Origin of the sequence: Nocardioides hankookensis (genome assembly GCF_042658885.1) — a bacterium.
GTDB lineage: Bacteria > Actinomycetota > Actinomycetes > Propionibacteriales > Nocardioidaceae > Nocardioides > Nocardioides hankookensis.
The window spans coordinates 224308-279792 of record NZ_JBHSRJ010000002.1 but is presented as its reverse complement, the minus strand read 5'-3'; the positions used below and the strand labels follow the sequence as shown (position 1 = coordinate 279792).

General features: G+C 72.1%; 58 protein-coding genes (2 of these 58 cut by a window edge). 20 read left to right on the top strand and 38 right to left on the bottom strand.

Annotated features, from left to right (window positions below; translation table 11 throughout):
• The 9 genes from nuoE to ACFPYL_RS04225 all read right to left on the bottom strand — a co-directional run.
• Positions 1–463, bottom strand: the 5' portion of a protein-coding gene (gene nuoE / locus ACFPYL_RS04265; protein WP_379150687.1) for an NADH-quinone oxidoreductase subunit NuoE. It extends 290 nt beyond the left edge of the window; only the first 463 of its 753 coding nucleotides appear in the window; it begins with the start codon at positions 461–463; its stop codon lies off the left edge, out of view.
• Positions 460–1800 (bottom strand): NADH-quinone oxidoreductase subunit D, encoded by a 1341-nt coding sequence (locus ACFPYL_RS04260; protein WP_379150684.1) that lies wholly within the window; start codon positions 1798–1800, stop codon positions 460–462. Before ACFPYL_RS04260 ends, nuoE begins: the two co-directional genes overlap by 4 nt.
• 1 nt (position 1801) lies before the next feature.
• The gene (locus tag ACFPYL_RS04255; RefSeq protein ID WP_379150682.1) at positions 1802–2554 is read right to left on the bottom strand and encodes an NADH-quinone oxidoreductase subunit C; all 753 of its coding nucleotides are present in this window, start codon (positions 2552–2554) and stop codon (positions 1802–1804) included.
• A complete protein-coding gene (locus tag ACFPYL_RS04250) occupies positions 2551–3105 on the bottom strand; it encodes a NuoB/complex I 20 kDa subunit family protein (RefSeq protein ID WP_379150679.1) in 555 nt (184 codons plus the stop codon). The genes ACFPYL_RS04255 and ACFPYL_RS04250 overlap by 4 nt, the downstream gene beginning before the upstream one ends.
• A gap of 145 nt (positions 3106–3250) precedes the next feature.
• Positions 3251–3610 carry an NADH-quinone oxidoreductase subunit A gene (locus tag ACFPYL_RS04245; RefSeq protein WP_379150677.1) on the bottom strand — a complete coding sequence of 120 codons (360 nt, stop codon included), beginning with the start codon at positions 3608–3610 and terminating at the stop codon, positions 3251–3253.
• A gap of 249 nt (positions 3611–3859) precedes the next feature.
• Complete coding sequence (locus tag ACFPYL_RS04240; RefSeq protein WP_379150674.1) at positions 3860–4318, bottom strand: hypothetical protein; 459 nt, start codon at positions 4316–4318, stop codon at positions 3860–3862.
• Positions 4315–5823, bottom strand: coding sequence for a WXG100 family type VII secretion target (locus ACFPYL_RS04235; protein WP_379150672.1), 1509 nt, complete (start codon positions 5821–5823; stop codon positions 4315–4317). Before ACFPYL_RS04235 ends, ACFPYL_RS04240 begins: the two co-directional genes overlap by 4 nt.
• Positions 5816–6121, bottom strand: coding sequence for a hypothetical protein (locus ACFPYL_RS04230; RefSeq protein WP_379150669.1), 306 nt, complete (start codon positions 6119–6121; stop codon positions 5816–5818). Before ACFPYL_RS04230 ends, ACFPYL_RS04235 begins: the two co-directional genes overlap by 8 nt.
• 86 nt (positions 6122–6207) lie before the next feature.
• Positions 6208–6897, bottom strand: a complete 690-nt coding sequence (locus tag ACFPYL_RS04225) for a demethylmenaquinone methyltransferase (protein WP_379150667.1) — start codon at positions 6895–6897, stop codon at positions 6208–6210.
• Positions 6898–7019: 122 nt separating this feature from the next.
• On the opposite strand from ACFPYL_RS04225, the gene ACFPYL_RS04220 reads away from it, so the two are divergent.
• Genes ACFPYL_RS04220 through ACFPYL_RS04205 form a run of 4 tightly spaced genes read left to right on the top strand, consistent with a single transcriptional unit; the run spans position 7020 to position 12844 of the window.
• Positions 7020–7916: a L,D-transpeptidase family protein gene (locus tag ACFPYL_RS04220; protein WP_379150664.1), complete on the top strand. Its 897-nt coding sequence runs from the start codon at positions 7020–7022 to the stop codon at positions 7914–7916.
• Positions 7917–7967: 51 nt separating this feature from the next.
• Positions 7968–9959, top strand: coding sequence for an ATP-binding protein (locus tag ACFPYL_RS04215; RefSeq protein ID WP_379150661.1), 1992 nt, complete (start codon positions 7968–7970; stop codon positions 9957–9959).
• Positions 9949–12492: an eCIS core domain-containing protein gene (locus ACFPYL_RS04210; protein ID WP_379150658.1), complete on the top strand. Its 2544-nt coding sequence runs from the start codon at positions 9949–9951 to the stop codon at positions 12490–12492. The genes ACFPYL_RS04215 and ACFPYL_RS04210 overlap by 11 nt, the downstream gene beginning before the upstream one ends.
• Before the next feature lie 10 nt (positions 12493–12502).
• Complete coding sequence (locus ACFPYL_RS04205; RefSeq protein WP_379150655.1) at positions 12503–12844, top strand: hypothetical protein; 342 nt, start codon at positions 12503–12505, stop codon at positions 12842–12844.
• A 2-nt stretch (positions 12845–12846) separates the two neighbouring features.
• Here the strand turns inward: ACFPYL_RS04205 and ACFPYL_RS04200 are convergent, their stop codons facing one another.
• The gene (locus tag ACFPYL_RS04200; RefSeq protein ID WP_379150653.1) at positions 12847–13482 is read right to left on the bottom strand and encodes a hypothetical protein; all 636 of its coding nucleotides are present in this window, start codon (positions 13480–13482) and stop codon (positions 12847–12849) included.
• A 64-nt stretch (positions 13483–13546) separates the two neighbouring features.
• Between ACFPYL_RS04200 and ACFPYL_RS04195 the strand changes: the two genes are divergently transcribed.
• Positions 13547–14773, top strand: coding sequence for an isochorismate synthase (locus ACFPYL_RS04195; RefSeq protein ID WP_379150650.1), 1227 nt, complete (start codon positions 13547–13549; stop codon positions 14771–14773).
• Between the two features lie 82 nt (positions 14774–14855).
• On the opposite strand, the gene ACFPYL_RS04190 is transcribed toward ACFPYL_RS04195, so the two are convergent.
• Positions 14856–15491 (bottom strand): MBL fold metallo-hydrolase, encoded by a 636-nt coding sequence (locus ACFPYL_RS04190; protein ID WP_379150647.1) that lies wholly within the window; start codon positions 15489–15491, stop codon positions 14856–14858.
• A gap of 18 nt (positions 15492–15509) precedes the next feature.
• On the opposite strand from ACFPYL_RS04190, the gene ACFPYL_RS04185 reads away from it, so the two are divergent.
• Together ACFPYL_RS04185 and ACFPYL_RS04180 are read left to right on the top strand one after the other, a co-directional pair.
• Entirely contained in the window at positions 15510–15989 is a 480-nt protein-coding gene (locus ACFPYL_RS04185; RefSeq protein ID WP_379150644.1) for a GNAT family N-acetyltransferase, read from the top strand.
• On the top strand, positions 15986–17170 hold the full coding sequence (locus ACFPYL_RS04180; RefSeq protein ID WP_379150641.1) for a cytochrome P450: 1185 nt from the start codon (positions 15986–15988) through the stop codon (positions 17168–17170). The genes ACFPYL_RS04185 and ACFPYL_RS04180 overlap by 4 nt, the downstream gene beginning before the upstream one ends.
• Here the strand turns inward: ACFPYL_RS04180 and ACFPYL_RS04175 are convergent.
• Genes ACFPYL_RS04175 through ACFPYL_RS04165 form a run of 3 tightly spaced genes read right to left on the bottom strand, consistent with a single transcriptional unit; the run spans position 17157 to position 21795 of the window.
• Positions 17157–18959: a DUF6461 domain-containing protein gene (locus ACFPYL_RS04175; RefSeq protein ID WP_379150639.1), complete on the bottom strand. Its 1803-nt coding sequence runs from the start codon at positions 18957–18959 to the stop codon at positions 17157–17159. The two genes, ACFPYL_RS04180 and ACFPYL_RS04175, sit on opposite strands and share 14 nt — an antisense overlap.
• A gap of 31 nt (positions 18960–18990) precedes the next feature.
• Entirely contained in the window at positions 18991–20847 is a 1857-nt protein-coding gene (locus ACFPYL_RS04170) for a cation:proton antiporter domain-containing protein (protein ID WP_379150637.1), read from the bottom strand.
• Positions 20848–20883: 36 nt separating this feature from the next.
• Complete coding sequence (locus tag ACFPYL_RS04165) at positions 20884–21795, bottom strand: helix-turn-helix domain-containing protein (RefSeq protein WP_379150635.1); 912 nt, start codon at positions 21793–21795, stop codon at positions 20884–20886.
• 62 nt (positions 21796–21857) lie between these two features.
• Between ACFPYL_RS04165 and ACFPYL_RS04160 the strand changes: the two genes are divergently transcribed.
• Entirely contained in the window at positions 21858–22478 is a 621-nt protein-coding gene (locus tag ACFPYL_RS04160; protein ID WP_379150633.1) for a hypothetical protein, read from the top strand.
• Here the strand turns inward: ACFPYL_RS04160 and menD are convergent.
• The 3 genes from menD to ACFPYL_RS04145 are packed head-to-tail and all read right to left on the bottom strand — an operon-like array spanning position 22453 to position 25930.
• Complete coding sequence (gene menD / locus ACFPYL_RS04155; protein ID WP_379150631.1) at positions 22453–24021, bottom strand: 2-succinyl-5-enolpyruvyl-6-hydroxy-3-cyclohexene-1-carboxylate synthase; 1569 nt, start codon at positions 24019–24021, stop codon at positions 22453–22455. The two genes, ACFPYL_RS04160 and menD, sit on opposite strands and share 26 nt — an antisense overlap.
• Positions 24018–24959, bottom strand: a complete 942-nt coding sequence (locus ACFPYL_RS04150; RefSeq protein ID WP_379150629.1) for an o-succinylbenzoate synthase — start codon at positions 24957–24959, stop codon at positions 24018–24020. Before ACFPYL_RS04150 ends, menD begins: the two co-directional genes overlap by 4 nt.
• The gene (locus ACFPYL_RS04145) at positions 24956–25930 is read right to left on the bottom strand and encodes an AMP-binding protein (RefSeq protein WP_379150627.1); all 975 of its coding nucleotides are present in this window, start codon (positions 25928–25930) and stop codon (positions 24956–24958) included. The genes ACFPYL_RS04150 and ACFPYL_RS04145 overlap by 4 nt, the downstream gene beginning before the upstream one ends.
• 36 nt (positions 25931–25966) lie before the next feature.
• Between ACFPYL_RS04145 and ACFPYL_RS04140 the strand changes: the two genes are divergently transcribed.
• Genes ACFPYL_RS04140 through ACFPYL_RS04130 form a run of 3 tightly spaced genes read left to right on the top strand, consistent with a single transcriptional unit; the run spans position 25967 to position 28257 of the window.
• Positions 25967–27211, top strand: a complete 1245-nt coding sequence (locus ACFPYL_RS04140) for an MFS transporter (RefSeq protein ID WP_379150625.1) — start codon at positions 25967–25969, stop codon at positions 27209–27211.
• 10 nt (positions 27212–27221) lie between these two features.
• Positions 27222–28097 (top strand): 1,4-dihydroxy-2-naphthoate polyprenyltransferase, encoded by an 876-nt coding sequence (locus ACFPYL_RS04135; protein WP_379150624.1) that lies wholly within the window; start codon positions 27222–27224, stop codon positions 28095–28097.
• A gap of 28 nt (positions 28098–28125) precedes the next feature.
• On the top strand, positions 28126–28257 hold the full coding sequence (locus ACFPYL_RS04130) for a hypothetical protein (RefSeq protein WP_379150622.1): 132 nt from the start codon (positions 28126–28128) through the stop codon (positions 28255–28257).
• An 8-nt stretch (positions 28258–28265) separates the two neighbouring features.
• Here ACFPYL_RS04130 and ACFPYL_RS04125 read toward each other — a convergent pair whose 3' ends face one another.
• Positions 28266–28535: a DUF4229 domain-containing protein gene (locus tag ACFPYL_RS04125; protein WP_379150620.1), complete on the bottom strand. Its 270-nt coding sequence runs from the start codon at positions 28533–28535 to the stop codon at positions 28266–28268.
• A 44-nt stretch (positions 28536–28579) separates the two neighbouring features.
• On the opposite strand from ACFPYL_RS04125, the gene ACFPYL_RS04120 reads away from it, so the two are divergent.
• Entirely contained in the window at positions 28580–28786 is a 207-nt protein-coding gene (locus ACFPYL_RS04120) for a hypothetical protein (RefSeq protein WP_379150618.1), read from the top strand.
• A 16-nt stretch (positions 28787–28802) separates the two neighbouring features.
• Here the strand turns inward: ACFPYL_RS04120 and ccsB are convergent, their stop codons facing one another.
• Genes ccsB through hemL form a run of 6 tightly spaced genes read right to left on the bottom strand, consistent with a single transcriptional unit; the run spans position 28803 to position 34799 of the window.
• Positions 28803–29819 carry a c-type cytochrome biogenesis protein CcsB gene (ccsB, locus tag ACFPYL_RS04115; protein WP_379150616.1) on the bottom strand — a complete coding sequence of 339 codons (1017 nt, stop codon included), beginning with the start codon at positions 29817–29819 and terminating at the stop codon, positions 28803–28805.
• Positions 29816–31426 (bottom strand): cytochrome c biogenesis protein ResB, encoded by a 1611-nt coding sequence (gene resB / locus ACFPYL_RS04110; RefSeq protein ID WP_379150613.1) that lies wholly within the window; start codon positions 31424–31426, stop codon positions 29816–29818. The genes ccsB and resB overlap by 4 nt, the downstream gene beginning before the upstream one ends.
• A 10-nt stretch (positions 31427–31436) precedes the next feature.
• Positions 31437–32198, bottom strand: a complete 762-nt coding sequence (locus ACFPYL_RS04105) for a cytochrome c biogenesis CcdA family protein (protein ID WP_379150611.1) — start codon at positions 32196–32198, stop codon at positions 31437–31439.
• A complete protein-coding gene (locus ACFPYL_RS04100; protein WP_379150609.1) occupies positions 32191–32790 on the bottom strand; it encodes a TlpA disulfide reductase family protein in 600 nt (199 codons plus the stop codon). The genes ACFPYL_RS04105 and ACFPYL_RS04100 overlap by 8 nt, the downstream gene beginning before the upstream one ends.
• Positions 32787–33476: a histidine phosphatase family protein gene (locus ACFPYL_RS04095; protein ID WP_379150607.1), complete on the bottom strand. Its 690-nt coding sequence runs from the start codon at positions 33474–33476 to the stop codon at positions 32787–32789. The genes ACFPYL_RS04100 and ACFPYL_RS04095 overlap by 4 nt, the downstream gene beginning before the upstream one ends.
• Positions 33477–33479: 3 nt before the next feature.
• Complete coding sequence (gene hemL, locus ACFPYL_RS04090) at positions 33480–34799, bottom strand: glutamate-1-semialdehyde 2,1-aminomutase (RefSeq protein ID WP_379150605.1); 1320 nt, start codon at positions 34797–34799, stop codon at positions 33480–33482.
• 326 nt (positions 34800–35125) lie between these two features.
• Between hemL and ACFPYL_RS04085 the strand changes: the two genes are divergently transcribed.
• Positions 35126–36277 (top strand): lytic transglycosylase domain-containing protein, encoded by a 1152-nt coding sequence (locus tag ACFPYL_RS04085; protein WP_379150603.1) that lies wholly within the window; start codon positions 35126–35128, stop codon positions 36275–36277.
• A gap of 539 nt (positions 36278–36816) precedes the next feature.
• Here ACFPYL_RS04085 and hemB read toward each other — a convergent pair.
• The 7 genes from hemB to ACFPYL_RS04050 all read right to left on the bottom strand — a co-directional run bounded on the left by hemB (position 36817) and on the right by ACFPYL_RS04050 (position 44380).
• Positions 36817–37818, bottom strand: a complete 1002-nt coding sequence (hemB, locus tag ACFPYL_RS04080; RefSeq protein WP_379150601.1) for a porphobilinogen synthase — start codon at positions 37816–37818, stop codon at positions 36817–36819.
• A gap of 7 nt (positions 37819–37825) precedes the next feature.
• Complete coding sequence (locus ACFPYL_RS04075; RefSeq protein WP_379150600.1) at positions 37826–39478, bottom strand: bifunctional uroporphyrinogen-III C-methyltransferase/uroporphyrinogen-III synthase; 1653 nt, start codon at positions 39476–39478, stop codon at positions 37826–37828.
• On the bottom strand, positions 39475–40458 hold the full coding sequence (gene hemC, locus ACFPYL_RS04070; protein WP_379150598.1) for a hydroxymethylbilane synthase: 984 nt from the start codon (positions 40456–40458) through the stop codon (positions 39475–39477). The genes ACFPYL_RS04075 and hemC overlap by 4 nt, the downstream gene beginning before the upstream one ends.
• Positions 40455–41747, bottom strand: a complete 1293-nt coding sequence (locus ACFPYL_RS04065; RefSeq protein ID WP_379150596.1) for a glutamyl-tRNA reductase — start codon at positions 41745–41747, stop codon at positions 40455–40457. The genes hemC and ACFPYL_RS04065 overlap by 4 nt, the downstream gene beginning before the upstream one ends.
• Positions 41744–42403, bottom strand: a complete 660-nt coding sequence (locus ACFPYL_RS04060; RefSeq protein ID WP_379150594.1) for a redox-sensing transcriptional repressor Rex — start codon at positions 42401–42403, stop codon at positions 41744–41746. The genes ACFPYL_RS04065 and ACFPYL_RS04060 overlap by 4 nt, the downstream gene beginning before the upstream one ends.
• 194 nt (positions 42404–42597) lie before the next feature.
• Positions 42598–42840, bottom strand: coding sequence for a glutaredoxin family protein (locus ACFPYL_RS04055; protein WP_379150592.1), 243 nt, complete (start codon positions 42838–42840; stop codon positions 42598–42600).
• Positions 42841–42850: 10 nt separating this feature from the next.
• Positions 42851–44380, bottom strand: coding sequence for a class I adenylate-forming enzyme family protein (locus ACFPYL_RS04050; RefSeq protein ID WP_379150590.1), 1530 nt, complete (start codon positions 44378–44380; stop codon positions 42851–42853).
• 71 nt (positions 44381–44451) lie between these two features.
• Between ACFPYL_RS04050 and ACFPYL_RS04045 the strand changes: the two genes are divergently transcribed.
• From ACFPYL_RS04045 to ACFPYL_RS04035, 3 genes are all read left to right on the top strand, one after another.
• Positions 44452–45336, top strand: coding sequence for an HAD family hydrolase (locus ACFPYL_RS04045; RefSeq protein WP_379150588.1), 885 nt, complete (start codon positions 44452–44454; stop codon positions 45334–45336).
• Positions 45337–45444: 108 nt separating this feature from the next.
• Positions 45445–46224, top strand: a complete 780-nt coding sequence (locus ACFPYL_RS04040; protein ID WP_379150587.1) for a sigma-70 family RNA polymerase sigma factor — start codon at positions 45445–45447, stop codon at positions 46222–46224.
• Positions 46225–46303: 79 nt separating this feature from the next.
• Positions 46304–47527 carry a DUF5667 domain-containing protein gene (locus tag ACFPYL_RS04035; protein WP_379150585.1) on the top strand — a complete coding sequence of 408 codons (1224 nt, stop codon included), beginning with the start codon at positions 46304–46306 and terminating at the stop codon, positions 47525–47527.
• 25 nt (positions 47528–47552) lie between these two features.
• Here the strand turns inward: ACFPYL_RS04035 and ACFPYL_RS04030 are convergent, their stop codons facing one another.
• The 5 genes from ACFPYL_RS04030 to ACFPYL_RS04010 all read right to left on the bottom strand — a co-directional run bounded on the left by ACFPYL_RS04030 (position 47553) and on the right by ACFPYL_RS04010 (position 51600).
• Positions 47553–48707: a lysophospholipid acyltransferase family protein gene (locus ACFPYL_RS04030; protein ID WP_379150584.1), complete on the bottom strand. Its 1155-nt coding sequence runs from the start codon at positions 48705–48707 to the stop codon at positions 47553–47555.
• A complete protein-coding gene (locus ACFPYL_RS04025) occupies positions 48700–49752 on the bottom strand; it encodes an NAD-dependent epimerase/dehydratase family protein (protein WP_379150582.1) in 1053 nt (350 codons plus the stop codon). Before ACFPYL_RS04025 ends, ACFPYL_RS04030 begins: the two co-directional genes overlap by 8 nt.
• 21 nt (positions 49753–49773) lie before the next feature.
• Complete coding sequence (locus ACFPYL_RS04020) at positions 49774–49875, bottom strand: 30S ribosomal protein bS22 (RefSeq protein ID WP_008356322.1); 102 nt, start codon at positions 49873–49875, stop codon at positions 49774–49776.
• Positions 49876–50030: 155 nt separating this feature from the next.
• Positions 50031–50234, bottom strand: a complete 204-nt coding sequence (locus ACFPYL_RS04015; RefSeq protein ID WP_379150580.1) for a helix-turn-helix domain-containing protein — start codon at positions 50232–50234, stop codon at positions 50031–50033.
• Between the two features lie 166 nt (positions 50235–50400).
• A complete protein-coding gene (locus ACFPYL_RS04010) occupies positions 50401–51600 on the bottom strand; it encodes an acetoin utilization protein AcuC (RefSeq protein ID WP_379150578.1) in 1200 nt (399 codons plus the stop codon).
• Positions 51601–51771: 171 nt separating this feature from the next.
• On the opposite strand from ACFPYL_RS04010, the gene trpS reads away from it, so the two are divergent.
• From trpS to ACFPYL_RS03990, 4 genes are read left to right on the top strand one after another with little or no spacing between them, the layout of a single operon-like run.
• Positions 51772–52719 (top strand): tryptophan--tRNA ligase, encoded by a 948-nt coding sequence (trpS, locus tag ACFPYL_RS04005; RefSeq protein WP_379150576.1) that lies wholly within the window; start codon positions 51772–51774, stop codon positions 52717–52719.
• A gap of 39 nt (positions 52720–52758) precedes the next feature.
• Complete coding sequence (locus ACFPYL_RS04000) at positions 52759–53043, top strand: hypothetical protein (RefSeq protein ID WP_379150574.1); 285 nt, start codon at positions 52759–52761, stop codon at positions 53041–53043.
• Positions 53040–53699: a TetR/AcrR family transcriptional regulator gene (locus ACFPYL_RS03995; RefSeq protein WP_379150572.1), complete on the top strand. Its 660-nt coding sequence runs from the start codon at positions 53040–53042 to the stop codon at positions 53697–53699. The genes ACFPYL_RS04000 and ACFPYL_RS03995 overlap by 4 nt, the downstream gene beginning before the upstream one ends.
• Complete coding sequence (locus tag ACFPYL_RS03990; protein WP_379150570.1) at positions 53696–54034, top strand: hypothetical protein; 339 nt, start codon at positions 53696–53698, stop codon at positions 54032–54034. Before ACFPYL_RS03995 ends, ACFPYL_RS03990 begins: the two co-directional genes overlap by 4 nt.
• Here ACFPYL_RS03990 and ACFPYL_RS03985 read toward each other — a convergent pair.
• Together ACFPYL_RS03985 and ACFPYL_RS03980 are read right to left on the bottom strand one after the other, a co-directional pair.
• Complete coding sequence (locus tag ACFPYL_RS03985) at positions 53988–54545, bottom strand: TerD family protein (RefSeq protein WP_379150568.1); 558 nt, start codon at positions 54543–54545, stop codon at positions 53988–53990. The two genes, ACFPYL_RS03990 and ACFPYL_RS03985, sit on opposite strands and share 47 nt — an antisense overlap.
• 20 nt (positions 54546–54565) lie before the next feature.
• Positions 54566–55485 carry the 3' portion of a hypothetical protein gene (locus ACFPYL_RS03980; RefSeq protein ID WP_379150566.1) on the bottom strand. Its footprint extends 340 nt past the window's final position, so the window shows 920 of its 1260 coding nt (coding positions 341–1260); the start codon falls outside the window, past its right edge; it ends in the stop codon at positions 54566–54568.

The window sequence follows — 55485 nt, the reverse complement described above, 5'->3', positions numbered from 1 at the left end:
GGAGGGCCTCGACCAGGCCGACCGCGGCGTCCGGCGTCATGTTGTCCATGAACTCCCAGTTGACCGTCATCACCGGGGCGTAGTCGCAGGCCGCGTTGCACTCGATGTGCTCCAGCGTGACCTTGCCGTCCTCGGTCGTCTCGTCGTTGCCGACGTCGAGGTGGTCCTTGAGCCGCTGGAAGATCGCGTCGCCACCCATCACCGCGCACAGCGTGTTGGTGCACACGCCGACGTGGTAGTCGCCGACCGGACGACGCTTGTACATCGTGTAGAACGTCGCGACGCCGCTGACGTCTGCGGCGGTGATACCGAGGACCTCGGCGCACGCCTCGATGCCCTCGGGGGTGATCCGGCCCTCGACCGACTGCACCAGGTGCAGCATCGGCAGCAGGCCGGAGCGGGCCTCGGGGTAGCGGGCGCCGATCGCGCGCAGCTCGTCGTACGTCTCCGGGGTCAGGGTCATCGGTCGACGCCTCCCATGACGGGGTCGATGGACGCGATCGCGACGATGACGTCGGCGACCATGCCGCCCTCGCTCATCACGCTCGTGGCCTGGAGGTTCGTGAAGGACGGGTCGCGGAAGTGCGCCCGGAACGGCCGCGTGCCACCGTCGGACACGACGTGGGCTCCGAGCTCGCCGCGCGGCGACTCGATCGGCACGTACGCCTGGCCGGCCGGGACCCGGAAGCCCTCGGTCACCAGCTTGAAGTGGTGGATCAGGGCCTCCATCGACTCACCCATGATGTGCCGGATGTGGTCGAGGCTGTTGCCCATCCCATCGCTGCCGATGGCGAGCTGGCTCGGCCATGCGATCTTCTTGTCGGCGACCATCACGGGCGCACCGTCCATCTTCGCGAGCCGGTCTGCGGCCTGCTCGATGATCTTCAGCGACTCCCACATCTCGGCGAGCCGGACCCGGAAGCGGCCGTACGAGTCGGCCGTGTCCCAGGTCTGCACGTCGAAGTCGTAGGTCTCGTAGCCGCTGTAGGGCTGCGTCTTGCGCAGGTCCCACGGGTAGCCGGTGCTGCGCAGCACCGGTCCGGTGAGGCCGAGCGCCAGGCAGCCGGCGAGGTCGAGGTGACCGACGCCCTCGAGCCGGGCCTTGAAGATCGGGTTGGCGTTGCAGAGGTCGGCGTACTCGGGAAGCCGCTTCTTCATCAGCGCGATGAAGCTGCGGATCTCGTCGAGGGCGCCCGGCGGGAGGTCCTGCGCCACGCCGCCGGGACGGATGAACGCGTGGTTCATGCGCAGCCCGGTGATCAGCTCGAAGAGGTCGAGCACCAGCTCGCGCTCGCGGAAGCCGATCGTCATCACCGTCAGCGCGCCGATCTCCATGCCGCCGGTGGCGATGCAGACGAGGTGGGAGGAGATCCGGTTGAGCTCCATGAGGAGGACCCGCATCACCTCCGCCTTCTCGGGGACCTGGTCCTCGATGTCGAGCAGCCGCTCCACGCCGAGCACGTAGGTCATCTCGTTGTAGAACGGCGAGAGGTAGTCCATCCGGGTGCAGAACGTGACGCCCTGGACCCAGGAGCGGTACTCCATGTTCTTCTCGATGCCGGTGTGCAGGTAGCCGATGCCGCACCGCGCCTCGGTCACCGTCTCGCCCTCGAGCTCGAGGATCAGGCGGAGCACGCCGTGGGTCGACGGGTGCTGCGGGCCCATGTTGACGACGACCCGCTCGTCGGCCTCCTCGGCGAGGCCGTCGACGATCGAGTCCCAGTCCTGGCCGGTGACGGTGAAGACACGACCCTCGGTCGTGTCGGTGCTGCCTGCGTAGAGATCCTGGTCGGCAGTCATGTCAGCTGTAGCTCCTGCGCTGGTCGGGCGGCGGAACCGTTCCGCCCTTGTACTCCACGGGGATGCCGCCCAGCGGGTAGTCCTTGCGCTGGGGGTGGCCCGGCCAGTCGTCGGGCATGAGGATGCGGGTGAGTGCGGGATGGCCGTCGAAGACGATCCCGAACATGTCGAAGACCTCGCGCTCGTGCCAGTCGTTCGTCGGGTACGTCGCGACGATCGACGGGATGTGCGGGTCGGCGTCCGGGGCGGTGACCTCGACGCGGATCCGGCGGTTGTGGGTCATCGAGAGCAGGTGGTAGACCGCGTGCAGCTCGGCGCCGGTGTCGGCCGGGTAGTGGACGCCGCTGACGCCCGAGCAGAGCTCGAAGCGCAGCCGCGGCTCGTCACGCAGCACCTGCGCGACGACCGGCAGGTCCTCGCGGCGGACGTGGAAGGTGATCTCGCCGCGGTGGATGACGACGCGTGGCGTCGCGACCTCCAGCCCGGCGGCGGTCGCCGCCTGCTCGAGCGCGTCCGCGACCTCGTCGAACCAGCCGCCGTACGGCCGCTGCGCCTCGCCGGGGTAGACGATCGGCTGGGTGAGCCCGCCGTACCCGCTGGTGTCGCCGGTGCCGTGGATACCGAACATGCCCTGGCGCACGCCCACGGCACGGACCTCGCCGGACTGGGCCGGCAGGTTCTCCGGTGCGTTCTCCGGCGACTGCTCGACGGCCGGCTGGTCCGGGGCCTGGTCGGGGGACTTCTCGTCGCTCATCGCAGCTGGCCCCGCATCTCGGAGGTCGGCAGCGCGCGCAGCGCGGCGGTCTCGAGCTGCTCGATCTCCTGTGCCCGGTTGGCGCCGAGCTTGGTGTGCTGGACCTGCTCGTGCAGCTTGAGGATCGCGTCGATCAGCATCTCCGGGCGCGGCGGGCAGCCCGGCAGGTACATGTCGACCGGGACGACGTGGTCGACGCCCTGGACGACGGCGTAGTTGTTGAACATGCCGCCGCTGCTCGCGCAGACACCCATCGCCAGCACCCACTTGGGGTTGGGCATCTGGTCGTAGATCTGACGCAGGACCGGGGCCATCTTCTGGCTGACCCGCCCGGCGACGATCATCAGGTCGGCCTGGCGCGGGCTGGCCCGGAAGACCTCCATGCCGAAGCGGGCGAGGTCGTACTTCGGACCACCGCTGGTCATCATCTCGATCGCGCAGCAGGCCAGGCCGAACGTGGCCGGCCAGAAGGACGCCTTGCGCATGTAGCCCGCGACGCCCTCGACGGTGGTCAGCAGGACCCCGCTCGGGAGCTTCTCCTCAATCCCCATCAGATCGTTCCTCTCTGAACCGACGGCTGAGCGTCGTCAGGCGCGTGCAGTGCCAAGGCGGAGGAGGGAAGGCGGCCTTCAGCGGAGCGAAGCGGAGCGGCCGTCGACCGACGACAACGCGGGCAATGTGCGTGCATGGCGGCGATCAGTCCCATTCGAGGCCGCCGCGTCGCCATACGTAGGCGAAGGCGACGAAGACGGTGGCGATGAAGACGACCATCTCGACCAGGCCGAAGAGCTTCAGCGCGTCGAAGCGCACGGCCCACGGGTAGAGGAAGATGATCTCGATGTCGAAGACGATGAAGAGCATCGCGGTGATGTAGTACTTCACCGGGAACCGGCCGCCGCCCACGGGCTGCGGCGTCGGCTCGATGCCGCACTCGTACGAGTCCAGCTTGGCCCGGTTGTAGCGCTTGGGGCCGACGAAGGCACTCATGATCACCGAACCCACGGCGAACAGCGCCGCGAGGAGCGTCAGCGCCAGGACCGGCGTGTAGAGCGACATGCCTCGCGTTCCTTCCTGTGTCCACTGCGGGTGTCCACTGCGCCCGGACTCGGTCCGGAAGGGGCCGATTTTGTGACTTTGTGAACTGAATCACTAAGTGGCGCGGAACACAGTTAACCACTCCCCCTCGGGACGCGCACGCGACCCCCGGCGCGGCGGCCCGATTGAGGCCCGAGGTCCCGAAAATCCCGCCTGACCTGCGGATTTAGGAAATACGAATGTGCCCTAATTCAGGCGGCGGCGTGACGCTCAGTCGGCGCTGTCCGGCTTGCTCGGCCAGTCGGAGTCGTCGTCCCCACACTCGTCGCGCAGCCAGTCGACGTAGTCCTCGTTCGACTGCTGGTTGTCGCCGACGGCATCGACGAGCTCGTCGATCGCCGCGTCGGCTCCCTCGTCGGTCGACAGGTCCGCGTCCGCGAACACGTCGCGGGTGGTCGTCCACGTCTCGTAGGCGGTGTCGGCCTGCGCGCGGGTCTCGCTGGGCACCTGGTCGCGGAGGTCGCCGGCGAGGCCGACCACCGTGTCGATGACCCCGTCGATCTCGTCCGCGGGCGGCGGCCCGTCGTACGCCCCGGCGAAGTAGTTGGTGTACCAGACGTAGTCGTTGGCGTTGGCGCACATCCCGTCGTCGTCCGAGCAGGCGTTGAGCGGCGCCACGAGGAGGAGACCGACCGCGGCCGCCGCCCAGCGCGCCCGGGCGGTGCTCAACGGACCCCGAGGTGGACGACGCCCGCTGGCCCGATGGAGGGGTGCGAGTGGTGGAAGTTGTACGGCGTCTGGGCGAGGTCACCGTCGTCGTTGACCCATCCGTAGCTGGACCGGATCACGGTTTCACCACTCTCCCTGTTCTCGAAGACGTCATAGACGGTCAGCAGCGCGCGGGTGCGCCCGTCGTCGTTCTGCTCCAGCCGGATGTCGTAGGCGTGGTGGGCATTGTCGTCGATGCCCTTCGCGGCGAGGAAGCCCTCACCCCCGGAGATCGCGAGGTCGAGGGCGCCACCGAGACGGTCGGCACGTGCCGGGTGGTAGCCCGGCTGGTCGCCCTCGAAGTCGGGCGGCAGGTCGGCCGGGAGGTCCCGCGCGTCGTGGGAGGAGATCTCGCCGCCGCCGAGCGACGGGTAGCCGCTGCTGCTCAGGTGCAGGTCGCCGGCCAGGTCGGTGCGCCGCACCAGGTCGCCCGCCGGCCCCATGTCCGCACCGGCGACCCCGCCCGCCGCGACCAGGAACTTGTCGACCGAGCTGACGTCGTCGAGCTGGTCGTAGTCCGTGTGCTGGCCGATCAGGTGCCACCCGTCGTCGGCGCCGTCGAGGTCCTGGATCCGCGGACCGTCGGGCGAGGCGTCGGCGCCGTACGGGACGCCGTCGATCATGACCTGCGGCACGACGAGCGGGTAGAGGCGACCGTCCGGGCCCTCGATGAAGCCCCCGCCGTAGTACCCACTGAGCCGGCCGTCCTCGGGCAGGTCGTCGTCGCCGCTGTAGTACGCCGGGAAGCACGCCTCGAGGCCGACCTGCCGCAACCAGTCCTCACGGTCGCCCGAGCGGAACGCGTCCATCGGGTCCCACGACGCGGGGAAGGTCACCGGCAGCAGCGAGCCACCCAGACCCTCGCCGCCGAGCCGCCTGAGCAGGTCGTAGGCGGTGTCGGCCACCTCGGGTGGGAGCAGCAGCGCATCGAGGCTCGCGGCCACCTGCTCGTCGGTCGCGGCCGCGGCCACCAGCGCGGCGTGGACGGCGTCGGCGTGCTTGGTCGCCAACGCCTGGGACGCGGCGACCTTGTCGTCGTAGGCCTGACGGTAGGACTCGACCTGCTCGGCGGTCGCGTCCGAGGAGTAGGCGTAGTCGGGCACGGACGGGCCGTGGACGGTGCCGTCGTCATCGACCGTGCAGCCGTCCGCGCTCGCGGCGGACAGGCAGTCCACCATCTGCTCACGCGCCGACGAGAGCGCGGTGGCGCCGTCCCGCAGGGCGTGCACCGCCTGGGTCAGGACGGCCGTCATCTGGTCACCGAGCTGGACCTGGTGGCCGACGGCCGCGGCGGCGGCCTCCCCTCCGTCGCCCTGCCAGTCGGCCACCAGGTCGGAGCGGGTCGACACCAGCGTGTCCACCCCCGCGCCGACCTGCCTCTCGGCGGTGCGTACGGCGTCCGCGGCGGACGCCAGTCCCGTGGGCTCCCAGGCGGCGACGGCGGCCGGGGTCAGCGCCTCACCCACCGGCCGTCACCTGCATGATCTCGGCGACGACGTGCTCCTCGGCGTCCCGATAGGCACCGGCCGCCTCGACGGTGCTGCCGGCGAGGGCGTTGATGCCGACGGCGTACGCCGAGGTCCCGGTCGAGAGCCGGATCGCCAGCGAGCTCACGGACGCGGCGGTCTGCGTGCCGGAGATCCCGGCGGCGGCCGAGGCGACGGCGTCGGCGGTGTCGATCTCGACCAGGCTGGTCGCCACCGTGACGAAGCGGCCCGAGGCGCTGGCCAGCGCCTCTCCCTGTACGACGATGTCTGCTGCCATCCCGCGCCCCCGAAACGCTCCCCCGAGCAATGGTCCTGTCGCTCGCGTGATGCCCGTCGGAGCCGCGGTCGAAACCGCGACCGACGTCAGCGGGTGGCGCGGTGCAGGGCGACGATGCCGCCCGAGAGGTCACGCCACTTCGGCGCGTCCCAGCCGGCGCTCGCGATCAGGGCGGCCAGGCCGCGCTGGTCGGGCCAGGCCCGGATCGACTCGGCGAGGTAGACGTAGGCGTCCGGCGCCGAGGAGACCGCGCGCGCGATCGGGGGCAGCGCCTTCATGAGGTACTCGAGGTAGACGGTGCGCCACGGCGCCCAGGTCGGGTGGCTGAACTCGCAGACGACCAGGCGGCCACCGGGGCGGGTGACCCGGCGCATCTCGCGCAGCCCGGCCTCCGGGTCGACGATGTTGCGCAGCCCGAAGGAGATCGTGACGGCGTCGAACGTCCCGTCGGCGAAGGGCAGCTGGGTGCCGTCGCCGGCCGTGAACGGCAGGTGCGGCTTCGCCGCCTTCCCCACCTGGAGCATCCCGAGGGAGAAGTCGCACGGCACGACGGTGGCGCCCCGGTCGGCGAACGGCTGGCTCGACGTACCGGTGCCGGCGGCCAGGTCGAGCACCCGCTCACCCGGCTGCGGGTCGACGGCCGCGATCACCTCGCGGCGCCAGCGGCGGTCCTGGCCCATCGACAGCACGTCGTTGGTGACGTCGTAGCGGCGGGCGACGGCGTCGAACATCCGACGTACGTCGGTCGGCTGCTTGTCGAGCTCTGCGCGGGGCACGCGCTGAGGATACGGGGGTCACAAGTTGGTCACGACGGCGGCGCCGCGCCGATCGCATGCAACCGGACGGCGTGCCCGGGCGTCACCCTCGTGTCCGACTCACCACTTCCCCGGGAGAGCTCATGCTGTTCCTGCGTCGCCTGCTGCTCGTCGTCCTCACGGCGGGCCTGTTGAGCGCCGGTGCGTTCGTCGCGGGCCACGCCCTCGACGACAGCCCGGCGGCCCACCCCTCCGCCACCGGCACGCCCGGCGCGCCGGAGCCCGAGCCCGCCACGGGCTCGCCCGCCCCGGTCGACACCCCGACGCCGACCGTCACCCCCTCGGTCGAGCCGCCCGCCCCGACACCGACCGCGCCCACCAGGCCGAAGCCCGCGGAGCTCATCGCAGGCCCGCGGCTGCTCGGCCCGGGCGACGACGGGTCGCAGGTGCGCGACCTCCAGGCCCGGCTCAAGCAGATCGCGTGGTTCAACGCCGACGTCACCGGCACGTACGGCGACGTCACCCGCGAGGCCGTGCGCGGCTTCCAGGCCAAGCGGGGGATCCCGGTGACCGGCGAGGTCGACCAGCGCACCCTCGACCGGCTCGCGGCCATGACGGTGGCGCCGACCACCGCCGAGCTCCACAACCGCGGCAACACTCCCGGTGCGCTCGACCCGCGGTGCCGCGTCGGGCGGGTGCTCTGCGTCGACAAGACCAGCTCCACGCTGCGGTTCGTGGTCGACGGCCACGTCGTGCAGACCCTGGACGCCCGGTTCGGCGCCACCAGCACGCCGACCCGCGAGGGCGTCTTCCACGTCTACATGAAGAGCGCCGACCACGTCTCCCGGCTCTACGGCTCGTCCATGCCGTTCGCGATGTTCTTCTCGGGCGGGCAGGCCGTGCACTACTCCTCGGACTTCGCCGCCCGCGGGTACGCCGGGGCGTCGCACGGCTGCGTCAACATCCGTGACTACGACGGGGTCGCGCACCTCTTCGACCAGGTGCGGGTCGGCGACACCGTCGTCGTCTACTGGTCCTGACCGGCCCCCCATTCGAGCCCGCGGACGTCGGGGCGCGCGTACGGTCGCGGCATGGTGGGGGAACACCGCGCGGTCACGGGCGCGCTCGAAGGAGTCCGTGACGCCGCGGTCGCCGCTGTCGCGCGCCGGGGTGAGCACTGGCCCCTGCACGCCCAGGCCGAGGAGGCCTGCGGTGCGGCGTTCGCGGGCCTGCTCCACGACACGACCCGGGACGCGTTCCAGGAGGCGCTCGGCGAGATCGCCGTACGCTTCCGCCTCACCGAGCTCGACGCCCTCCTGCTGAGCGTGGCCGCCGCCGCCGAGATCGACCCGGCCGCCCACCTGCTCCTCGGACTGCTCTCGGGCGACGGTGGCCCCGGCCGGCCGACCGTGGCGCTCGCCCTCGAGCTGGCGGGCGTCTCGACCGCCGACCCCGGCGGCCGGTCCCGTCTCTCCGAGCTCGCTCCACTGGTGCGCCACGGGCTGCTCCAGGTGGTCGGGGCCGACGTGCTCCCGTCCCGCCGCCTGGTGCTGCCCGACCGGGTCGCGGCGCACCTGACCCACGCCGGCGGCCCTCCGGCCGCGACCCTGGTCCCCTACCTGCTCGACGCCGTGCCCGTCGAGGTCGCCGGCGCCGCCGCGGTCGCCGACGCCCTCGAGCACGGCGAGCAGCTCGTGTGGGTGCACTCGGTCGCCGGTGCCGCCGGTGTGGGTCTCGCCTCCGCCGCCTGCGAACGGCTGGACGTCGACTACCTCGTCGTGGACCTGGCCCGCGTCCCGCGCCCGGTCCACGTCTCGGCCACCGGCGATCCCGTCGCGGACCTCCGGGTGCCCGACCAGCTGCTGCGCGACATCGTGCTCGAGGCCGGGCTGCGCGGCGCCGTCACGGTCGTCGCCGCCGCCGAGCGCGCCGCCACCTCGGTCCGGCTGCTGCTGGACGCACCGGTGCCCGTCGTCGCGGTGAGCGCGGCGCCCTGGGACCCGGCCTGGGCGCACGAGCTCCCGCTCGCGGTCACCGCTCCCCGGCTGACGATCGCCGACCGCGAGCGCCTGTGGGCGCCGCTGCTGGCCCCGGACGCCGTGCCGCGGGAGGTCACCGCCCTCCGGATGACGCCCGAGGACATCGCCCGGGTCGGCCGGCACGCCGTACGCCAGGCAGCGATCGGCGGCCAGCCCATGACGGTCGCGCAGGTACGCCGCTCCACCCGTCGCCTCGGCCAGCGTCAGCACCCCGACGCGGGCGACGGCGGCGCCCTGACGCTCGACGACCTGATCCTGCCCGAGCACGCGGGGTCGGAGGTCCGCAGGATGCTCGACTGGGCGCGCTACCGCGACGAGCTGCTCGCCCAGGCCCCGCTGCAGGGCAAGGGCGGCAAGGGCACCGGCATCTGCGCGCTCTTCGCCGGCGGTCCGGGCACCGGCAAGACCCTGGCCGCACACGTGGTCGCCGACGAGCTCGGCCTCGACCTGATGCAGGTCGACCTGCCGAGCGTGGTCTCGAAGTACATCGGCGAGACCGAGAAGAACCTCGAGCGCGTCTTCCAGGAGGCGGAGTCGCTCAACGCCCTGCTGTTCTTCGACGAGGCGGACTCCCTCTTCGGCTCGCGCTCGGAGGTGAAGGACGCCCGCGACCGCTACGCCAACCAGGAGGTGTCCTACCTCCTCCAGCGGATGGAACACTTCGACGGGATCACCGTGCTGGCCACCAACCTCCGGGGCAACGTCGATCCGGCGTTCGCTCGCCGCCTGCACTTCATCGTCACCTTCCCGGACCCGGACGAGGCGACCCGCAAGGAGCTGTGGTCCCACCACCTCGCCCAGCTGCCCAGCACCGACCCCGCCGACCCGCTCGACCCGACCGCCCTGGCCACGCTCGACCTCGCGGGCGGTGGGATCCGCAACGTGGTCCTGTCGGCGGCGTACGCCGCGATCGCCGAGGGCGAGCCGGTCGGGATGCGTCACCTGGGCGCCGCCGCCGCGCGGGAGTATACCAAGACGGGCCGGCGGGTGCCGTCGGCCGACTTCCTGATCTCGGACGACCCCGGAGACGTCGATGGGCACTGAGCTGAGCCGGATGCCGGTGCAGGTGGAGGCCGAGGCAGAGCAGGTCGAGCAGGCCGAGGTCCCCGCACCGCTGCCCTCGTGGCCGACGCCCGTGGCCCAGCCGGCGGTGCCGTCGGTGCCGTCGGTGTCGGCGATGTCGGTGATGAGCGTCGGCGCCGCCGACGACCCCGCCGAGGCCGCTGCGGACCGGATGGCGGACCGCGCCCTGGCCCGCCTGGGCACCGAGCCCCGGCCGCACGACCACGGCACGCCGACACCCGGCCTCGTGCAGCGCTCCGTCGTCCCCGGTGGCGGCGCCGAGGGTGGTGCGCTCGACGCGGACACCACTGCCCGGATCTCCGGACGCACCGGCGGTGGCCGACCGCTCGACGAGCCGGTGCGCCGGCGCATGGAGGACGCGTTCGGCCAGAGCTTCTCGTCCGTGCGGCTGCACGACGACCAGGGCGCCGCCGACCTGAGCAGCTCGATCTCGGCGCAGGCGTTCACGACCGGCAAGGACGTCTTCCTCGGCTCCGGCGTCGACACCGCGACCCCCGGCGGCGAGCGGGTGCTCGCCCACGAGCTCGCGCACGTCGTGCAGAACGGCGGAGGTCGCGCGCCGATCCACCGCCTCTTCGGGTTCGGCAAGAAGAAGACCGAGGCACCGAAGCCACCGCAGGGAGGCGCTCCCGATCTCGCCCAGGAGGTGGCGCGGGAGGAGCCGAAGCCGGAGGCGCCCAAGCCGGTGGCCAAGAGGGCAGCGGTCGCCAAGGGCGAGGAGGGCCTCAACTCCGATGCCCGCAAGGCCTTCACGGCGGCGAAGAGGTACGACGAGACCTACGCCCTGCCCGAGGCGCAGACCGCCGCGTGGGTGCCGCAGAAGCACCAGAAGGAGATCGTCGACATCTCCTCGTGGAGCAAGCGCGCCGGGGGCGACGAGGACAAGCGCAACCTCAAGGACCTGCTCCGCGCCTACATCCTCAAGCAGTACGTCAACATCGTCCGCCAGAAGATCAAGGAGCCCCAGCTCACCGATGCCGGCGAGCTGCGCGCCCCCGACGCCGAGGAGAAGAAGTCCCTCGAGTCGAAGTACTACCCGAAGACGCTCCAGAACCGGGACAAGTGGAAGGGCCTGATCGACAAGGGCCCGTACGCGCCGGAGACCCAGACCTGGCTGCGGGACGCCGGCTTCGCGGCAGCCATCACGATGACGCCCGAGGACAAGGCCAGCGAGGGCGGCGGGCCCAAGCTCGACGTACGCTCCACGTTCATCGGCAGCGAGATCCTCGGCGCTCCCCGACGGATGCACCTCTTCCTCGTCTACACCTCCTCGGAGGGTGAGCAGACCTACTTCCGCGGCGGTCCCAGCGGTGGCTTCACCGTCTGCAACATCGGGTCCTACGCACCCGGCACCGTCGACTGGGACCCCTCGGCCCCGTCGGTCACGGTCGCCACCGGAGACAAGGCGGTCAAGTCGGTCGACAAGATGTACCGCGTCGGCGACGTCATCAACGCCATGCAGGTGCCGTACGTCGGCAAGACCTGGGAGGCCAACAAGGGTGGGCTCGGCGGTCTCGAGGCACTCCTGACCGGCGAGAACTGCAACGCCACCGTCTGGACGCTGCTCGACAAGGCGGGCGTCGACAAGAAGAAGCCGAGCGGGGTGCATCCGGGCTGGGGGCACAAGCTCGGCGCGATCCTGAGCCCCGAGAAGGCGCCCCGCCTCGACGTCCGCGAGAACATCGGGATGGGCGTGCCGGGCAAGCTCGCGGGCGACGCCGCCAAGATCGTGCAGATCTACGGCGACCGGGGCAAGGCGGAGAAGCTCCTGACGATGCCCGACGAGACCGACATCGCCGTCGTGAACCGCTACGGCCGGGTCGTCCAGATCCGCTTCGGACCCGAGAACACGCTGGGCTACATCAACCAGGACGACCTGTACGTCGAGCCGGCGGCCCGCCAGATCTGGGTCGACGGCCTGCCCGGCGAGACCGTGCCGATCACCGACAAGACCGGCAAGACCCTCGGCTACGCGGAGGGCGGTCGGCAGGTCCTGATCCTCGACCCCTCCTGGCTGCCCGGCGACGAGGGCAACTACAAGATCCGGTACGTCGACCCGATCGATGGCACCATCAACGGCTTCATGCGGGGCATGTACCTGGTCCCCACGGACCCGCAGGTCGCCCCGGTGGACGACGACGATGACGACGATGACGACGACGTCGTCGAGGGCCCGGGAGACGGGCCCGGCGGTGGCGGGCCCGGTGGCGGTGCGGTCGTCGACGACTTCGACCCGGCGGCCAAGCGGGAGCCGACGCACTACTTCATGACCGGCGCCAACGTCTTCATGTTCAACATGGACGGCTCCCCGCACCCGCTCAAGGCCGCGATGGCCCAGGACGGTGGACGGGAGGTCGGTGCCACCGGCGTCGCGCGGCGTCTGCCCGACGGCACGATCATGGTCGAGTTCGTCGTCGACGGCGAGCAGGCGTGGACGACGATGGCCAAGTGGGACGAGATGTTCGCCGACGAGTACCCCATCAAGGAGGGATGAGGTGCCGACGATGCGTCACCTGGACCTCGCCGACCTCGGCGACGCCGGCGAGGTCGTCCTGACCGACCACATGAACGCCGAGTACGACCGGGTCACCGACCGGGACGCGATCGCCCGCCTCGGTGCCTGGCTCGCCGAGCGCGAGGACGGCTGGTACGTGCCGCGCGAGGGCGTCGAGATCGTCAGCGCCCAGCTCACGTTCTACGACGCGGGCCGGATCCTGGGCTCCGTCGGACTCGGGCGGGAGTTCCTCGTCGCGCAGCGGCAGGGTGGATTCGGCCAGCGCGAGGCGGCGCCAGACGACCGGGCCGAGGCGCTCGCGATCCTCGGGGTCGACGACCCCGACGGGTGACCTCAGTCCTGGTCGTAGGTCTTCAGGAGCTCGTCGGCGACGCCGACCAGGTCGTCGGCCGCCACGGCGGACGAGCCGATCTGGACGGTCACCTCGCCCTCCGAGACCTGGCACTGGCTGAACGCGACGGGCGCCGCCTGTCCGGCGGCCTGGGCCTGGCCGTAGGTGAGGATGCAGGCGCCGTCGCCGACCTTGGTCATCTCGGTGCCGGCCTGGCCCCCGGTGTTCGCCGGGTCGGGGATGCTGTTGGGCGCGAACGCGCCACCTTCGGACTGGAACACCTGCACGAAGACGGCCTCGGTGCCGTCGGCGACGTACGTGCGCGTCGCGGCCGAGGTGCCGAGCGCGTCCGGGAGCACCCCGTTGCCGTAGTCGGCGTTGGCCGCCTCCTGCTTCGCGATCTCGTCGGCCTGGTCGGCCAGCTGGCCGTCGGCGAACGCGGCCGGGTCGTCGGAGGCGACGTACCCACCGGGCAGGGTGTCCGGCAGCGTCAGGGACAGCTTCTCCGGCTCCGGGGCGGCCTCGTCGCCCTGCGCCTTCGGCAGCCCGATCGCGAAGGCGGCCAGCAGGCCCAGGAAGAGGACGCCGAGCAGGATCGCGACCACCGAGGGTCGGCCGGTGCTTGTGGGGGTGCTCACGCCCTCCGACGCTACTAGTGCGGCCGGCGCGGGGTTTCGCCGGGTCCGTGAGTACGCTCGGCCCGTGACGCTCACCGTCCGCACGACCCGCCTCGACCTCGCCGAGGCCACGCGGCTCCTCGACCTGGTCCCGGCCGACCGTCCGGTGACCTGGCTGCGCCGCGGCGACGGCCTGGTGGGCTGGGGCGTCGCCGCCGAGGTGCGCACCCACGGCGCCACCCGCTTCGCGGACGCCGACAAGTGGTGGCGCGAGACCACGGCACGCGCGAGCGTGACCGACGAGGTCAACGAACCGGGCACCGGACCGGTGGCCTTCGGCACCTTCACCTTCGCCGACGAGCCCGGCGAGTCCGTGCTCGTCATGCCCCGGGTGGTCGTCGGCCGCCGCGGCGACATCGCCTGGCTGACCGTCGTCGGCGACGAGGCCGACCCGGCGCTGGACCCGGCGCCGGCGGCCGCCGCGCCGGTGGGCGTGAGCTTCGCGGACGGCGCCCTCAACGGCGAGCAGTGGATGTCGGTGGTCGCCGACGCCGTCGCCCGGATCAGCCGCTCGGAGCTCGAGAAGGTCGTCCTGGCCCGCGACCTGGTCGCCACCGCCGACGAGCCGATCGACGTCCGGTGGCCGCTGGGTCGTCTCACCGAGACCTACCCGATGTGCTGGACCTTCCACGTGGACGGCATGTTCGGCGCGACTCCCGAGATGCTGGTGCGCCGGGAGCGTGGCCTCGTCACCTCCCGCGTGCTCGCCGGCACGATCCGTCGTACCGGCGACGACGAGCGCGACCTGGCGCTGGCCGCCACGCTGGCCCGGTCGTCGAAGGACCTCGAGGAGCACGAGTACGCCGTCCGCTCCGTCGCCGACGCGCTGGAGCCGCACTGCTCGTCGATGAACGTGCCCGAGGCTCCGTTCGTGCTGCACCTGCCCAACGTGATGCACCTGGCCACCGACGTCGCCGGCGTCGTGCACGACTCCGCGACCGTGTCGTCGCTGCAGCTCGCCGAGGCGCTGCACCCCTCGGCCGCCGTGGGCGGCACCCCGACCCCGGTCGCGACCGCCCTGATCGCCGAGATCGAGGGCATGGACCGCGACCGCTACGCCGGCCCGGTCGGCTGGATGGACACCTCCGGCGACGGCGAGTGGGGCATCGCGCTGCGCTCGGCCCGGGTCGACGGCTCCACCGTGCGCCTGTTCGCCGGCTGCGGGATCGTCGCCGACTCCGACCCGGAGGCCGAGCTCGCCGAGGCGCAGGCGAAGTTCGTGCCGGTGCGGGACGCGCTGACGGCTGGCTGAGGGTCGTCCCAGGGATACCCGGTTGACCGGGTCTCCCTCAACTTGTCGGGCATTGCAAAGCCCCAGAAGTTGAGGAAGTGCCCTACAAGTCCGCGCCGTCGGCCCGCCGGAGGTACTCCTGGCCGGCCTTCGGGAGGAAGAGGTTCATCTGCGTCTCGAGGATGCCGTGGGCAGCCTCGGTGTAGATCCGGTCGTGGATCGCCAGGTTGCGGGGGGCCTTCACCGCCCGTGCGAACTCGATCGCCTCGGACGCCTTCAGCCACGGGGCCGACGACGGCACCAGCAGCAGGTCGACCTCCTCGCCGGGCTCGGTGAGCGAGTCGCCGGGGTGGTAGACCTTCGCGTCGCCGGCGGTCACGACGTACCCGCTGTTGAAGATCCGCGGGATCTCCGGGTGGATGATCGCGTGCATCTCGCCGACGACGCGCACCGGCAGCCCCACGTCGAGGGTCTCCCCCGGCGTGACGACGGTGACCCGTTCGGCCACGTCGGGCGCGTCCTCGCGGATCTTCGCCGCGACGGAGTCGATCGTGAAGATCTGCGCATCGGTGGCACGCAGGTGGTCCGGGACGTAGTGGTCGAAGTGCTCGTGGGTGATCAGTACGGCGTCCGCGCCGTCGACGGCCTCGGGGTCGGTGAAGACGCCGGGGTCGAGGACGATCGTGGTGCCGTCGTGCTCGATCCGGACGCAGGCATGGCCGAACTTCGTGATCCGCATGGCCCCTACGATGCCACCGTGCCCCCCGCGCTTCGCCTCGCGACCCCCGCCGACGCGGCCGCCTGTGCGGTGATGCACGCGGAGTGCTGGCGCGAGGCCTACGGTCCGTACGCCGATCCGGCCCTGCTGGCCGAGCGCCTCGCCGACACCGAGGGCTGGCTGGCCGCGTGGACGCGGCACCTGACGGAGGGGCCGCCGCGCGTGCTGGCCGAGCACGACGGCGAGATCGTCGGCTTCTCGGTTGTCGGCCCGGGTCGCCACCCGGGCGATGCGACCCAGGAGCTGTACGCGATCTACACCCGGCAGGCGTGGTGGGGCACCGGGCTCGGTCAGGAGCTCTGGGACGCCGTACGACCCGACGAGCCGTGCTCACTGTGGGTCCTGGAGGACAACGAGCGCGCGCAGGGGTTCTACCGTCGCAACGGCTTCGTCGCCGACGGAGCCCGCGACTTCTACGACGGGCTCGGGACCTGGGAGATCAGGATGGTCCGGCCATGAGCTACTTCGACCTCTCCGACCCGACGTTCGACGTGACGTCGCCGACGGTGCACGAGGCCCGATCGACGAGCTGGTACGTCGAGACCAACTGGGGCTGGGCGGTGCTGCGCTACGCGGAGGTCAGCGCGCTGCTGCGCGACCGCCGCTTCCGGCAGGGCAACGCGCGCTGGCCCTCCCAGAACGGCATCCACTCCGGGCTCTTCTCCGACTGGTGGCAGGAGACGCTGCTGTCGCTGGAGGGTGACGACCACGCCCGGATCCGACGGCTGCTGATGCCTGCCTTCCGCAACAAGACCATCGCGGCGATGCGCCCGCGCTTCCAGGCCCTCGCGAACGAGCTCATCGACGGCTTCGCGGAGCGCGGCGAGGTCGAGTTCGTCAGCGAGTTCGCGGAGCCGTACGCCGCGCGCATCATCTGTGTCCTGCTCGGGCTGCCCGAGGACCACTGGCACCAGGTCGCGCAGTGGGCCGACGACCTCGGGGCGTCCTTCTCGATCGACGTCGGCAACCAGGTCCCGAAGATCGAGGCCGCCCTCGACGGCCTCTACGGGTACGTCGACGAGGTGGTCGCGGACCGCACCGCGCACCCGCGCGACGACCTGGTCACCACGCTCGTGCAGGCCACCGAGGACGGCGACCGGCTCTCGCGCCACGAGCTCGGGGTCGCGCTGGTCTTCCTGGCCTTCGCCGGCATGGAGACGACCCGCAACCAGCTCGGGCTCGCCCTCCAGACGCTGCTCCGGCACCCCGACCAGTGGCGGCTGCTCGGCGAGCGGCCGGACCTCGGCGAGAACGCCGTGGAGGAGGTGATGCGGGTCAACCCGACCGTCACCTGGGTGACGCGCGAAGCGCTCGAGGACGTGGAGTTCCAGGGGCTGCACATCCCGCGGGGCGGCATCGTGCAGATGCTGTCGCACAGTGCCGGCACCGATCCGTCGGCGATGCCCGACCCCGCCTTCGACATCACCCAGCAGCGGCCGCCGCACCACGGCTTCGGCGCGGGCGTGCACCACTGCCTCGGCCACTTCGTCGCGCGCACCGACATGGCGGTCGCCCTGCCGCTGCTCGCCCGGCGGATGCCGGACGCCGTACCGGACGGGCCGGGTCAGTGGCTGCCGGTCTCCGGCAACACGGGGGCGCTGTCGTTCCCGATCAGGTTCGCGCCGCTCAGGCGAGATTGATGGTCTCGGTGGCGACGGTCGTCCGGTCGTCCACGTAGGTCAGCCTGACCCACGCCAGGCCGGCGATGGGAATGCGGAAGTGCCACGAGTAAGCGTCGCCGTCGCCACTTCCTCCGCCTCCGTTGGGGTGGATCCGACCGTACGGCCCATCGAACCTGACCCGGTCGTCCGGCCCCTGTCCCCGACCTCCCGGCATCCAGGGGTCGATCCCGAACTCGCTCGTCCACACGAACGTGAACCACAGGTAGCCCGCCTTCCGGCCCACCGGCATCCGCTCGATCTGCACGCCGTCCGACATGACTACCGCGAAGCCACCGGGGTTGTCGGGCTCCAGGACGCCTGCGGCGATCGGACCGCGGGCTGCGATCGCCCGGTCTCGCTGGTCGAGCTCGCGATACCGCTCCAGCACCGAGGCGTCGTAGTCGGGCTCGACGAACCCGAACCCGAGCCGAACGCTGAGCCCGTCTTCATCGTCGTCATCGTCGTCGTCCGACTCGTGGTCGTGCGACTCCACGAACTGCCAGGTCGCGAAGGCACCCGCCTCTTGCCAGCGTCGGTCCGCGTCGGCGGCGGCCGCGAGCTCGTCCGCGCCGAGCGGCGCCGGCAGCCGTGCGGCCAGCTCGTCCCAGTCCGTCGGGTCTGCGGCGAGGACCGAGCCGAGGACGTTCGCCAGCTGCCGCATCCTGGGTGACGGCGCGAACTCCCCGACGTGCCGTCCCCGCTCGTCATTGACGAAGGTGGCGCCGCGCTCGGTCCGCGTCGACGTGAACGCAGAGGCGGTTGCGGAGAGCGCGCCGATCGCCGCCGAGTACGGGTCTGCGTGCGACGTGTACCGCAGCGCCTCGAGCCCGTGGATCGGAAGCCAGGCGTGGTACCTCGCCAGCGCCCCGGCGGATGCCTCGTCGAAGTCGTCCTCGGCCTCCAGGCGGTCGCTAGCGGCAGCGTACCGGCGTCGCAGCGTCTCCAGTCCGGGCGGCAGGGACGTCGGCGCGCCTGACCCGAGCTGGTCGAGGACCTGTCGGACGGCCGGCTGGTCGGTCAGGCCGGCCTCCCGAGCGGCAGCCAGCGCCGCCCACTCCGCCAGGCGGCGCTGGCTCCCCGGGGGTAGGGCATCGACGGCATCCTGCAGCTCGGGAAGGGAGTGCTCCAGCGGCCGGTACCCCCGCCCTCCCGGGAGGTACGTCGTGAGGTCTGCCGGCCGGGAGATGATCGGCAGGGACCGGGACCCGTCGAGGTCGGCCCGGGAGAACCCGACACCGGCGTACGTCTCCACCATGGCCGCACCGACCGCCACCAGGTCGGGGACGTCGTCGCCGACACAGAGGCGCGCGAGCGGCCGCAGCGCCCGCGGCAGCTCGGCGAGGTCGTCCTCGTCGACGTAGGAGAGGTCGACCGTCGCCACCACCTTGCCGCGGCGGGCGCACGTCACCTGGACAGCGCCGTTCACGTTCCAGAAGATGCTGGCGGCAACCTTGGCGCCGCGCCGTGAGGCATCGCGCAGCACCTCGGCCCGCGTTCCCTCGAACCCGTTGAACTCGAAGACCGCCGCGTTGCTGCCGGTCGCCGCCACCCAGATCTCGTTCCCGAAGTCGCCGAGGTCACCCCGGATCGCGCGTTCCGAGAAGCTCTCACGAGGCAGCCCGTCTGCACCGTCGTCGGCGCCGGGCTCGTGCCCGAACGCCTGGACCACCGCGTCGGGGTCCGCCTCCGGGACGACGGTGACGCATCCGGCCACCTCGAGCTCGGACTCCGACAGCCAGGCGTAGGTCTCGACATCGACAGCAGGCATGCGCGCAGCGTAGGGCGCTACGCCGCGCGCGTCAGGCGGTCAGGTGGTGCACGTAGCACCAGCGCCAGTCCTCGCCGGGCTCGGCGGACTGCATGACGGGGTGCTGCTCCTCGTGGAAGTGCCGCGTGGCGTGCTGCTTGGGTGAGGAGTCGCAGCAGGCGACGTTGCCGCACTCGAGGCAGCGGCGCAGCGCGACCCACTGGGTGCCCTCGTCGAGGCAGGCCTGGCAGTACGTCGCGGGCTCCTCGTCGACCACGGCGTACTGCTCGAGGTCGGGGCAGAGGTCGCCGGTGGTCCAGCGGCGGACGCCGTACGCCGCGGACTCGTCGCGCTCGGCCTCCGCGCTGTCGAGCATCGACTCCTCGATGTCGAGGGTCGCGAGCACGTCGGCGATCACCTCGGAGTCGACGGTGCCCGACTTGCGGATGTCGAGGATCCGGCGGCGTTCGGCGTCGAGCATCTCGGTGCGGATCCGGTAGTAGAGCGCGGCCGGCGACTCCTGGTCGGCGGTGGTGCTGAGCCGCTCCCAGGCGGCGAAATTGCGCTGGTCGAGCCGCTGCCGGATCAGGTCGACGACGCCGGCGCGGTCGTCGTAGTCCATCTCGTCGAGCTCGTCGAGCGCGGCCTTGGACGCCTGTTGCAGCAGCGTCGCGCGGGCCAGCGCGTCGTCGAGCGGGTCGGGCGAGGGCACCTTCAGCCAGCGCGCGATCATCGGCAGCGAGAGGCCCTGGATCAGGAGGGTGCCGGCCACGACGGTGAACGCCGCCATCAGCAGCACCTCGCGGTGCGGGGTGTCCTCGTCGATCAGGAAGGCCGCGGCCAGCGTGACGACACCACGCATGCCGGCCCAGCCGACGAGGAACGTCTCGGCGATCGGTGGCCTGCGGCCGGTCGTCGGGTCGGGGCCTGGGCGGACCAGCATCCACCGGGAGATGTAGACCCACACGATGCGCAGCACGATGCAGGCGAGCAAGGTCGCGGCGCAGATGAGCGCGATCCGGCCTCCCGAGAGGTCGCTGTCGGCGAGGTCCTGGAAGAGCCACTGCGCCTGCAGGCCGATCAGCGCGAAGACGGTGTTCTCCAGCAGGAACGCGATCGTGCGCCAGTTGGTCTGCTCCGCGATCCGCGACTGCGCCGTCTGCAGCAGCGCCGACTTGTGACCGAGCAGCAGGCCGGCGACGACCACGGCGACCACACCCGACGCGTGGATCTCCTCGGCGGCGATGAAGCACGCGAACGGGATGACGAAGGAGAGCCCGACGTCGAGCACCGGGTCGGTGATCCGGTGCCGGAGCTTCGCGATGACGAAGAAGCCGACCAGGCCGATCAGCACACCGCCGCCGGCGGCGACGAGGAAGTCCCAGCCGACGTACCAGGACAGCCCGGTCGCGAGGAGCGCCGTACGCAGGGCGACAAGTGCGGTCGCGTCGTTGAAGAGCGACTCGCCCTCGAGGATCGTCACGATCCGGCGGGGCAGACCGATGTTGCGGCCGATCGCGGTGGCCGCGACGGCGTCCGGCGGCGCCACGACCGCGCCGAGGGCGAAGGCCATCGGCCAGGTGATGTCCGGCACCAGCTCGTGCACCACCACGCCGACGCCGGCCATCGTGAAGAGGACGGCACCAACCGACAGCGCCAGGATCACCCGGCGATGGGCGTTGAAGTCGCTCAGCGAGGACGAGATCGACGCCGAGTAGAGCAGCGGCGGGAGCAGCCCCAGCAGCACCACCTCGGGCTCGAGGTGGACCTGCGGCACGAACGGCAGGAACGACGCGCCGACGCCTGCGACGACCAGCAGCAGCGGTGCCGGGACGTCGACCCACCGGGCGACGACGACGACCGCGAGCACGCCGGCGGCGAGCGCGACGAGGAAGAGGGCGACATGCACCCGCCCATCCTCCCCGATCGACGTGACGGTTGGAGGTCAGGCGGGTTGCGCGACCCAGAGCATCGGGTCGCCCCAGCCCAGCTCGTCGATGCCGTGGCTGGTGAACGCGAGCGCCACCAGCGTCCGCCGGTGGGCGGCGAAGGTCAGCACGTGGGCGATCATCCCGCCGTACGTGAAGACCTCGGCGGGCTCGCAGAGCGCGTCGACGAAGGTGTCGTCGAGGCGGCCGGCGTCGACGACGTCGCGGACGTGGGAGAGGTACGTCGGACCCTCGGCCGCGAGACGTTCGCGGAGCGAGGTCACGGACTCGTGCTCCTCGACCGACCAGTCGTAGTCGCGGGTGGCGAGGGCGGCGTTCCACATGCCCATCTGGCCGACGAGGCGGGACAGGAGCGAGCGGATCGTCTGGCGGTCGTCGTCGACGTCGAGCTCGATGCGCTGGTCGAGCTGCTCGTCGCTGAGCCGCTCCGCGACGCGGATCATCTCGCCGGTCAGCCAGACGTGGTGCTCGACCATCTTCGTGAGGAGGTCCATCGGTGTCACCTGGTCTCTCGCCGGCAGCCGGAGGCCGCCGGGTGGGTGGAAGTGCACGCCGCTGGGTGCCTCGACCTGGAGGTGGCCGGGCTTGCGGCGCCAGGCGGACGGCGGGACGCCGTACGCCTTGGTGAAGGCGCGGGTGAACGCCTCGTGGGACCCGTAGCCCGCCTCGACGGCGATGTCGAGGAGCGGGGCGGAGGTCGTGATCATGCGGTACGCCGCGCGCTCCAGCAGGACGCGTCGACGGAACGCCTCGGGCGGCTCCCCCGCGATCGACCGGATCATCCGGTCGAGGTGGTAGCGGGAGAAGTGCAGCCGGGCGGCGCGTTCGTCGGGACCCACGTCGTGGTCGTCGAGCGCCTCGGCGAGGTGGTCGACGAACCCTGCGAAGAGATCCGGAGCGGTGGTCATGTCAACGATGATGCTGGCAACGCGGACCCCCGCGCTTGATCGTGCTTGCGTAGCCTGCGCGTGTGGTTGCCCTGCTGCTCGTGCCGAGCCCGCTGCTCGGTCCTGCTACCTGGGCGCCGGTCGCCGAGCTGCTCGACGCGCGGGTGGCGGCCGTCGACGACGTGATCGCGGCGGCAGCGGACCTGGACGACGTCGTCCTGGTGCCGCACAGCAACGCCGGCCTCCACGCCCCGCGCCTCGCCGCCGCGGTCGCCGCGCGCGCGACCGTGTACGTCGATGCGGCGCTCGCCGGCGACGGGTCGGACGTGGGGCTGGCGCCGCCCCGGTTCCTGGACTTCCTGTCCGGCCTGGCCGACGCGGACGGCGTGCTGCCGCCGTGGACGCAGTGGTGGGACGAGGACCAGGTGCGGGGCCTCTTCCCCGACGCCGCCACCCGTCGCCGCGTCGAGGCGGAGCAGCCCCAGCTGCCGCTCACCCACTTCCACCACCGGGTGCCGGTCCCGGCCGGCTGGGCCGACCGGCCGTCGGCGTACCTCGCCTTCGGCGACACCTATGCCGACGAGATCGCCTTCGCGCACGCGCACGGCCGGCCGGCGCACCGGCTCGACGGCCGGCACCTGCACCAGCTGGTCGACCCCGTCGCGGTCGCTGCGACGATCACGGACCTGGTCGCAGCGCTCTGATCCGGGCGTCGAGGTCGCGCCGGTTGTCGCGGCGCACGACCACCTCGACGACCTCGATCCCGCCGTTGGGGCTGGCGAGCGCCTGCTCGAGCTCGGCGAGCGAGCCGACCCTCCAGTGCGGCGTGCGGGTCGCGGCGCAGAGGGCGGCGAGGTCGACGCCGTGGGGGGTGCCGAACAGCTTCTCGAAGCGGTCGTCGTACGCCGGCGCACCCTGCTCGAGCATCGTGAAGATCGAGCCGCCGTCGTCGTTGACGACCACGATCGTCAGGTCGGGGACGGGCTCGCCGGGGCCGATGACGAGGCCGTTGGCGTCGTGCACGAAGGTCACGTCGCCCATCAGCGCGAACGCCCGCGTCGTCCCCGGGCGTGCCAGTGCCGCGCCGATCGCGGTGGAGATCGTGCCGTCGATGCCGGCCAGGCCGCGGTTGGCGATCACCTTGCGGCGCGCGCCGACCTCGTAGCGCGGCACCATCAGGTCGAGGTCGCGGATCGGGCTGGACGCGCCGACGACGAGCAGTCCCCCTGCAGGCAGCGCCCGAGCGACCGCCCCGGCCACCTCGTGCGGCGTGACGTCGGGCTCGGCGGCGAGCAGCCGGTCGAGCTGTCGCGAGACGCTGGCGTCCGCGTCGTGCCACTCCGCCAGCCAGGAGGGGTCGTCCGCACCGGCGGCATGGGGGACGACGGGCAGCCGCTCGTCGACCGGGAACGGCCGCTCGGTCCACGCGCCCCGCGACGGGGTGTCGACGACCTGGACGTCGTCGCGGGCGAGCAGCCGACTGACCGGTCGCGACAGCGTCGGGTGCCCGCAGACCACGACCCGCTCGATCCGCTCCCCCAGGTCGCCGTCGAGCAACAGCCGGTAGGTGCGGATGGCGTTGTCGCCCGTGCGCGACCCGCTCGACGGCTCCGCGAGCAGCGGCCAGCCGCCCGACTCGGCGAGCTGCCGGGCGCGCGGTCCCGCGTCGTCGCCGGCGACCACGACGGTCCGCGGTCCGGCCTCGAGGGTGACCACGACAGCGGGCTCGGCCCGGACCGGGGGCGGGCCGGGGGTGACGTCCGGCTCCCAGGCACCGTCGGGCAGCAGCGGCTCGTCGAGCGCCACGTTGACGTGGACGGGAGCGAGGGAGGACAGGTCGACCGAGGCCGCGTCCTGGGTCGCGACGAGCGGGCCGAAGACGCCGACCTGGTCGGTGGTCTGGTTGGCGTTGGTGCCGCGCAGCCGGGCCGGCCGGTCGCCGGTCACGACCACCAGGGGCAGCCCGGCGTGGGCTGCCTCGAGGACGGCGGGGTGCAGGTTGGCGACCGCGGTGCCGGAGGTGCAGACGACCGCGGCGCGGTTGCCGTTCTTGGTCAGCCCGAGGGCGAGGAAGCCCGCGGTGCGCTCGTCGATGCGGGTGTGCAGCCGGAGCAGGCCCGCAGCGGCCGCGTCGTACGCCGCGAAGGAGAGGGGTGCGTTGCGCGACCCGGGCGCGACCACTACCTCGGTCACGCCCGCCTCGACCAGCGCGGTCACGACGGAGCGGGCGAGGTCGGTGGCGGTCACGAGGAGCGATCCTGCCGTAGGGCTCGCACCTCGGCCAGCCGCGCCTCCCAGTGGGCGACCCGGTCGGGGTCGGCGTGCACCAGCGACTCGTCGAGCACCGGCAGCCGCACCGGCAGCGCCCCGTCGACCGGCAGCAGCGGCTCGGTGACGACGTCGGACTCCAGGAGCTGGACGGTCGCCAACCCACACGCGTAGGGCAGCTCCGGCAGGGCCGCGGCCAGCGCGACCCCCGCCGCGATCCCGATCGACGTCTCGAGCGCCGACGAGACGACGACCGGCAGGCCGATGTCCTCGGCGATCCGCAGGCAGGCGCGGACGCCGCCCAGCGGCTGCACCTTGAGGACGGCGACGTCGGCGGCCTCGAGGTCGCGCACCCGGTAGGGGTCCTCGGCCCGGCGGATGGACTCGTCGGCCGCGACCGGTACGTCGACGCTGCGGCGCACCCGCGCCAGGTCCTCGACGGTCGCGACCGGCTGCTCGACGTACTCCAGGCCGCCGGCGGCGCGGTCGAGGACGGGGATGCTCGCGACCGCGGCGTCGAGGTCCCAGAGCCCGTTGACGTCGATCCGGACCCGGCCCTCGGGGCCGATCGCGTCGCGCACCGCCTCGAGCCTGGCCTGGTCGTCGGCCAGGGACTGGCCGGGCTCGGCGACCTTCACCTTCGCGGTCCGGCAGCCGCCGCGGAGCACGATCGCGTGCGCCTGCTCGGGACCGACGGCCGGCACGGTGACGTTGACCGGGACGGTGTCGCGCACGGGGGCCGGCCAGTCGCCGGCGGCGGCTTCCTCGGCGCAGCGCAGCCACGGTTCGGCGACGGCCGCGTCGTACTCCAGGAAGGGGCTCCACTCGCCCCACCCGGCCGGACCGGGGAGCAGCACACCCTCACGGACGGTGATGCCGCGGAAGCGGGTGCGCAAGGGCAGGCTGTAGACCCTCACGCCATGCTCCGCAGGGTCACCCGGTCGGGCTTGCCGTTGGGCAGCAGCGGGATCGCGTCGAGCTCGACGAGCTGCCGCGGCGCCCACGACCGGGCGTGCGTCTCGCCGACCCAGCCGCGCAGCTCGTCGAGCGACACGTCGCCGACCACGAAGGCGACGAGCCGGTTGCCCCACTCCTCGTCGGGGACGCCGAGCACCTCGGCGGCGGCGACGGCGGGGTGCTCGCGCAGCCGGGCCGCGACCGCCGGGGCCGGCACGTTGACGCCGCCGCTCACCACGACGTCGTCGACCCGGCCGAGCACGTGCAGCCGCCCGTCCTCGTCGAGACGGCCGGCGTCGGAGGTCAGGAACCAGCCGTCGACCAGCACCTCGGCGGTCGCGACCGGGTCGCCGGCGTACCCGTCGAAGAGCGTCGGTCCTGCGATTCGGATCCGGCCGCCGGCGTCGAGCGCGAGCGCCACGCCGTCGAGGGCGTAGCCGTCGTAGACGCAGCCACCCGCGGTCTCCGCGGAGCCGTACGTCGCGACGACGTGGACCCCCGCGTCCGCGGCACGCTGCCGCAGCCCGGGGTCGATCGGGCCGCCGCCGAGCAGCACGGTGCGGAACCCGCGCAGCGCCTCGGCGTCGGTGTCCAGCAGCCGGTGCAGCTGCGTCGGCACCAGCGAGACGTAGTCGGCCTCGCGGGCGGCCTCGGCGAACGACGCGTGCTCCTCGAGCAGCACCGGCGGGTACCCGGCGACCAGCGAGCGGCAGACGACCTGCACCCCGGCGACGTACGACGCGGGCACGGCCAGCAGCCAGCGACCGGAGCCGCCGAGCCGGCGGGCAGACGCCTCCACCGACGCGAGCACCGCGGCCCGCGAGAGCACGACCCGCTTCGGCGTACCGGTCGACCCGGAGGTCTCCACGACCCACGGGTCCGGGTCCTCGGAGGCCAGCCACCCCTCGAGCTCGCGGACCGCGTTAATCACGCGACCGACAGTAGTGGGGCGTGATCGGATGGCGACGTGCCGTCCCGCCTCGACCGGTTCCTGCCGCCCACGCCACTGGCGCGGCGGCTGTCGGTGCAGTCGGTGCTCTACGCGATCGGCGAGGGCGCCTTCATGACCGGGAGCGCGGTCTTCTTCACCCACATCGTGGGGCTGACCGCCGCCCAGGTCGGTCTCGGGCTGACGGTCGCCGGGGTGTTCGCGTTCGCGTTCGCCGTGCCGCTGGGCCGGCTCGCCGACCGCATCGGACCCAAGCGGCAGTGGGCGATCGGCGCGTCCCTGACGGCCGCGCTCTACCTGCTGTGGCCGTTCATCGGCGGGTTCTCGACGTTCCTCGTGATGGTCGTCGTCCTCGAGCTCGCCCAACGGGCAGGGTGGTCGGGCCGCGGCGCGTACACGCTCGACGTCTTCCCGCACGACGAGCGGGTGCGCTCGATGGCGTTCATGCGGGCGGCCCTCAACATCGGCTTCACGATCGGTGCGCTCGCCGGCGGTCTCGCGCTGGCCTTCGACAGCGACGCCGTGATCCGCGCGATGCCGTGGGTCACCGCGTGCGTCCTGGCGCTGAACGCCTGGTTGATCACCCGGCTCCCGGACGCGGCGCACGACCACCCGGCCGAGGCCCCGGTCGAGAAGGCGGTCGGCTCGAGCGCGCTGCGCAACCGGGGCTTCCTGGTGCTCAGCGCGTGCAACGGCGTGCTCGAGACCAACCAGGTGCTGCTCAACATCGTGATCCCGCTCTGGCTCGTGCAGGAGACCGACGCCCCGCACGTGCTGCTGGCGTGGCTCTTCGGCACCAACACCGTGCTCGCCGTCCTCTTCCAGGTGCCCGCCGCCCGGGGCGTGAACTCCGTCGACACCTCGCTGCGCGCCGCCCGGATCGGTGGGGTGTTCTTCGTGGTCTCCTGCCTCATCGTGCTGGTCACCCACGACACCCTGGGCTGGACCACGATCCTGCTCGTCTGGCTCGGGCACGTCACCGTCACCGGCGCCGAGCTCTTCGAGTCGGCCGCGCACTGGGGCTTCCTCTCCGAGCTCTCCGAGCCCGACCGACGCGGCGAGTACCAGGGCGCCAGCCAGCTCGGCGAGACGCTCGGCAGCGTCTGGGCTCCCGCGGCGTACACCTTCCTCGCGATGGAGTGGGGCACCCCCGGCTGGCTGACGATCGCCGGCATCGTGGTCGTCGCCGTGCTCGTGATGACACCCGCGGCCCGGTCCGCGGAGCGCTACCTGGCGCGCACCCAGCAGCCGACGGCTGCTTGAATCTCCCTTCGTGGCAACTCCCTCCCAGTGGCTCGCCGGCGCGCGACCGCGCACGCTTCCCGCTGCTGTCTCCCCCGTCCTCGCCGGCACCGGCGTCGCGGCGTACGTCGACAGCCCCGTGTGGTGGAAGGCGCTGCTCGCCCTCGTGGTCGCCCTCGCCCTCCAGGTGGCGGTCAACTACGCCAACGACTACTCCGACGGCATCCGCGGCACCGACGCGGACCGGGTCGGGCCGCTGCGGCTCGTCGGGTCCGGGACCGCGTCCGCGGCGGCGGTGAAGCGGGCGGCGTTCCTGGCCTTCGGTGTCGCGGCCGTCGCCGGCCTGGTCCTGGCCGCCACGACGGCATGGTGGCTGGTGGCCGTCGGTGTCGTCTCGGTGCTGGCCGCGTGGTTCTACACCGGCGGCTCCAAGCCCTACGGCTACCTCGGCCTCGGCGAGGTGATGGTCTTCGTCTTCTTCGGCCTGGTCGCCGTCGTCGGCACGACGTACGTCCAGACCGAGACGTGGGAGTGGGCCTCGCTCTGGGCCTCCGTCGGCATCGGGGCCCTGGCCTGCGCGATCCTGGTCGCCAACAACCTGCGCGACATCCCGACCGACACGGGCGCCGGCAAGCGCACCCTGGCCGTGGTGCTCGGCGACCGCCGCACGCGCCTGCTGTACGCCGTCCTGGTGGTCGTCGCAGCCGCTGCGGTCGTCGCCGTCGCGGTCGTCACCTCGTGGTGCGTGCTGGTCGGCCTCGGGTTCCTGGTGCTGGCGCTGCCCGCGACCCGCACCGTCCTCGGCGGCGCCGTCGGCCCGGGCCTGATCCCGGTGCTGCAGCAGACCGGCCTCGCCGAGCTGCTCTGGGCGGTGCTGGTCACCGCCGCCCTCGTCGTCTGCGGCTGACCCACCAGAGCCGACGTACGCTGACCCCATGCTCTGGGTGATCCTGCTGGTCGTGGTGGTGGCTGTGCTGGCCTACCGGTTCCGCGCGCCGCTGCTGGCGAAGATCCTCGGCCAGGACCGGTCCCGGATCGACCGGCAGCTCAACCGCCGCAAGGACTGAGCCAAGCCTCAGACGTCGTCGTCGACGTCTTCCTTGGCCCGCATCTCCTCGATCTTGCTGGTCATCGCCTCGGCGCGGGTCTGCACCCGCCGGGCGAGCGCCTCGCGCTGGTGGTTGAGCAGGAAGTAGGAGCCCATGCCGCTCATCAGGAACGACGCGACGATCACCCACAGCCAGAGCACGTCACCGCCGACCAGCGCCCACACGCCGCCGATGATCGCCAGCGACGCCAGGAAGAGCACGATGCGCAGCGAGGTGTAGACCCAGAACTCCTTCACGGGCCCAGGGTAGATCGTGACCACCCGGGTCCTACCCTGGAGGGGTGCTGAAGTTCCTCCTGGTCGTGATCCTGATCGCGGTCGCGGTCTACCTGACGACCCGCGCGATCCAGCGTCGCGGCATCGCGCCCGCTCCGAAGCCGCGACCGCGGCGCGCGGAGCCGCCCCGCTTCGTGGGTCCGGACGACGACCCGGACTTCCTCCGCGACCTGGACCGCAAGCGGAAGCACCCCGAGGATCCCGCCGAGTAGCGCGTCCGCCGACCCGCTAGCGCTGGAGGGTCTCCGCCGAGATCGGCGCGGGAGCGCCTCCGGCGTACGAGTGCTGCGAGGTCGTCGAGAAGTAGTTGATCCCGATGAAGTTGAACCACAGCGTGGCGACGCCGACCAGGGCCAGGATCGCGGCGTTGCGCCCCTTCCAGCCGGCCGTCGTGCGGGCGTGCAGGTAGGCCGCGTAGACGACCCAGGTGATGAACGCCCAGACCTCCTTGGGGTCCCAGTTCCAGTACGACGACCAGGCCTGGTGGGCCCAGATCGGCCCGGTGATCAGCACCGCGAAGGTCCACACGGGGAAGCCGAAGGCGTGCAGCCGGTAGGCGACGCGGTCCAGCGCCTCGGGCTGGGGCAGCCGCGCGACGTAGCCGCTCTCGGCCGACGCGCCCCGGGCCACGGACCGCGCCTTGACCAGGTAGAGGGCGGAGGTGATGCCGCCGAGGGTGAACGCGCCGGTCGCGATGATCGCGGACACGACGTGGATCACCAGCCAGTACGACGAGAGCGCCTCGGTCAGCGGCGCGACCGGCGAGTACAGCCAGATCACCGCGACCATCAGGATCGTCAGCACGAAGGCGAGCACGATCGGCGCCATCCAGGCGAGCCGGAACTTGCGGTAGAGCACGACGTAGAGGAACGCGACCACGAAGGTGCCGGTCAGCGTGAACTCGTACATGTTGCCCCACGGCACCCGGTTCGGGTCCGCGGCCATCCCCCGCGAGAAGAGGGACACGAAGTGCACCGCGACCGCGAGGCAGGTGACCAGGTAGCCGAGCCGGCCGAACAGCGCCGTACGACGTGCGCGGTCCTCGACCTCGTCACCGTCGGGTCCGGTCGCGACCGCGACGCCGCCCGGGATGTCGACCGACTCGGTCGCCGCCGCACCGGACGCGAGCGGCACCTTGCGCAGCGAGGCCCACTCGACGAGGTGGGCCAGCAGTGCGAGGAAGTAGAGCAGTCCCGCAGCGGCGATCGCCTGGTTGCTGAGACTCTCCCACGCTGCGTCGGTCACGACTCGTCCTCTCGTTGGTGCTTCTGTCCCTGCAGGGTGGCCACCAGCTCGTCGACGACGACCGCGACGTCGCCGCCGCCGGACCGGTCGAGCGCGGCCACCTCGACCAGTGTGCCGTCACCCTCGCGACGGGCGCGAACCCACACCCGCCGGGGCCGGATGAAGAGCGACCCGAGCAGGCCGATCAGCGCCATCACCACGCCGGCCAGCGCGATCCACTTGCCGGGGGTCTGGCTGATCTGGATCTTGTTCCACTGCTGCACGCCGCCGGGGACGCCGTCGACCTTCTCGAAGGTCACCGACCCCAGCCCGTTCGGCAGCTTCTGGGTCTCGCCGGGCCGCAGGTCGACGCGGTACGGCGTGCCGTTCTTCTTGGTCAGCATCGTCGTCTTGCTCTTGTCGAGCGCGTAGACCGACTGCGGGACGCCGTCGTCCATGCCCAGGTCGCCGGTGTAGACGAGCATCGAGACCATCGGGTCGAGCGGCTTGCCGAGCAGCGAGTAGTAGCTGCCGGTCTGCTGCGAGAAGGCGACGGTCGGGTAGAACTCACCCTCGAGCCCGATCTGGGTCGGCTCCGCGTCGGCGGCCTTGACGACGCCGATCGACTGGAAGCTCTGGCTGGTCGGGAGGAAGATCGTCGGGCCGCTCTGGACGACGTTGCCCTCACCGTCGCGGACCGTGATGACCGGGGCGTAGCCGTGCCCGATCAGGAAGATGTCGGTGTTGCCGATCGTCAGCGGGTGGTTGACCCGCAGGTCGTAGCTCTTCTCGGGAGCGTCCAGCGACTCCTGGTACTTCAGGTGCGACTGGAAGCCGCGCGCCATCCCCGCCCGCGGTCCCGTGGTCAGCCAGTCGACGTCGAAGTCGTCGATCGAGAAGGAGAACGGCTCCATCCGGTCGGCCTGGAAGAGGCTGCCCGGCTTGAACTCGTCGTACTGGTCGGCGGTGTTGGCGAAGCCGTACTGGTCGCCGACCAGCATGATCACGCCGCCCTTGTAGCCGAGCAGCCCGCCCATCGCGAAGCCGACCAGCACGACCAGCACCGACAGGTGGAAGACCAGGTTGCCGACCTCGCGCAGGTAGCCGCGCTCGGCGGATACGGCCTCCGTCCCGTCGCTGAGGCGGTAGCGACGACGCTTGAGCAGCCGCTGGGCACGCTCGAGGACGACCTCGGGCGCGTCGGTGGTCACGTACGACGCGTGGTCCGGCAGCCGACTCAGGTTGCTCGGTGCCGTCGGCGGCTTCGCGCGCATCCCCTTCCAGTAGTGGAAGGTGCGCGGCACGATGCACCCGACCAGGGAGATCATCAGCAGGATGTAGATGGCCGAGAACCAGGCCGAGTCGTAGACCGAGAAGAGCCCGAGCCGCTCGTAGACCGGCGTGAGCTTCGGGTGGTCGGACTGCCAGTTCGAGGTCTTCAGCGCGTCGACACCGGTCTGCGGGATCACGGAGCCCGGGATCGCCGCCAGCGCGAGCAGGAGCAGGAGGATCAGCGCGGTCCGCATGGACGTGACCTGGCGCCAGACCCACCGCAGCAGCTCGCGGAAGGTCAGCTCGCCGGGACGGCGGTCGTCCTCGGGCGGTCGCGTGGAGAGGGCGGTGCTCACAGGGCCTTCCTCATACGGCGGTCTCCGTCGACGTCACCAGCTGCACCTGGATCCACGTCACGAGCTGGTCCCACCAGCCGGTCAGCAGCAGCACCCCGACGGCGATCAGCATCAGCCCGCCGGCGCGCATCACCCACACCTGGTGGCGGCGCACCCACCCGATCGCCGACAGCGCCTTCTCGTACGCGAGCCCGGCGAGGATGAAGGGGATGCCGAGACCGAGCGCGTAGACGGCGGAGAGCAGCGCGCCCCGGGCCGCCGTGGACTCGGTGAAGGAGAGGCTGGTGATGGCGGTCAGCGTCGGCCCGATGCACGGCGTCCAGCCGAGGCCGAAGAGGAAGCCGATCACCGGGGCGGCGGCGAGGCCGACGGCCGGGAACTGGTGGACGCGTACGTCGCGCTGCAGGATCGGCAGCCAGCCCGCGAAGGCCAGGCCGAGGACGATCATCACGATCGCCAGCACGGTGGTGATCTGGTCCTGCCACTCGAAGAGCCAGGACCCGAGCGCGCCCGAGGCGGTGCCGAGGATGACGAAGACGGTCGAGAAGCCGAGCACGAAGAGCACGGACCCCAGGAACATCCGGCCGCGGCGGGTGCCGGCGACGCCGTTCGCGAGGTCGGCACCCGAGAGACCGGTCGCGTAGGAGAGGTAGCCCGGCAGCAGCGGGATCACGCACGGGGAGAAGAACGACACCAGGCCGGCGACCAGCGCGACCGGGATCGCCAGCACCAGGGAGCCGGACAGCGCCGTCTCCTGGAACCAGTCAGCCATCCGAGTTCCCGCCGTCGTCCCCGGCGACGTCGTCGATCACGTCGAGGAGCGTCTGCTTGCTCGGCACCGGCCCGGTGATGACCGCCGCGACCCGGCCCTCGTCGTCCAGGAAGATCGTGGTGGGGGTGGCCGCCATCGGCGCCTTGCCGGCGAAGGCGAGGCCGACCTTGCCCTGCACGTCGTACACGGACGGGAAGTCGGCGCCGACCCGCTTCATGAAGGACAGCCCGTTCTCCGGGCTGGAGTCGCGGACGTTGATGCCGAGCACCGCGGCCCGGTCACCGAGCTCGGGCGACACCTCACCCAGCATCGGCATCTCGGTGCGGCAGGGACCGCAGCCGGACCACCACTTGTTCACGACGAGGACCTTGCCGAGGTAGTCCTCGGACGAGATCGGGTCCCCGGTCAACGACGTGCCCGAGAACGTCACGGGGTCGTCGCGGTCGGCGGGGTCGATGACCTGCACGCTGCCGTCGCCGCTGATGTAGCCCTTGTTGCCGGTCGCGCCCAGGGAGGTGCAGGCGGTCAGCGCGAGCAGCAGCGGGGCGGCCACGCCGAGAAGCATCCGCTTCGGTGTCGACCAGTGGGTCACGGGCGCTGCTCCTCGGGCGCGCCACCGGCCGAGAAGGGCGCGTTCTTGTCCTTGACCGGGATCAGGTCGCCGGCGGGCTCGGAGTAGCTGACCTGGGTGATCCGGTCGCCGACGAAGTGCAGCGAGGTCAGCGAGCACAGCGTGCACTGACGGCGGCGGGGGTCGTGCAGCTGGCGGCGGCCCTCGACGTGCAGCCGGGTCGTCCAGATGGGCAGCTGGTGGGAGACGATGACCGCCTCGTGACCGACCGCGGCGGCGCGCGCGTCCTCGACCGCCGCCATCATCCGGGCGACGATCTCCTTGTGCGGCTCGCCCCAGGAGGGCCGGGCCGGGTTGTAGAAGTGCCGCCAGATGCTGGGCCGCTTGATGATCGACCAGGCGCCCTGGCCGAAGCTCAGGCCCTCGAGCTTGTTGGCGGACTCGATGACCCGCTCGTCGGTGACGATCTCGAGGCCGCGGGCCTCGGCGAGCGGGCGCGCGGTCTCCTGTGCACGCTCGAGCGGCGACACGCGCATGTGCACGATGTCGCGGTCACCGACGCTCTCCGCGATCCGCTCGGCCATCCGGTTGCCGAGGTCGGAGAGGTGGAAGCCGTCGCGACGCCCGTAGAGGATGCCCTCGGGGTTGTGCACCTCGCCGTGGCGCAGCAGGTGGACGATCGTGTCGGGGGTCTGGCTCACAGTCATCTCCTACGCCTGGGCGGCTGCGGCCGCGCGGGCGGCGCCGGGCAGAGCGTCGAGCACGGCCTGCACGGCGCGGTCGTCGTGGGCAGCGGACAAGAACCACGCCTCGTACGCCGACGGCGGCAGGTAGACCCCCGCGTCGAGCATGGCGTGGAAGAAGGCGGCGTACGCCGAGGAGTCGGTCGTCGAGGCGTCCTCGAAGTCGCGGACGCGACCGCCGTCACCGGCGGTGAAGAAGATCGAGAACATGGTGCCGGTGGCCTGGACGACGTGCGTGACGCCGGCGGCGGTCAGCGCCTCGGAGGCGGCGGCCCTGATGGTGTCGGCGGCGGCACCGATGTGGGCGTAGACCTCGTCGGTCGCGAGGCGCAGCGTCGCGAGGCCGGCCGTGGTGGCGATCGGGTTCCCCGACAGCGTGCCGGCCTGGTAGACGGGCCCCTCGGGCGCCAGCCGCGACATCACGTCGGCGCGGCCACCGAAGGCCGCCGCGGGGAAGCCGCCGCCCATCACCTTGCCGAAGGTCACCAGGTCGGGGCGCCAGCCCTCGACCGCGCCGTCGAGACCCCACTGGCCGAGCTTGCTGGCCCGGAAGCCGGTCATCACCTCGTCGCTGACGAAGAGCGCCCCGTTGCGGACGCAGGTCTCGGCCAGGAAGTGGTTGAACCCGGGCTCGGGAGGGACGACGCCCATGTTGCCGGGGGCGGCTTCGGTGATCAGGCAGGCGATCCGGTCGGGGTACTCCGCGAAGACCTTCTCCACCGCGGCCCGGTCGTTGTAGGGCAACACGAGCGTCAGCTCGGTCGACGACGCCGGGACGCCGGGCGTGCCCGGCACCGCGAAGGTCGCGAGGCCGGAGCCGGCGGAGGCCAGCAGCGAGTCGACGTGGCCGTGGTAGCAGCCGGCGAACTTCACGACGACGTCGCGACCGGTGAAGCCGCGGGCCAGCCGGATCGCCGACATGGTGGCCTCGGTGCCGGAGGACACGAAGCGGACCCGCTCCACCGGCGTGCGGGCCACGATCTCCTCGGCGAGCTCGACCTCGGGCTCCGTGGGCGCGCCGTACGACGTGCCGCGCGCGACCGCCTCGGCGACCCGGGCCTGCACCTCGGGGTGGGCGTGCCCGAGCAGCATCGGCCCCCACGAGCAGATCAGGTCGACGTACTCGTTGCCGTCGGCGTCGGTGATCCAGGCACCCGCCGCGGAGCGGATGAAGCGGGGGGTGCCGCCGACCGCGTTGAAGGCCCGGACCGGGGAGTTCACGCCGCCGGGCGTGACGGCTCGTGCCCGCTCGAAGAGGGCAGCACTGGCGGTGGTCGGTCGGGGCACCGGCCCATTGTCCCCGAGGACGCCAACCGACCCCAGTCGAGGGCCGTCGGGCGGCCCGCAGGGGTGGGCCAGGCCACGTCGCCGGCCGCTGTCGGGTGGCGTTCTGCAACGGGTTTCACCGTCACGACCTGCGGGAATGGTCGTCACACCGACGAACGGCTGCACCAGACCGGCAAGCGACGTACCGTAACTGGTGGAGGATCCGGTCGTTTGATGTCCGTCACACCGAGTGCTGAGGGAGCACCGGGTCCGAGGGAGCAGGAGCAAACGGAATGACCAGGTCGACTGATGCCCGTGGGGGGCGCTTCGGGCGTGGCCACAAGGTCATGGCGCTGATCCCCCTGGCCGTGCTGTCCGTCGCCTGGACGGCGAGCATCGCCACGACGGGTGCCGGTACGGCGCTCGCCGACGCGACCACCGACCCGCAGCTCCCCGACGGCACCAGCCTCCCGACCGAGGCCATCGAGGTCCCGGCCAGCGTCTCCGCCGCCGGTGGCGTCGCCCCCGGCATCACCGGTGACGTGCAGCAGGCCGTCGCCACCGCCTCGACCTCCGGCATCCCGGCCGCCGCGCTCGCGGCCTACCAGCGCGCCGAGACCGTCATCAACTCCGCCGACCCCGGCTGCCACCTCTCCTGGCAGCTGATCGCGGCGATCGGCCGGGTCGAGTCCGACCACGGCCGCACCAACGGCAACACCCTCGACGCCCAGGGCGTCGCCACCCCCGGCATCTACGGTCCCCCGCTCAACGGCGGCGACGGCACCAGCCGGATCTCCGACACCGACGCCGGCCAGTACGACGCCGACACCACCTGGGACCGCGCGGTCGGCCCGATGCAGTTCATCCCCTCCACCTGGTCGGTGGTGGGCGTGGACGCCGACGGCGACGGCCAGCGCAACCCGCAGGACGTCGACGACGCGGCACTCGCGACCGCGGTCTACCTCTGCTCCGGCGGCGACGACCTCGGCACCACGGCCGGCCAGCGCTCCGCCGTCCTCCGCTACAACCACAGCCAGTCCTACGTCGACCTGGTGCTCTCGATCATGGCCGCCTACCTCGACGGCGAGTTCACCTCGGTGCCCAACGGCGTCACCTCGGCGGGCTACGTGGTCCCGCAGCTCCCGCAGACGACCGGCGGCAAGGGACACCACCCGGGCAAGGGCCACCACGGCGGCCACACCGGCGGGAGCAACACCGACCCGGGTGACAGCACCAGCGAGCCGACCGCCAAGCCGACCACGAAGCCGACCACGAAGCCGTCCTCCGGGCCGAGCCTGCCGTCGACCCCGACCGACGGGCCGAAGCTGCCGCTGCCGACCCTGACGCTGCCGCCGCTGCCGTCGACCTCGATCTCCCCGGTCGACCAGCTGCTCACGCAGGTCCAGGCCCGCGCCCAGTGCCTGCTCGACGGGTACGTCGACAACCTGCTGCGTGCGGACGACCCGTACGACCAGTGCGTCTACGCCTACACGCACTAGCGCCTGGCGGTGGTTTCGAGACGGTTGCCAGCGCAACCTCCTCAACCACCGTGCCGGTGGTTGAGGAAGGCGCGCTAGCGCCTGTCGCGAAACCAGCTCGTCCAGCGCGCGATGAGCCGTGCGGCCTCGGCCGCCCATCCGCTTTGCACGCACGTGCGTTCAAGATGAACACCCGTGCGTGCAAACACGCCGCGTCGACGTGCCAGCCCGCGAGTGCGCAAGCCCTCGCCGGTTGAGGTGCGAGGCGCGCCAGCGCAACCTCCTCAACCACCGTGCCGGTGGTTGAGGAAGGCGCGCTAGCGCCTGTCTCGAAACCACCACTCAGCGCGCGATGAGCCGCGCAGCCTCGGCCGCCCATCCGCTTTGCACGCACGTGCGTTCAACATGAACACCCGTGCGTGCAAACGCCGCGTCGAGGTGCCAGCCCGCGAGTGCGCAAGCCCTCGCCGGTTGAGGTGCGAGGCGCGCCAGCGCAACCTCCTCAACCACCGTGCCGGTGGTTGAGGAAGGCGCGCTAGCGCCTGTCTCGAAACCACCACTCAGCGCGCGATGAGCCGCGCGGCCTCGGACGCCCAGTACGTGAGCACCACGTCGGCGCCGGCGCGCCGGATCGACGTCAGCGTCTCGATGATCGCCGCCTCGCGGTCGATCCAGCCGTGGGCAGCGGCGGCCTCGACCATGGAGTACTCGCCGGAGATGTTGTACGCCGCCACCGGGACGTCGACCGCGTCGCGCACCTGGCGCAGCACGTCGAGGTAGGCGAGGGCCGGCTTCACCATCACGATGTCGGCACCCTCGGCGACGTCGAGCAGCGCCTCGCGCACGCCCTCGCGGGCGTTGGCGGGGTCCTGCTGGTAGGTGCGCCGGTCACCCTGGAGCGAGGAGTCCACGGCCTCGCGGAAGGGGCCGAAGAAGGCGGACGCATACTTCGCGGAGTAGGCGAGGATCGAGACGTCGGTGTGCTCGGCGGCGTCGAGGGCGGCCCGGACCACCGCGACCTGGCCGTCCATCATGCCGCTCGGGCCGACCATGTCGACGCCGGCGTGCGCCTGGGCGCGAGCCATGTCGGCGTACGCCTCGAGGGTGCGGTCGTTGTCGACCTTGCCGTCGGGGGTGAGCACGCCGCAGTGGCCGTGGTCGGTGAACTCGTCGAGGCACAGGTCGCTCATCACGGTGAGCGCGTCACCCACCTCGGCCACCACGTCGGTGATCGCGAGGTTGAGGATGCCCGCCGGGTCGATGGCGCCCGAGCCGGTCGCGTCCTTGCTCTCCGGGATGCCGAAGAGCATCACGCCGCCGAGGCCGAGGTCGGCGGCCTCCGCGACCGCCTTCAGCAGCGAGTCACGGGAGTGCTGGACGACGCCGGGCATCGACGAGATCGGCCTCGGCTCGTCGATGCCCTCGCGCACGAACAGCGGCAGCACCAGCTGGCGCGCCTCCAGGGACGTCTCGGCCACCATCCGGCGCAGGGCCGGGGTGGTGCGCAGGCGGCGCGGCCGGACGGTCGGTCCGGTCACGGGAGGAACGCCGTGCTCGCTCATCCCCGGGTCACTCCGCGCGCGCCTTGCGGCGAGCCGAAGGCTTGCGCTCGGACGGCTTGGTGACCGGCTGGCCGGCCTCGACGAGCGAGGCGCGGCGGGCGGCACCGAAGTCGGCGAGCGCGTCGACGAGCTCCTCGACGTCCGGGCGGCTGGCCAGGACGTCGACGCGCAGGCCGTGCTCCTCAGCGGTCTTCGCGGTGGCGGGTCCGATGACGGCGATGATCGTCGAGGTGTGCGGCTTGCCGGCGATGCCGACCAGGTTGCGCACCGTCGAGGACGACGTGAAGACGACGGCGTCGAACTTGCCGGTCTTGATCGCGTCGCGGGTCTCGGGCGGCGGCGGGGCCGCCCGGACGGTGCGGTACGCCGTGACGTCGTCGCACTCCCAGCCCAGGTCGATCAGGCCGGCGACCAGGTTCTCGGTCGCGATGTCCGCGCGGGGCAGGAAGACCCGGTTGATCGGGTCGAGCGCCTCGTCGTACTCGGGCCAGTCCTCAAGGAGGCCGGCCGCCGACTGCTCGCCGGAGGGCACCAGGTCGGCGCGCAGGCCCCAGTCGCCGATGGCCCGGGCGGTCTTGTCGCCGACGGCGGCGATCTTCAGGCCGGAGAAGGCACGGGCGTCGAGGCCGTACTCCTCGAACTTCTCGCGAACCGCCTTGACGGCGTTGACCGAGGTGAAGGCGATCCACTCGTAGCGACCCTCGACGAGGCCGCGGACGGCCTTGTCCATCTGCTGCGGGTTGCGCGGCGGCTCGACGGAGATGGTGGGGACCTCGTCGGGCACGGCGCCGTAGCCGCGCAGCCGCTCGGAGAGCGAGCCCGCCTGCTCCTTGGTGCGGGGCACCAGGACGCGCCACCCGAAGAGCGGCTTGGTCTCGAACCACGAGAGCGTCTCGCGCAGGTCGACGACGTCACCGACGACCGTCACCGCCGGCGGCGCCATCCGGGCCGCGCGGGCGTCGGCGGCGATCCGCTCCAGGGTGGAGGCGACCGTGGCCTGCTCGGTGGTGGTGCCGACCCGGGTCATCGCGACGGGGGTCTGCGGCGAGCGGCCGGCAGCGACGAGCGCCTTGGCGATGTCGCCGATCTGGCCGACGGCCGAGAGCAGGACCAGGGTCCGCTTGCCGGCGTACTGGCTCCAGTCGACCTTGTCGCCGCAGGTCACGACGGCGACCTCGCGGTGGTCCTTGGTGGTCAGCGGGATGCCGGCGTACGCCGGAACCGCGTTGACCGACGAGACGCCGGGGACGATCTCGAAGGCGAGGCCGGCCTTGACGCAGGCCTGCGCCTCCTCGGGGCCGGAGGCGTAGAGGAAGGGGTCGCCACCCATCAGGCGGACGACGCGCAAACCGCGCTTGGCGTGCTTCACGACGACCTTGCCGCGCGCGGCGTGGGTCAGCGGCTGGCCGTCCTCGCCGAAGCCGCCGTCGACGATCTCGGGGCCGACCGGCTCCGTGACGTCCTCGGTGGGCACCGGCAGGCCGAGGACCTGACGGATCAGCTCGGCGTGCTCGGGCACCTCGGTCACGACGACGTCGGCGCGCCGCAGCAGCTCGACGGCGCGGACGGTCAACAGGCCCGGGTCGCCGGGGCCGCTGCCGACGAACGACACCCAGCCGCGCGGCTGGTCCGGGTTCGGGCTGGTCTTGGCACGGGTCATGCGTTCTGCACCTTGTCTATGTTGCTGGTCTGCGTCAGGTCTGCTGCGCCGTCGGCGAGCATCTCCTTCGCGAGCCGGTCTCCGACGCCGGCTGCGTCGGCCGGGTCCCCGGTGGCGGACATCCGCACCGAGAGCGCTCCATCGGGTGAGAGCGCGATCGCCCGCACCCAGAGCTCCTCGCCGTCCTCGCCCTCGGCCACCTCGGCCAGGGCTCCGATCGGCGCGGAGCAACCTCCTTCGAGCGTCGCGAGCACCGCTCGCTCCGCCTCGACCGCGGCCCGGGTCCGCGGGTCGTCCAGCACCTCGCGCAGCTGCGCGGCGAGGTCGTCATCGGTCCGGCACTCGACCGCCAGCGCGCCCTGCCCGGGGGCCGGCAGCATCTGGAGCGGGTCGAGCACCTCGGTCGCCTCGTCGACCCGGTCGAGGCGGGCCAGGCCGGCACGGGCGAGCACGACGGCGTCGTACTCACCGGAGCGGACCTTGGCGATCCGGGTGTCCACGTTGCCGCGCACCCCGACCACCTCGACGCCGAGGCCGAGGGCGTGCAGCTGGGCCGCGCGCCGCGGCGAGCCGGTGCCGACGCGGCTGCCGACCGGCAGCTCGCCGAGCGTCAGCCCGTCGCGGGCGACGACCACGTCACGCGGGTCCTCGCGGGTGGGTACGGCGGCGAGGGTGATGCCGTCGGCGGCGTACGTCGGCAGGTCCTTGAGCGAGTGCACCGCGACGTCGACGCGGCCGTCGAGCAGGGCGTCACGCAGGGCGCTCACGAAGACTCCGGTCGACGAGGAGCCGACGAGCGAGGTGCCGGCAGCCTGGCTGCGGTCGCCCTCGGTGGCGATCTCGACCAGCTCGACCTCGCGGCCGAGGCGCTCGGCGATCAGGTCGGCGACCAGGCGGGACTGGGTCGTGGCCAGGACCGAGGCACGGGTCCCGACACGCAGTGCCGTCCCGCGGGGGGCCGTCTCCTGGGGGGCACTCATGACAGGCCCTCCGGTCGGGTCACGGCGTCGACGGCCTCGGGGTCCAGGGCGAAGAGCTCGGCGAGCGCGGCGGCGTAGGAGACCGCGCCGGACTCGTTGGCCAGCTCCTTGACCCGCACGGTCGGCTCGTGGAGCAGCTTGTCGGCGACCCGGCGGACGGTGTGCAGGACCTCGGCGCGGGTGGCGTCGTCGAGGTCGGGCAGCCGGCCGGCGAGCCGGTCCATCTCGGCGTCGACGACGGAGGTCGCCATCGAGCGCAGCGCCACCACCGTGGGCGTGACGCTGGCCTGGCGGCGCGCGGAGAGGAACGCCGCGACCTCCTGGGTCACGATCCGGCGGACCGCCTCGACCTCGCGACCGGCGTCGGAGTCGCGCAGCTCGCGGGCGAGCTCGGCGAGATTGATCAGGGTGACGCCGGGCAGGTCACCGGCGGCGGGGTCGACGTCGTGGGGCAGGGCCAGGTCGACGATCGCGAGCTCGCGTCCGTCGGTGGTCGCGGCAGCCACCATCTCGGCCGTCACGATCACGCCGGTCGAGCCGGTGCAGGAGACCACGACGTCGGCGTTCGCCAGCTCGTCCGCCACGTCGGTCAGCAGCGCCGAGCGGGCGCCGTACTCGTCGGCGAGCCGGACCGCGTTGCCCGCGGTGCGGTTGGCGACGGTGACGCTCGCGGCACCCCGGCGCGACAGGGTTGCCGTGGCCAGGCCCGCCATCGCACCGGCGCCGAGCACGAGGGCGCGCTTGCCGGTCAGGTCGCCGACCGCGGTGTGGCTGCGGTCGAGCGCGGCGGAGACCAGCGTCGGCGCGGCGTGGTCGATGTCCGTCTCGGCGCGGGCCCGCTTGCCGACCCGGAGGGCCTGCTGGAAGAGCACGTTGAGCGACGGGCCCACCGTGCCGATCTCCTGGCCGGCGCTGAGGGCGTCGCGGGTCTGGCCGAGGATCTGGCCCTCGCCGACGGCCATCGAGTCGAGGCCGGCGACCACCTGGAAGAGGTGGGAGACGGCGCCGTCGTCGTAGTGGACGTAGAGGTGCGGGAGCATCGCCTCGGTCGCCTCGCCGGCCCGGTCGATGAGCAGCTTGGAGACCTCCTCGACACTGCCGTGGAAACGGTCGACGTCGGCGTAGATCTCGAGCCGGTTGCAGGTCGAGATGACCGTCGCCTCGGTGACGTGCTCGGACGCCGCGACGTCGTCGATGAGCTTGTGGACGCCGTCGGCGTCGAGGGCGACCCGCTCCAGGAGCGAGACCGGGGCGGACTTGTGGGAGATCCCCACGACCAGGACGCTCACGCTGTGGCCGCCTTCCGCTGCTCGTGGTAGGCCAGGATCTGCAGCTCGATCGAGAGGTCGACCTTGCGCACGTCGACCTGCTCGGGCACCGAGAGCACGATCGGTGCGAAGTTGAGGATGCTGGTGACGCCGCACGCGACCATCCGGTCGGCGACGTCCTGCGCGGCGACGGCCGGTGTGGCGATCACGCCGATGGCGACGTCGTGGTCCTTCACGATCTGCTCGAGGTTGTCGAAGGCCTGCACCTCGACGCCGGCGACGACCTCGTCGCGGCGGGCCGGGTCGGCGTCGAGCAGCGCGACGACGCGGAAGCCGCGACTGCGGAAGCCGGAGTAGTTGGCGAGCGCCTGGCCGAGGTTGCCGATGCCGACGATGACCACGGGCCAGTCCTGGGTCACGCCGATCTCGCGGGCGATCTGGTAGCGCAGGTACTCGACGTCGTACCCGACCCCGCGGGTGCCGTAGCTGCCGAGGTACGAGAGGTCCTTGCGCAGCTTGGCGCTGTTGACGCCCGCGGCGACCGCGAGCTCCTCGCTGGAGCAGGTACTGGTGCCCTGCTCGGACAGCGTGGTGAGCGCCCGGAGGTAGACGGGCAGCCGTGCCACCGTTGCTTCGGGAATGTCCCGAGAGCTGTCGGATGACGTACGTGCGCTCACTGAGTTGCCTTCTCCATAGCCGGGGGGCTGCTGGGCCGTCGTCGGGCGCACTGGAACGACTCGTTCCGGAGGGCCCGGCGGCTCGTTCACTGTAGGAGTTTGTGAACGGGAGAACAAAACGAGAGCGGGTCCCCGAGCCCGCGGAACTAGCACATGTGACATGGCCCACGCCGAGCGGGTCGGTCAGCCCGGGCTCAGCCGGTCAGCGCCGCCCGGAGCCGCTGCTCGTCGACCCGCCAGAAGTCGTGCTGCCGGCCGTCGACGAAGGTCACCGGGATCTCCTCGCCGAACCGCTCCTGGAGCGCCGGGTCGCCGTCGATCGAGACCTCGGCGTACGCCTCCCCCAGGTCGGCGCAGACCCGCTCGATCACCAGGCGCGCGTCGTCGCACAGGTGGCAGCCGGGCCGGGAGTAGAGGGTGATCCGCGGATCGCTCATCCGGGGCTCCTCACTCGAGGAGGCCGAGCGAACGGCGCCGCTCGATGCCGCGGAGCCGGCCCTTCTGGACCTTGCCGGTGACGGTGCGCGGCAGCGCGTCGACGACCTCGATGCGGGACGGCTGCTTGAAGCGCGCGAGCCGGGTGGCGCAGTGCTCACGCACGGCGGCGGCGACCGCGTCGGGGTCGCCGTCGACCGTGCGCACGTAGGCGACGACCGCCTCGCCGGTCTGCTCGTCCGCCACCCCGATCACCGCGACCTCGGCGACCCCGGGGACCTCCTCGATCACGTCCTCGACCTCGACGGGGTAGACGTTGAACCCGGACACGATGACGAGCTCCTTGAGCCGGTCGACCAGGAAGAGGTCCCCGGTGTCGTCGAGGAAGCCGACGTCGCCGGTGGCCCACCACCCCTCGTCGTCCGGTCCGCCGGAGCCGTCCGGCCAGTAGCCGCTGAAGAGGTTGGCACCGCGGATCTCGATCTCGCCGGGGTCGTCGCCCTCGGGCGGCTTCCCGTCGTCGTCGAGCAGCCGGATGTCGATGCCCGGCAGGGCCGCCCCGACGGAGCCGACCTGGAGCTCCTGGCTGCACAGCGTGCTGGTGACGACCGGGGACGCCTCGGTCAGCCCGTAGCCCTGGTGGACGGGCACGCCGGTGCGCTCGGTGAACTCCTGGATGACCTCGGGGCTCAGCGGCGCCGAGCCGGAGAGCATCAGCCGGACCGGGCCGAGCCGCTCCTCGAGGTCCTGCTCGCCTCGCCAGTAGGCGAACACCGGGGGCGCGACCGGCACCACGCTGCACGCCTCGTCGTCGATGATCGCCAGGGTCTCCTGCGGGTCGAAGCGCTCGACGAGCACCAGCTTGGCGCGGTGCCGCAGCACGCCGCCGAGCACGGCGTTGAGCCCGTAGACGTGGAAGAGCGGGAGCACCCCGAGCACGACGTCGTCGCCGTGCATCATCGGTGGCTCGACCTGCGCGACCTGGTCGATGTTGGCGAGCAGGGCGCGGTGGGTGAGCATCGCGGCCCGCGGCAGCCCCGACGTACCACTCGTGTAGAGCAGGGCCGCGAGCTTCTCGGGGTCCTGGAGCGGCGGCGCGGGCCGGGCGGTGTCGGCGCGCAGGTGGTCGTAGGAGCGCTCGCCCGGTTGCAGGGTCGCTCCGACCACGACCAGCCGTGGCGGGCCGTCGAGGGTCGCCACCGCCTCGCGCACCGTCACGACGGTGTCAGCGTCGGTGACGACCATCCGCGAGCCGGAGTCGGTGATCATCCGGGCCAGCTCCCCGGCCTTCGACAGCGGGTTCACGGGTACGGCGACGGCCTGGGCGCGCAGCACTCCGAGGTACGTCGTCACGAACTCGAGCCGGTTGCCGATCGCGATGAGCACGCGGTGTCCGCCGAGGACACCCGACGCGGCCAGGCCGGTCGCGACGCGACCGACCTCGTCCTCGAGCTCGGCCCAGGTCAGGCTGCGCCCCCCGGCCTCGACGACCGCGAGGCGGTCGGGGCTCTCGGCGGCCGCTCGGGTGACGAGCTCAGCCACGTCCCGGATGCCAGACATACGGGGATACTTCCACACCGCGTGGTCGCCCCGGGTGGGTCTACCCTGCCCGTGTGACGCCCCCCGACCGGAAGCCGCGACCGCGCAACCTCCAGCAGCGGTCCACGCTCGCGGGCGAGGCGGCGGCCGCCGCCACCGAGGTCGAGTCGGCCCTGACGCCGCCGCTGGACGCCAGCGCCGCCGCCTTCTTCGACGTCGACAACACCGTGATGCAGGGCGCGAGCATCTTCCACCTGGCCCGGGGCCTGCACCGGCGCAAGTTCTTCACCACCCGCGAGATCCTCGGCGCCGCGTGGAAGCAGGCCTACTTCCGGGTGGTCGGGGTCGAGGACCCCGAGCACGTCGCCGAGGCCCGGTCGTCCGCGCTGAGCTTCATCGCCGGCCACACCGTTGCCGAGCTCGAGGAGCTCGGCGAGGAGATCTTCGACGAGGGGATGGCGCACCGGATCTGGCCCGGCACCCGCGCCCTCGCGCAGCTGCACCTCGACGAGGGGCAGCGGGTCTGGCTGGTCACGGCGGCCCCGATCGAGATCGCCCAGATCATCGCGCGGCGGCTCGGGCTGACGGGCGCGATGGGCACCGTCGCCGAGCACGTGGACGGCGTCTACACCGGCCAGCTCGTCGGCGACATGCTGCACGGACCGGCCAAGGGGGAGGCCGTCAAGGCACTGGCCGCCCGCGAGGGCCTCGACCTGCGCCGCTGCTCGGCGTACTCCGACTCCCACAACGACCTGCCGATGCTCACGCTGGTCGGCGATCCGTGCGCGATCAACCCCGACCACAAGCTGCGGGCCTACGCCCGCGAGCAGGGCTGGCGGATCCACGACTACCGCACCGGTCGCAAGGCGCTCCGCGCCGGCCTGGTCGTCGGCGGGGTCGCGGGCGCCGTCTCGGGCACCGTCGCCGCGGGCGTCGCGCTGCGCGGCCGTCGGCACTGACCCGCCCGTCCCACCCTCTGGGCTTTACCGCACTGGTCTGGTCCGGGAGGAGTAACTCGCGTTTACTGGGGAATGGCTGGATGAGGAGCATCCGGGAGGGTTCGCCACATGGCACAGGTGGGGCATGACGTCGCGCGCGGGCTGGACTCGCTGCGCCGTCTCGTCGCCGAGGTGCTGCTCATGGAGCGGCCGGCGCTCGCCGGGATGCCCGGACAGGTCCCCGGGATGCTCGCGACCGAGGCCGTCACGAGCGGCCGCACGGAGACCGGCACCGGCTCCGGCGGCGGGTACGACGACTCCGACCTGGCCGCCTCCTCCGAGGAGGACGAGGCCGAGCGCGGCCGGCTGATCGCGCTGGTCGAGCTGGCCCGCGGGGGCGACGCCGAGGCGTTCGGCCTCCTCTACGACCACTACCAGGGCTCGGTCTACCGCTTCCTCTTCTACCGGACCCGGTCCAGCACGCTGGCCGAGGACCTCACCTCGGAGACCTTCTTCCGCGCGCTGCGCAGCATGAACGGCTTCCGCTGGCAGGGCAAGGACTTCGGCGCCTGGCTGATGACCATCGCCCGCAACCTCGCCACCGACCACTTCAAGGCCGGCCGGACGCGGCTCGAGATGACCACGGAGGACATGAGCCTCCACGACGACGCGACCGACGACGGCCCCGAGGGGATGGTGCTCGCCGGCCTGACCAACGAGGTCCTGATGCAGGCGCTCACCGAGCTCCCGGCGGAGCAGCGCGACTGCCTCGTGATGCGCTTCCTCCAGGGCATGAGCATCGCCGAGACGGCGGCGGTCCTGGGCCGCAGCGACGGCGCCGTCAAGCAGCTCCAGCTGCGCGGCGTGCGCAACCTCGCCAAGCTGATGCCGGAAGGGATCCGGGACTGATGCCCGGCGCCGCCGAAATCGTTTACGTGGATCGCCGATCCGCCGTAACTCCGCCGCCTCACGCGTCGTTGAGCACGACATGAACTGGGGGCCCAGGGCGCAACGACGCGCCGATGACTTCGACACCCTGGTCGAGCAGCTCTCGACCGGGCAGACCCACGACGCGAGCACCACGCGCGACGCCGAGCTGCTCCAGCTCGTCGGCGCCCTGCGGGGCGTGCCCGACCCGCAGCCGCGGCCCGAGTTCGTGGCCGACCTGCGCACCCGGCTGATGGCCGAGGCGGAGACCGCACTGGTCCCGACCGACGTCACCCGTCTCCAGCTCCCCGCCCGTCGTACGACGCGGGAGCGGCGGATCGCCGCCGTCGTCGGCGGTCTCGCCCTCGTCGGTGCCACGACCTCGGTCGCGATGGCGGCCCAGTCGGCCCTGCCGGGCGAGGCGCTCTACCCGATCAAGCGCGGCATCGAGTCCGCCCACACCAGCCTGTCCCTGGGCGAGGCACGCAAGGGCAGCACCGAGCTCGCCAACGCCGCCAGCCGCCTCGACGAGGCCACCGCGCTGACGCAGGACGGCAGCTCGTCCGACGACGACCGGATCGCCCGCACCCTGAGCACGTTCACCGACCAGGCGACGTCCGGCGCCGACCTGCTGTTCGCCGACTACGCCCACACCGGCCGTGAGGCGTCGATCGCCCAGCTGCACGACTTCGCGTCGAGCAGCATGGCCCAGCTCGCCGCCCTCGAGCCGCAGGTCCCGTACGTCGCCCGCGACGAGCTGATCGCCGCCGCGAGCACGATCGCCCAGATCGACTCCGAGGCGACGCTCCAGTGCCCGACCTGTGGCGGCACCGCCATCGACTCGATCCCGCCGACTCTCGTGGCCGCGGAGCAGATCGAGCTGCCCGCGGCGCCCTCGGCCCAGCCGACCGAGCCCGCGAGCGGCAAGCCCGCCCGCGGCGACGGTCACCAGGGTGGGAAGCAGGGCGGCAAGGGCTCCGGCACCGAGGGCGGCACGCAGCTGCCCGACGTCGGGGGCACCATCCCGCCGGGCAGCATCCTCGACCCCGGTGCGGGTGACCAGTCGACCGCACCCAACCCGGTCAAGGACCTGACCGACGGCCTCACCGGCGTGCTGACCGGCAAGGGCTCCACGGGCACGTCCGGCGGCAGCACCGGCGGCACCGGCAGCACCCCGTCGGCTCCAGCGCTCGGCGACGTGGTCGGCGGCGTCGGTGAGATCCTCCAGGGCGTCCTGGACCCGGTCACCGGGCTCCTGGTGCCCAGCACCACCCCGAAGCCCTGAGCGGATCCGCGGACGACGCGGGCTCCTACCTGAAGACCGACTGCCGCTGCATCAGCAGCGAGTAGAGCGTCTGCTGGATGGTCTCGCGCACCTGGTCGGTGACGTTGAAGACCAGCATCGGGTCGTCGGCGGCACCGGCGTCGAACTCGTCGGTGCGGATCGGCTCGCCGAACTCGAGCAGCCACTTCGAGGGCAGCGGGACCAGGCCGAGCGGGCCGAGCAGCGGGAAGAACGGCGTGATCGGGATGTAGGGCACCCCGAGGAGCCGCGCCAGCGACGGCAGGTTGCCGACGAGGGGGTAGATCTCCTCGGCGCCGACGACGGACAGCGGGATGATCGGGACGCCGGTGCGCACCGCAGCCGAGACGAAGCCGCCGCGGCCGAAGCGCTGGAGCTTGTAGCGCTCGGCGTACGGCTTGCCGATGCCCTTGAAGCCCTCGGGCCAGACGCCGACGAGCTCGCCGCCGTTGAGCATCCGCTCGGCGTCCTCGTTGCAGGCGAGGGTGGCGCCGCTGCGCCGCGCCATCGAGCCGACGAACGGCATCTTGAACACCAGGTCGGCGCCGAGCGGGCGCAGGAACCGGCCGGTCTCGTCGTGGATGGTCACCAGCGTCATCAGGCCGTCGACCGGCACCGTGCCGGAGTGGTTGGAGACCACCAGCGCGCCACCGTCGGTCGGGATGTTCTCGATCCCGCGGACCTCGATGCGGAACCACTTCTGCGCGATCGGGCGCAGCACGGCCATCAGGAAGCGCTCGGTGATCTCCTGGTCGAAGCCGTACTCGTCGACGCGGTAGTCACCGGCGACGCGTCGGCGCAGGAACGCCAGGAAGCGCGCGAGCTGAGGCTCCCAGTCGTCGCCGAACACCTCGGCGGCACCGTGCTGGATCGCGGCCAGCCAGTCGGAGGCCGGGATCCCGTTGGCCGTCGGCACCTCGGTGGTGGTCGGCGCGCGTGTGGGCTCGGTCGCCGGCCCGTCGGGCTGGGGCTTGGCCTTCGGCTTGGGCTTGGGCTTCGGCTTCGGCTTGGCGGCCGCCTTCGTGGCAGGCGCCGGCCGGGTCGCCGACTTGGGGGCGGCGGTCTTCGGCGCGAGGCCACGGGCGGCGGAGGACGGCTGGGTGCCGGTGCCGCGGCCGGGACGGCCCCGGGTTCCGATCGGGATGATCTCGGCGTCACCCATGGTCGCTCCCCCCGACGGCGGGCACGGTCTCGACCGGCGGCAGCTGCTCGGCGAGGCGGTCCAGCACCCGGCCGGTGCGACCGCCGGTGACCGGCAGCGGCTCGGCGAAGTCCGCGAACGCGGACGCCGTGGTGAACTCGGGCTCGAAGCCGAGCTGGGTGCGCATCCGGGTGGTGTCGACGCCGCGGCCGTAGGTGAGGAACGCGGTCTGCTCGGGCGAGAAGTCGGCGACCCGCGCCGAGCGGAGCACGGAGCCGACGTTGCCGACCGCGAACGGCGGCAGCGCGATCGTGGGCCGCTGGAGGCGGCGTACCGCCTGGGAGAGCATCAGCAGGCCGTCGCCGGCGACGTTGAACGTGCCCGCGATGTCGGAGTGCGTGGCGTGCCGGAGCACGGCGAGCAGGTCGCGCTCGTGGAGGAACTGGAGCCGGGCGTCATGGCCGAGGACGGTGGGGATCAGCGGCAGCCGGAAGTACGACGTCAGCGGGCTGGTGACGCTCGGGCCGATCACGTTGGCCGCCCGCAGCAGCGTCACCCGGACGTCGGGGCGCCGGCGCGCGAACCCGCGCACGTAGCCCTCGATCTCCGCGACGTCCTTGGCGTAGCCCGAGCGCGGTGGCCGGCGCGGCTCCATGTCCTCGGTGAACATGGCGGGGTCGCGGCTGCTCGCGCCGTACACGGTGGTCGTCGACTTCACGACCAGTGAACGAAGCTCGGGGGCCTTCTGGCACGCCGCCAGGAGCTGCATCGTCCCGATGACGTTCAGCTCTTTCATCGTGTTACGACCCCCGGCGCTGCCGGGGGTCGAGATCACGCTCATGTGGACGACGGTGTCGACGTCCTCCTTGACGATGATCTTCGCGATGACCGGGTTGCGGATGTCAGCGCGGACGAAGGAGACGTCACCGATGTCGCCGCGCGGCGGCACGGCGTCGACGCCGATGACCCGAGCGACGTCGGGGTCGGCTGCGGCAGCGCGCGCGTACTTGCGCCCGAGGTCACGTGAGACCCCGGTGACGAGGACGACCCTGCCGGCGCTGCCCATACGGCGAACGAGCCGCGCGGCCTACTTGCCGAGCTTGCGACGCTGGACGCGCGTCTTCTTCAGCAGCTTGCGGTGCTTCTTCTTGGCCATGCGCTTGCGCCGCTTCTTGATGACAGAACCCACAGGGAAACCTTTCAACAGCCGTACAGCTGCCCCCGGACCAGCCCGGAGGACCGGCCCAGCCTATCCGGGGATGGTGCCCCGGCAGAATCGGCCGGTCCCTCCGGACCGGGTGAGCCCTGTTGCAGCACCCTCGGGTGCCGAGTATCAGCCCTGGTTCAGCCAGCGCTGTAGAAGCTCTTGCGCAGGTACTCGTCCACGTCCTCCTCGAGGACACGGAACGAACGGCCGACCCGCACGGCGGGCAGCTCGCCGCCGTGGACGAGTCGGTAGACGGTCATCTTGGACACCCGCATCATCGCCGCCACCTCGGCAACGGTGAGGAACTTCGAGTCAGAGATGTCTCCGGAGTTGGTAGCCATCGTGCACCGATACTTTCTGTCTGACGCGCCACCGGCTTCCCCACCAGTGATCACACGCGCCGCGCATCCGTGAGAATAGAGCCTGATGTGACTCGTGGGGAAGAGGTTCACCAAAGAAACGATTGGGACACGGCGTGTCCGCTTGCGCGGATGTGTCCCCGACGTTCTACGGGAGCGGGTCGAGGCCGTGCAGCGGGAACGCCTCCATGCGGGTCGCGTGGATCGCCCGGTCCAGCCACGTCTCGGGGTCGTAGCCCTCGCGCCAGTCGCGGTACGCCGGCGTACGGCCGTCCGTGAGGCGCATCGGCGCGACCCGGCCGAGCCGCTCGCGCACGTGCTCGCGCCAGGCGCCGGGCGTGTCCAGGGTGGGCTCCAGCGGCGCACCCGAGAGGATCGCCAGCAGGTGCGACCAGGCGCGCGGCACGACGTCGACGATGGCGTACCCGCCGCCCCCGGTGGCGACCCAGCGGCCCTCGCACAGCTCGTGGGCGAGCTCGTGGACGGCGAGGTAGGCGGCGCGCTGGCCGTCGACGGTGAGCATCAGGTGGGCCAGCGGGTCCTCCGCGTGCGAGTCGCAGCCGTGCTGGGTGACCAGCAGCTGCGGCTTGAACTCGCGCAGCAGCGGCGGCACCACGGCGTGGAAGGCGCGCAGCCATCCGGCGTCCCCCGTGCCGGGCGGCAGCGCGACGTTCACGGCCGACCCGGGCGCGTCCGTCCCGCCGAGGTCGGTCGGGAAGCCGGTGCCGGGGAAGAGCATCTGCCCGGTCTCGTGCAGGGAGATCGTCAGCACCCGCGGGTCGTCCCAGAAGATCTTCTCGACGCCGTCGCCGTGGTGGACGTCGAGGTCGACGTACGCGACCCGCTCGGCGCCCTGGTCGAGGAGGCTCTGGATGCCGACCGCCACGTCGTTGTAGATGCAGAAGCCGCTCGCGCGGCCGGGCATCGCGTGGTGCAGGCCGCCGGTGATGTTGGCGGCGTGCAGCGACTCCCCGGTCCAGACCTGGCGGAACGCCTCGACGCTGGCGCCGACGATGTGCGCCGTCGCGTGGTGCATGTCGTGGAAGACCGGGTTGTCGTCGGTGCCGAGGCCGTGGACGCCGTCGTTCGCGCGCGGGTCGCGACCGGCTCGGACGACGGCCTCGATCAGCTCGGGACGGTGCACGGTGGCGATCAGGTCGTCGGACGCCATCGGCGCAGGTACGACGCGCAGCCGGTCACCCACGACGCCCAGCTCGGTCGCGAGCCGCATCGTCAGGTCCACGCGCAGCGGCGACATGGGGTGCTCGGGACCGAAGTCGTACTCGGTCAGGCTCTGGTCGAAGACGACCGTCGCCGGCCCTGAGCACTCCACCGACGACTGGGCCATGTGACGGACGCTACCGCTATGGTGTGTGGGTGCTGACGCTCCGTTCCACCCAGTGGTGGCCCGCCTGACGGCGGCCCGCCTCCCAGCACACCCTTCGACGGCCGCCCACGGGCGGCCGTTCGCCATTTCTGCCGGCACCTCCGCCCGTGGGCTCTCACTCCAGGAGAACCCATGAACCGCCAGCTCTCGCTGCTCACCCCGAGCGGCCACCTCACCCTCGGCAACCTCCTCGGCGCGCTGCGACCGATGGCCGCCCGGCAGGACGACGCCTACTACGGGCTCTCGGACCTGCACGCGATGACCTCGACCCACGACCCGGCCCTGCTGCGCGCACGCACGACGGAGATGGCCACGCTGCTGCTCGCGGCCGGACTGGACCGGGCGACGCTCTTCCTGCAGAGCCGGGTCCCCGCGCACACGCAGCTCGCCTACCTGCTCGAGTGCACGGCGTACACCGGCGAGCTCAACCGGATGATCCAGTTCAAGGAGAAGGGCAGGGGGAACGACTCGACCCGGGTCTCGCTCTACACCTACCCGGTGCTGATGGCCGCGGACATCCTGCTCTACCGGCCGACCGAGGTGCCGGTCGGCGCCGACCAGCGCCAGCACGTCGAGCTCACCCGGGACCTCGCGATCCGGTTCAACAACACGTACGGCGCCGTCTTCACCGTGCCCGCCGTCGTCACGCCGGCGGCCGGCGCCCGGGTGATGGACCTGAGCGACCCGACCCGGAAGATGAGCAAGTCCGCCGACGCCGCGGGGTCGGTCTTCCTGCTCGACCCGCCCGACGTCGTGCGCCGCAAGGTCGCGCGGGCGGTGACCGACTCGGACACGGGCACCGATGCGGTGCGCGCCGACCCCGACAAGCCCGGCGTCACCAATCTCCTCGAGATCCTGACGGCGTGCGGCGGCTCCGCCGACGGCCTGACGACGTACGGCGCCCTCAAGCGGAGCGTCACCGACGCGGTCGTCGCCGAGCTCGAGCCGCTCCAGAAGAGGTACGCCGAGCTGGCGGCGGACCCGACGTACGTCGACGGGGTCTACCGCACGGGTGCCGAGCGCTGCCGCGAGGTGACCGCTCCGGTGCTGGCCGCCGCCGAGGCGGCGATCGGGATCTAGGTCTTGAACATGTTCAAGAAATGGGCGTACTCTCGCCACATGGAGCAATTGAACACGTTCAACTCGGACGATGTCGGCGACGGCCTGACGTCGATCGCGTGCGCGGTGGGCGGGATCATCCTCATCGTGATCGCCTGCGTCATCGAGCCGAGGCTCGCGCTCGCCCTGAGCTGGCTGCTGGCGCTCGGTGGCACCTGCGTCGCGGTGGCGTCCCCAGCGCGTCGACCGGTTGCCGCCGGGCTGGCGTTCGCGGGCGCAGCACCGCCGTTCGCGATCTTCCTCTGGTTCTGGGTCGCGCTCTCGGGAGGGGCGTTCCTCGGATGAGCACCGCCAAGGCCGAGCAGACCCGGGGCGCGATCGTGGGTGCGGCGATGCGGCTCTTCCGCCAGGACGGCTACGACCGGACCACGATGCGTGCGATCGCCACCGAGGCCGGGGTCTCGGTCGGCAACGCCTACTACTACTTCGGGTCCAAGGAGCACCTGGTCCAGGCGTTCTACGACCAGCTCCAGGTGGAGCACGCCGAGGCGGCGGCCCGGGTGCTCGACGGCGATCGCGCCTTCGCCACCCGGCTCGAGGGCGTGCTGCTCGCCTGGCTCGACGTGGCGGCGCCGCACCACGAGTTCGCCGGCCAGTTCTTCCGCAACGCCGCCGACCCGCGCAGCCCGCTGTCGCCTTTCAGCGAGGAGTCCACCCCGGCCCGCGATGCGAGCATCGCGCTCTTCGCGTCCCTGCTCGACGGCTCGGACGTCAAGCTCGCGCCGACGCTGCGCGCCGAGCTGCCGGACCTCCTCTGGCTCCTGCAGATGGGCACCGTCCTCTACTGGGTCTACGACGCCAGTCCCGGCCAGGAGCGCACCCGGACCCTCGTGAGACGGGTCGTCCCGATCGTCGACCGTCTGGTGCGGCTGTCGCGGATGCCCGTCGTCCGCGGCGTCGTCGACGACGTGGTCGGCCTGATGAAGGAGCTGCGGTCATGATGCCCACGGGTCGCGGCGCCCGGCTCCTGGCCGCCGCCTACGTCGTGGCCGTGGCCGTCCTGACCGCCCGAGCCTTCTCAGAGGCCGACCACGACCACTGGGCCGCCGAGATCGCCGCGGCCGTCCTGACCCTGCCAGCGATCGTCCCGGCGCTCCCGGTGATCTACGTCGTCGGCGCGAGCGCGTGGAACGTGGGGCCGATGTGGGTCGTGACCCTCACCTTCACGCTGCTCATGACGGTCGTCGCGTGCGCCAACGTGCTGCTGCTCCGGTGGGCGTGGCGCAGCCTCAGAGGAAGGCGCGCAGCTTCGGACCGGACTCGGTCGGCAGCTTGACCGCGATCCCCTCGGCGACGGCGCGCAGGGTCCAGCCCTCACCGTCGCGGGAGATCCGGGCCATCACGACGCCGGTCTCAGGCACGCCGAGGGTCAGCGTGACCCGGGCCAGCTCGACGCCGTGGTCGTCGACCACGCGGCAGTAGGCGTTGGCGACCCACTCGAGCGAGTGGCCCTGGTAGCTGGTGACGAGCAGGAAGATCGTGTCGATCTGCCGGTGCACCTTCGCGAGGTCGACGGTGATCGACTCGTCGTCGCCCTCTCCGCTGCCCGTGGTGTTGTCGCCGAGGTGCACGACCGAGCCGTCGCGGGTCGTGGTGTTGTTGTAGAAGGCGATGTCGAAGAGCTGACCGCCGCCGAACTGCACGGCGGAGGCATCCAGGTCGACGTCGCGGTTGCCACCGCTGCTGAAACCACCCGCGCTGGGGTTCTTGTCCCAGCCCAGCCCCATCCTCAGCGCGCCACCGTCGACGGGCAGCGCCAGCTCCTGGCCCTTGGTCAGCTCGATCACGGGGCCGAGGCTACTCGGGGTCAGGGCGTCCAGATCCACGTCTCGTCCGACAGCCCCGAGGGGTCCTCGTACGCCGTCGCCTCGTCGAGCCCGCCGACGACGACCAGCCTCCCGTCCGCCCACACCGCCGACTGCTGGCTGTCCGTGGGCGAGCGCGGCCGCCCCAAGGAGGTCCAGGTCTCGGCGTCGTCGTCGTAGACGTAGCCCCAGCCCGCCATCAGCGGGCCGTCCGCGGCGAGCGGGTACCACCCGTCGCCGCGCGGGGCGTCGACGTCGGGCGCGTCGGGCAGCGGGCTCCACTCCCCCGTCTCCGGGTCGAGGCGCCCGCCGTACACCGGGTCGCCGTCGAGGCCGGGCGCGGTCTGGATGTCCAGGTCGACCAGGCGCGAGCCGGTCCAGTGCTCGCACAGGTTGCCGATCGAGTTGGCCTTGGGGAAGCGGGCGCTCCACCGCGCGCCGTCGAAGCGGTCGACGACGGCGAACCGGGGAGTGTCGCCGTCCTCGCGCGTCTCGGGGTCCGAGCCGCACGCGAAGATCCCGTCGTCGGTCGGCAGCACGGCGTACGCCTTGAGCCGGGGCTGCTGGTCGTCGACCGGCAGCTGCGACCACTCGCGGCGCGCGACGTCCAGCACCTGCACCCGGCCCGACCTCGCCGGCACGTAGACCCGGCCGTCGAGCGCCGGGATCGCGCCGCTGTCGGTCAGCCGCACCGGAGCGGACGGCAGGGTCGACCAGGTGTCGTCGGCGATGGAGTAGGCCAGCCAGCTCCGGTCGCCGTCCCAGATGACCAGCGTCCGGCCGACGACGACCGGGCGGAACCAGTAGCCGACCGGGACCGGCGCGTCCGCGATCGGTCGCCAGGTGTCGGTGCGCGGGTCGTACGCCGCGCCGTCGCTGGCCATCGTGTCGGCCTTCACGCAGCTCGCCGTCGGCGGGCACG

Excerpts from the sequence above, each read along its gene's own strand:
- ACFPYL_RS04000 (WP_379150574.1), top strand. The coding sequence starts at position 52,759 with ATGGAGCAATTGAACACGTTCAACTCGGACGATGTCGGCGACGGCCTG.
- ACFPYL_RS03995 (WP_379150572.1), top strand. The coding sequence starts at position 53,040 with ATGAGCACCGCCAAGGCCGAGCAGACCCGGGGCGCGATCGTGGGTGCG.
- ACFPYL_RS04215 (WP_379150661.1), top strand. The coding sequence starts at position 7,968 with ATGGTGGGGGAACACCGCGCGGTCACGGGCGCGCTCGAAGGAGTCCGT.
- trpS (WP_379150576.1), top strand. The coding sequence starts at position 51,772 with ATGAACCGCCAGCTCTCGCTGCTCACCCCGAGCGGCCACCTCACCCTC.
- ACFPYL_RS04180 (WP_379150641.1), top strand. The coding sequence starts at position 15,986 with ATGAGCTACTTCGACCTCTCCGACCCGACGTTCGACGTGACGTCGCCG.
- ACFPYL_RS04210 (WP_379150658.1), top strand. The coding sequence starts at position 9,949 with ATGGGCACTGAGCTGAGCCGGATGCCGGTGCAGGTGGAGGCCGAGGCA.
- ACFPYL_RS04105 (WP_379150611.1), bottom strand. The coding sequence starts at position 32,198 with ATGGCTGACTGGTTCCAGGAGACGGCGCTGTCCGGCTCCCTGGTGCTG.
- ACFPYL_RS04085 (WP_379150603.1), top strand. The coding sequence starts at position 35,126 with ATGGCGCTGATCCCCCTGGCCGTGCTGTCCGTCGCCTGGACGGCGAGC.
- ACFPYL_RS04040 (WP_379150587.1), top strand. The coding sequence starts at position 45,445 with ATGGCACAGGTGGGGCATGACGTCGCGCGCGGGCTGGACTCGCTGCGC.
- ACFPYL_RS04095 (WP_379150607.1), bottom strand. The coding sequence starts at position 33,476 with ATGACTGTGAGCCAGACCCCCGACACGATCGTCCACCTGCTGCGCCAC.
- ACFPYL_RS04165 (WP_379150635.1), bottom strand. The coding sequence starts at position 21,795 with ATGACCACCGCTCCGGATCTCTTCGCAGGGTTCGTCGACCACCTCGCC.
- ACFPYL_RS04055 (WP_379150592.1), bottom strand. The coding sequence starts at position 42,840 with ATGAGCGATCCGCGGATCACCCTCTACTCCCGGCCCGGCTGCCACCTG.
- ACFPYL_RS04245 (WP_379150677.1), bottom strand. The coding sequence starts at position 3,610 with ATGTCGCTCTACACGCCGGTCCTGGCGCTGACGCTCCTCGCGGCGCTG.
- ACFPYL_RS04255 (WP_379150682.1), bottom strand. The coding sequence starts at position 2,554 with ATGAGCGACGAGAAGTCCCCCGACCAGGCCCCGGACCAGCCGGCCGTC.
- ACFPYL_RS03990 (WP_379150570.1), top strand. The coding sequence starts at position 53,696 with ATGATGCCCACGGGTCGCGGCGCCCGGCTCCTGGCCGCCGCCTACGTC.
- ACFPYL_RS04015 (WP_379150580.1), bottom strand. The coding sequence starts at position 50,234 with ATGGCTACCAACTCCGGAGACATCTCTGACTCGAAGTTCCTCACCGTT.
- ACFPYL_RS04025 (WP_379150582.1), bottom strand. The coding sequence starts at position 49,752 with ATGGGCAGCGCCGGCAGGGTCGTCCTCGTCACCGGGGTCTCACGTGAC.
- ACFPYL_RS04190 (WP_379150647.1), bottom strand. The coding sequence starts at position 15,491 with ATGCGGATCACGAAGTTCGGCCATGCCTGCGTCCGGATCGAGCACGAC.
- ACFPYL_RS04205 (WP_379150655.1), top strand. The coding sequence starts at position 12,503 with ATGCGTCACCTGGACCTCGCCGACCTCGGCGACGCCGGCGAGGTCGTC.
- ACFPYL_RS04175 (WP_379150639.1), bottom strand. The coding sequence starts at position 18,959 with ATGCCTGCTGTCGATGTCGAGACCTACGCCTGGCTGTCGGAGTCCGAG.
- ACFPYL_RS04220 (WP_379150664.1), top strand. The coding sequence starts at position 7,020 with ATGCTGTTCCTGCGTCGCCTGCTGCTCGTCGTCCTCACGGCGGGCCTG.
- ACFPYL_RS04230 (WP_379150669.1), bottom strand. The coding sequence starts at position 6,121 with ATGGCAGCAGACATCGTCGTACAGGGAGAGGCGCTGGCCAGCGCCTCG.
- ACFPYL_RS04130 (WP_379150622.1), top strand. The coding sequence starts at position 28,126 with ATGCTCTGGGTGATCCTGCTGGTCGTGGTGGTGGCTGTGCTGGCCTAC.
- hemB (WP_379150601.1), bottom strand. The coding sequence starts at position 37,818 with ATGAGCGAGCACGGCGTTCCTCCCGTGACCGGACCGACCGTCCGGCCG.
- ACFPYL_RS04010 (WP_379150578.1), bottom strand. The coding sequence starts at position 51,600 with ATGGCCCAGTCGTCGGTGGAGTGCTCAGGGCCGGCGACGGTCGTCTTC.
- ACFPYL_RS04075 (WP_379150600.1), bottom strand. The coding sequence starts at position 39,478 with ATGACCCGTGCCAAGACCAGCCCGAACCCGGACCAGCCGCGCGGCTGG.
- ACFPYL_RS04250 (WP_379150679.1), bottom strand. The coding sequence starts at position 3,105 with ATGGGGATTGAGGAGAAGCTCCCGAGCGGGGTCCTGCTGACCACCGTC.
- ACFPYL_RS04260 (WP_379150684.1), bottom strand. The coding sequence starts at position 1,800 with ATGACTGCCGACCAGGATCTCTACGCAGGCAGCACCGACACGACCGAG.
- ACFPYL_RS04035 (WP_379150585.1), top strand. The coding sequence starts at position 46,304 with ATGAACTGGGGGCCCAGGGCGCAACGACGCGCCGATGACTTCGACACC.
- hemC (WP_379150598.1), bottom strand. The coding sequence starts at position 40,458 with ATGAGTGCCCCCCAGGAGACGGCCCCCCGCGGGACGGCACTGCGTGTC.
- ACFPYL_RS04030 (WP_379150584.1), bottom strand. The coding sequence starts at position 48,707 with ATGGGTGACGCCGAGATCATCCCGATCGGAACCCGGGGCCGTCCCGGC.